This is a genomic window from Streptomyces sp. NPDC000345, from assembly GCF_042898825.1.
Lineage (GTDB): Bacteria > Actinomycetota > Actinomycetes > Streptomycetales > Streptomycetaceae > Streptomyces.
In genome coordinates this window covers 170146-225074 of record NZ_JBIAZE010000001.1, presented here as the reverse complement: position 1 = coordinate 225074, position 54929 = coordinate 170146, and the positions used below count along the sequence as shown (strand labels likewise).

The following is a 54929-nucleotide window of genomic DNA, read 5'->3' as shown; positions in this document are numbered from 1 at the left end:
TCCGGCCACAGCTCGCCGGCCGCGGCCCGGTCCCAGCCGTCGGCGAGGACGGTGGAGGGGGCGGGGTAGACGCGGTCGTCGATCCAGGAGAGGGTCGCCGCCAGCTGCCACCACAGCACCAGGAGGGCCGGGACGGCGACGGCCAGGGCCAGCTCCAGGGTTCTGCGGCGGCGGTGTGTGCGCACGGGATGGAGTTCCTCGGGGCCCGGGCGGCGGACCAGGACCGCTTCCTTCTCCGGGGCGGTCGTGGTCATGCAGGCACCGCCTCCTTCCGCAGCAGGTCCCACAGCTCGCCCTGCAGGGCCGTGAACCGCGGTGTCGTGCGGATGTCGCCGGTGCGCGGGCGGGGGAACGGCGGGCGGCGCTCGGCGATGATCCGGCCCGGGCGCGCGGACATCACCAGGACGCGGTCACCGAGGAGGATCGCCTCCTCCAGACTGTGGGTGATGAAGAGGGTGGTGGTGCGGGTGGCCTGGGTGAGGTCGAGGAGCTCGTCCTGGAGGATCGTGCGCAGCTGTGCGTCGAGGGCGGCGAAGGGCTCGTCCATGAGCAGGATCTCCGGCTCCACGGACAGGGCGCGGGCGATCGCCACCCTCTGGCGCATCCCGCCCGACAGTGCCGCCGGGTAGGCGTCCGCGACATCGGTGAGGCCCGTGCGGGCCAGCCAGTCGTCGGCGCGGGCGTTCGCCTCGCGGCGCGGGACGCGCTGGACGTCCAGGCCGAAGCGGACGTTCGCCCGGACGGTCTTCCAGTCGTAGATGCCGTAGTCCTGGAAGATCATGGCGGCCGGGCGGGGACTGCGCGTGCGGATCTCCAGGGTGCCCGTGCTCGGGCGCAGCAGGCCCGCCGCGATGCGCAGCAGCGTGGACTTGCCGCAGCCGGAGGGGCCGACCACGCAGACGAACTCGCCGGGGGCGACGGTCAGGCCGAGCGGCCCGAGGGCGGCGACCGCCCCCGGGCCCCGGCCGAAGGTTCGGGTCAGATCGTGTGCGCTGAGTTTCGGATACGGCTCTCCCACGGGGGCTCCTCGCGCGGTGCGGTACGGAAGCGGGGGCGCCGTCGACTTTATGACGGACCGTCAGATTCGGGAAGGTCGCGTGCGCGGCTCGGGGAGGCCGCGCACAGCACGAAGCCCCGGCGCCCAGAGGGGGGCCGGGGCTTCGGTGCGGACCGTCAAGCGGCCGCGCAGTTCGGGCAGATGCCGCGGTACGTCACCTCGACGTCCGAGACCGCGAAGCCGAAGCGCTCCGAGTCGGGGAGGTCGGCCAGCGGGTTGCCGGTCGGGTGGACGTCGCGGATCGCGCCGCAGCGGGCGCAGACCAGGTGGTGGTGCGGGCGGTGCGCGTTGGGGTCGTACCGCTTGGCGCGCCGGTCGGTGGCGACCTCGAGCACCTCGCCGAGGGAGACCAGCTCACCGAGCGTGTTGTAGACGGTCGCCCGGGAGATCTCGGGCAGCTTGGCGACAGCCCTGGCGTGCACCTCGTCGGCCGTCAGGTGGACGTGTTCGCCGTCGAGGACCTCGGCCACGACGCGTCGCTGCGCGGTCATCCGCCATCCGCGTCCGCGCAGCCGTTCCAGAAGGTCACTCATGCGCACCAGCCTAACAGCAGGAGGAACAGTTCCCGATCGGGTGTGATTTTGGAGCAATCCCTGACTTAGACATTGTCCATTATCGGATCGGGGCTGTCCATGCTGGTGAGGGCGGGGGCGGGGGCGGGGGCGGGGGCGGGGGCGGGGACGGGGACGGGGACGGGGCGGGCTCAGGCGGGGACGTGCTGACGGGCCGGTGCCCAGCAGCGGATGATGTCGCGGACCGACACGATGCCGGCCGGTTCGCCGTCGTCGAGGACGACCAGGTGGCGGAAGCCGCCGTGGGCCATGGTGCGGGCCGCCTCCTCCAGCGTCCAGGTGGGGGCGGCGAAGACCACGTTGTTGGTGGTGTGGGCATGGGTGCGTTCGGTGTCCGGGTCCTGGCCGAGACCCACGGAGTTGAGGATGTCCCGCTCGGTGAGGATGCCCATGCCGCCGGCGTCCGGGTCGAGGACGAGGGCCGCGCCGACCCGGCGGGCGGACATCAGGGCGGCGGCCTGGCGGAGGGTGTGGGCGGGGCCGATGGTGAGGACCAGCGTGCTCATGGCGTCGCGGACGAGCATGGGATGGAGCCACCTCCTAGAGAACCCCTGCGCGGAGTGCACCCCGGCGCCGAAGGCTCCTGAGGGGTGCTGCACAAGTTCACAAGTGGGGGGAACCTCAGAGTCTCAGGTAAAGCGGGGGTCAACAAGAGGGCGCGCGCGGTCAATTGAGGGCGCACGCGCTCATCTGTGCCCGGGAGTGGCGCCGTTCGGGGGCCGGGGCGCCGCTTCGCCGTTCAGTAGCGCCGGTTGAGATACCCCAGCAGCTCGTCGTGGAGGAGCCCGTTGGACGCCGCGCCGTTGCCGCTGTGCGGGCCCGGCCGGCCGTCGAGACCGGTGAAGGTGCCGCCGGCCTCCGTCACGACGATCGCGGTGGCCGCCATGTCCCAGAGGGACAGCTCCGGTTCGGCGCACAGGTCCACCGCACCCTCGGCGACCATCATGTACGGCCAGAAGTCCCCGTACGCGCGCGTGCGCCACACCTCCCGGGTCAGGTCCAGGAAGCCGTTGAGGTTGCCGCGCTCCTCCCAGCCGGAGAGCGAGGAGTACGCGAACGAGGCGTCGGAGAGCTTCGAGACGCTGGACACGTGCAGCCGGGTGGCGGAGGAGAGGCTGCGGCCGGTGTAGGCGCCGTGCCCCTTCGCGGCCCACCAGCGGCGGCCCAGGGCGGGGGCGGAGACGACGCCGACCACCGGCTGGTAGCCGCCCTCACCCGCTTCCATCAGGGCGATGAGCGTCGCCCAGACGGGGACCCCGCGAACGTAGTTCTTGGTGCCGTCGATCGGGTCGATCACCCAGCGGCGCGGGCCGGTGCCCTCGATGCCGTACTCCTCGCCGAGGACCGCGTCCCGGGGACGGGCGCGCTGGAGCTGGCCGCGGATGAGTTCCTCGGCGGCCTTGTCGGCCTCGCTCACCGGGGTCATGTCCGGTTTGGTCTCGACCTTGAGGTCGAGGGCCTTGAAACGGTCCATGGTCGCGGCGTCGGCGGCGTCCGCGAGGACGTGCGCGAGTCGGAGGTCGTCGAGGTAGTCCGGCATGGGACGAACGGTATCCGGCGGGGGAGGACGGGGCTACATCAGGCCGGAGTGCGGACAGGCCCCCGCTGTGCCCCACCCGGACCCTTGACAGTGCACCCCGGCGCGTCAAATCTGGGCACATCCGCTCGCCCCCGGGAGGCGATGATGCCTGCAGCGCGGGAATCCCTGTTGGACGCCGCCTTCGAGGCGCTCTCCCTGCGGCCGTGGTCCGCGGTGCGGATGGTGGACGTCGCGGCGAGCGCCGGGGTGTCCCGGCAGACGCTGTACAACGAGTTCGGCAGCAAGGAAGGGCTGGCCAGGGCGCTGGTGCGGCGGGAGGCCGACGGCTACCTCGCCGGCGCCGAGCGGGCGCTGGCCACCCACGGCGACGCCCGCGACCGGCTCACCGCCACCGCCGAGTGGACCGCCTCCGCGGCCCGGGACAACCCGCTCGTACGGGCCCTGCTCACCGGCTGCTGGAGCGAGCGGCTGCCCTCGCCGACGCTCTCCGCCGTGCCGTCCTCCTCCGCCGTGCCCGCGCAGCGGCGGGCGGACGGGCCGCTGCCCTCCCCCGGTGATCTCGTGACGGCCGTCCGGGACCGGGCCGTCGCCGTGCTCGGCGGCCCCGGCGCCGCCCGGGCGGACTCCGCCGACCTGACCCGCGCCTGCGAACTCGCCGTCCGGCTCGCCCTCTCCTGCGTGGCGGCCCCGCCGCCGGGGGAGGCCGGGGTCGCGGACCTGGTACGGAGCGCACTGCCCCGCGCCGGCAACACCTAGCCGGCCGTCCGCCGGTCACCGGCCCCTGGGCTTTGGTCCTTTGCCCTTGCCCTTGCCCTTGCCCTTGCCCTGGTCCTGGTCCTGGTCCGAGACCGCGCCCAGTCCTGTTCCTAGTGCGCCGATCCCGACAGCTGCAGGCCGATCACGCCGATGATCACCAGGCTGATCGAGACGATCTTCAGGGTGGACACCAGGTCGCCGAGGAAGATCATGCCGTAGATCGCGGTGCCCGCCGCGCCGATGCCCGTCCACACCGCGTACGCCGGGCCGACGTCGAGCTTCTTCAGGGACAGGGTCAGCAGGCCGAAGCTGCCGAGGGCGAAACAGCAGAAGGCGATGGTGGGCCAGAGCCTGGTGAAGCCGTGGGACAGCTTGAGGCAGACGGCGAAACCGGTCTCGAGCAACCCGGCCACGATGACCAGCAGCCACGCCATGTGCTGTCCCTCCGTAGGTCCGGCTCGGTGCGATTATGCACTTACCGGACTCACCACCCCACAAACAACGCGGAGGTCAGTCGCTCTCCTGGCGGCCCGTCAGTCCCCCTCCGTACGCTCCCTCGTGGCCAGAAGCCGACGCAGCGAGTACAGCCGGGCCGGGTCCGCGTGGCCCTCGGCGACCCACTCGTCCAGCGCGCAGTCCGGCTCGTCGTGACTGCACGCGCGCGGGCAGCCCGCGGTGCCCGGTTCCAGGTCGGGGAAGGCGTGGATCACCCGGGACGGGTCGACGTGGTGCAGACCGAAGGACCGTACGCCCGGAGTGTCGATCACCCAGTCGTCGGTGCCCGCCAGGGGCAGCGCGAGCGCCGAGGTCGTGGTGTGCCGGCCCCGGCCGGTCACCGCGTTGACATGACCGGTCAGACGCCGCCGCTCCGTGGGGACCAGCGCGTTGACGAGGGTCGTCTTGCCGACGCCCGAGTGCCCGACGAACGCCGTGGTCCGCCCGGTCAGATGCTCGCGCACCCGGTCCGCCGCGTCGCCGTTCTCCAGCTCCTCGCGGCTGGTGACGACGTACGGGATGTCGAGGTGGCCGTACAGCTCCAGCAGCTTGTCCGGCGACGCCAGGTCCGACTTCGTCATGACCAGCAGCGGGGTCAGACCGCCGTCGAACGCCGCCACCAGGCAGCGGTCGATCAGCCGCGGGCGCGGCTCGGGGTCGGCCAGGGCCGTGACCACGGCGAGCTGGTCGGCGTTGGCGACCACCACCCGCTCGTACGGGTCGTCGTCGTCCGCGGTGCGGCGCAGCACCGAGGTGCGCTCCGCGATGCGGACGATCCGGGCGAGGGTGTCCTTCTGGCCGGACAGATCGCCGACCAGGGCGACCCGGTCACCCACGACCGCCGCCTTGCGGCCCAGTTCCCGGGCCTTCATCGCGACCACGATCCGGTCCTCGACCAGACAGGTCAGCCGGCCCCGGTCGACGGTGAGGACCATGCCCTCGGCGGCGTCCTCGTGCTTGGGCCTGATGTGCGTACGAGGCCGGTTGCCCTTGCGGTTGGGGCGGGAGCGGATGTCGTCCTCGTCGGTGTGCTTGCCGTAGCGGCGCATGGCGAAGTCCCTATACCCCGAGCATCCCGGTCCACAGCTCGGGAAAGTCCGGCAAGGTCTTCGCCGTCGTCGCCACGTTCTCGATCCGCACACCCTCCACGGCCAGGCCGATGATCGCACCGGCCGTCGCCATACGGTGGTCGTCGTAGGTGTGGAAGACCCCGCCGTGCAGCGGGCGCGGGCGGATGTGCAGGCCGTCGGCCGTCTCCGTCACATCACCGCCGAGCTCGTTGATCTCCTTGGTGAGCGCGGCCAGCCGGTCCGTCTCGTGCAGCCGCAGATGGGCCACCCCGCGCAGGGTGGACGGGGAGTCCGCGAGGGCGGCGACCGCCGCGATCCCCGGCGTCAGCTCTCCCACGTCGCCCAGGTCGACATCGATGCCGTGGAGCGAGCCCGAGCCGGTGAGGACCAGGCCGTAGTCGGTCAGCTCGCAGGAGCCGCCCATCTCGGTGAAGATCTCCCGCAGCCGGTCACCCGGCTGGGTGGTGCGCGCCGGCCAGTCCGGGATCAGCACCCGCCCGCCCGTCACCAGCGCCGCCGCCAGGAACGGCTGGGCGTTCGACAGGTCCGGCTCGATCGTCAGGTCCCGGCCCAGCAGGGCGCCCGGCGTGACCCTCCAGACGTTGGGCTCGCCGCCCGACTCCGGGGTGTCCACCTGGGCGCCGACCGCGCGCAGCATGTCCACCGTCATCCGGATGTGCGGCAGGGAGGGCAGGGAGGCGCCGATGTGACGGACCTCCACGCCCTGGTTGAAACGGGGGCCCGAGAGCAGCAGCGCCGACACGAACTGGGAGGACGAGGAGGCGTCGATCTCCACCGGGCCGCCGTCCAGCGCGCCCGAGCCGTGCACGGTCAGCGGCAGCGCGCCCCGCCCGTCGTCGTCGATCCGGGCGCCGAGCACGCGCAGCGCGTCGATGACGCCGTTCAGGGGGCGCTCGTACGACCGCGGGTCGCCGTCGAAGCGGACGGAGCCGTCGGCGAGGGCGGCCACCGGCGGAAGGAAGCGCATCACGGTGCCCGCGTTGCCGACGTCCACCGTGGCCGGGCCGCGCAGGCCCGCCGGGAGGACCCGCCAGGCCTCGCCGGTGCCGTCGGGGCCCACGCCCTCCTCGATCTCGATGCCCATCGCCCGCAGGGCCTCGGCCATCAGCAGCGTGTCGCGGGAGCGGAGGGGGCGGCGCAGCCAGCCGGGCTCGGAGGCGAGGGCGGCGAGGACGAGGGCACGGTTGGTGACCGACTTCGACCCCGGCACGTGGACCGTCGCGTCGACGGCGTCGCTCGCGGTGGGGGCGGGCCAGAGGGCCAGGTTTTCGGGCATGCAGTCACTTTAGTGCCGGTGGTCGGGTGCGGCGCCGCCGTGGCCGGTCGCGCCCGCCGGCGCGGGCGCGGGGCGGGCACCGCCCCGCGCCTCGGGCGCCCCGCGCCTCGGGCGCCCCGCGCCTCGGGCGCCCCGCGCCTCGGGCGCCCCGCGCCTCGGGCGCCCCGCGCCTCGGGCGCCCCGCGCCCGCGGGGCGCTCACATCTCCAGCAACCACCGGCCCCCGCCCATCAGCGCGCACAGGCTCACCACGTGGAACAGGAACAGCCACAGCGCCGCCGGCACATGCGTCAGCCGTGACAGCTGGTCGGCGTCCGAGTCGCCCGCCCCGCCCCGCGACCTCTTCATCTGCAGCTCGAACGCCGGGCGCACGCCCCCCAGCAGCAGGAACCACACCACCGCGTACGCGAACGCGGCCTGCACCTGGGGGCCGGCCAGCCAGGAGACCAGCAGGAACGTGCCCCCGGTCACCACGACGGTCAGCGCGCCGTACGCGTTGCGGATCATCACCAGCATCGCCACCAGCAGGGCGGTGGCCAGCCACAGCAGCAGCGTGATGCGGCCGGCGCCGAGCAGCGCGGCGCCGCCCAGGCCGAGCAGCGGGGGAGCGGTGTAACCGGCCGCCGCCGTGAGGATCATGCCGAGGCCGTGCGGCTTGCCGCGGCTCACCGTCAGGCCGCTGGTGTCGGAGTGCAGCCGTATCCCGGTGAGCCGGCGGCCCGTCAGCAGCGCGACCAGGCCGTGGCCGCCCTCGTGGGCGATGGTGATCGCGTTGCGCGACACCCGCCACAGCGGATGCGGCACGACGACCGCGAGGGCCGCGACCGCCGTGGCGATCACCACCCACAGATCGGGGTCGGACTGGGTGCCGACGAGCCGGTCCCAGAGGTCGGGCAGCGCGGTGGCGGCGGTGCTGGCCATGTTTTCCGGTGGCTCCCTCTCGTGTAGGTGCACAGACGGCCGGCGCGTGATGCCGGTGCCGGGGGGTGGTGGTCGGGGGACGGGCGGGCCTGGCAGTGTGGCACGTATGTGCGGACGGTATGCAGCGAGTCGCAGGCCCGAGGATCTCGCAGGAATCTTTGAAATCGAGAGGGGGGTTCCTCAGGTGCCCGAGGAGACCCTGGCCCCCGATTACAACGTGGCGCCGACCAAGGAGGTCTACGCCGTCCTCGACCGTCCGGTGAAAGACGCCGACGACCGGCGTCCGGTTCGGCAGCTGCGCAAGCTGAAGTGGGGGCTCGTGCCCTCCTGGGCCAAGTCGCCCGAGGGCGCGGCCCGGATGATCAACGCGCGCGCGGAGACCGTCCACGAGAAGCCGTCGTACCGCCGCGCCTTCACCGCCCGGCGCTGCATCCTGCCCGCCGACGGCTACTACGAGTGGGTCACGGCCAAGGAGGAGCGGGAACTGGAGGTCGAGGGGAGGAAGAAGCGGGCGCGCAAGCAGCCCTACTTCGTGCTCCCGGCCGACGGCTCGGTGTTCGCGATGGCCGGACTCTACGAGTTCTGGCGCGACCGCACCCTGCCCGACGACCACCCGCAGGCCTGGTGGGTGACCTGCTCGGTGATCACGACCGAGGCCGAGAGGACCCCGCTCGCGGTGGCCCCCGCCGACGGCCCGCACGCCCTTGCCGACATCCACCCCCGGATGCCCCTGATGCTCACCCAGGACCGCTGGGACGCCTGGCTGGACCCGGCCCGCACGGACCCCGACGACCTGCGGTCCCTGCTTCAGCCCCCGCCGGCCGGCCTGATGCGCGCCTACCCGGTCTCCACGGCCGTCAGCAACGTCCGCAACAACAGCCCGGAGCTGCTGAAGGAGCTGGAGGGCCCGGAGGAGGGCACACTCTTCTGATGACCAGCGAGATCATTCCGACGGACGCCGGTGACGCCCGGGTCACCTGGCACAGGGCCGCGAAGGCGCGGCTCGTCCTCGCCGTCAGCCACGGTGCCGGGGGCGGGATCGAGGCCCGCGACCTCCAGGCGCTGGCGCGGGTGCTGCCGGGGCACGGCGTGACCGTCGCCCTCGTCGAGCAGCCCTGGCGGGTGGCCGGCAAGAAGGTGGCGCCGGCGCCGAAGACGCTCGACGTGGGCTGGCGGGGGATCTGGCCGGCGGTCGCGCGGCCCGGCCTGCCGGTGATCTCCGGCGGGCGCTCGGCCGGCGCGCGGGTGGCCTGCCGTACCGCGGCCGAGCTCGGTGCCCACGCCGTCCTCGCGCTCGGCTTCCCGCTCCACCCGCCGGGCCGGCCGGAGAAGTCCCGCGCCGCCGAGCTGCTCGGCGCGGGGGTGCCCACCCTCGTCGTCCAGGGCGGCAACGACACCTTCGGCAGGCCCGGGGAGTTCCCCGAGGGGGCGTACGAGATCGTCGAGGTGCCGTACGGCGACCATGGCTTCGCCGTGCCCAGGCGGGCGGAGATCGGCCAGGAGGAGGCCGTGGCGATCGTCACCGACGCGGTGGTGAAGTGGGCCGGCTCACTCGGGTAAAGACTCGGGAATGTCGGGGGACGGCCCGCTGTTGAGCCGGACAGAAGTGCTGAACACGCAGCACCGACGTCTGAGAGGAAGTCCGCCGCATGGGTTCGACCATCTGCCCGAGCCGCACTGACCTGGACTGGACGGTGCTGCACGCGGCCAGGACCGCCCCTATTCGAGGGGCGGCGGCCACGGGTAGTCGTCTATCCTCCGATTCGAGTGGGACCGGTTTCGGTTCCGCGCAGATCTTCGAGGAGGTGGGTCCGGTCACCGGTACCGACGCAGGGACCGACAACGGCCAGGCGGAGCTGCCCGAGGGCCAGGGCGTGGGCGTGGAGACGAGCGACGAGTCGTCCGCGGAGCGCAGCGCGCGCTTCGAGCGGGACGCCCTCGAGTTCCTCGACCAGATGTACTCGGCCGCGCTGCGCATGACGCGCAACCCGGCGGACGCCGAGGACCTGGTGCAGGAGACGTACGCCAAGGCGTACGCGTCCTTCCACCAGTTCCGCGAGGGCACCAACCTCAAGGCCTGGCTGTACCGGATCCTCACCAACACCTTCATCAACTCGTACCGCAAGAAGCAGCGCGAGCCCCAGCGCAGCGCGGCCGAGGAGATCGAGGACTGGCAGCTCGCCCGTGCCGAGTCGCACATGTCGACCGGTCTGCGCTCCGCCGAGTCGCAGGCGCTGGACCACCTGCCCGACTCGGACGTGAAGGAAGCACTTCAGGCCATTCCCGAGGAGTTCCGCATCGCTGTGTACCTCGCGGATGTCGAGGGCTTTGCGTACAAGGAGATCGCGGACATCATGGGGACACCCATCGGTACGGTGATGTCCCGGCTGCACCGGGGCCGCCGTCAACTGCGCGGCATGCTCGAGGACTACGCCCGTGAGCGCGGGCTGGTCCCGGCCGGCGCCGGAGACTCGAACGAAGCGAAAGGCTCGGGCTCATGAGCTGCGGAGAGCCGCACGAGACGGACTGCAGTGAGGTCCTCGACCATCTGTACGAGTTCCTCGACAGCGAGATGCCGGACGTCGATCGCGACAAGTTCAAGCAGCACTTCAACGAGTGCTCGCCGTGCCTGGAGAAGTACGGGCTCGAAGAGGCCGTGAAGAAGCTGGTCAAGCGGTGCTGCGGCCATGACGACGTGCCGACCGACCTGCGTTCGAAGGTGATGGGCCGGATCGAGCTGATCCGCTCCGGACAGACCGTGCCCGAACACGACGTGACGGTCACCCCTCAGGAATCCTGAGTCCGGCGCCCAAAAGCACCGCCTTCACTCGAATGTGCTAATCCGCGGGTGATGCGCCCGCGGAGTCCCTTGCGCCCCCCTAGTCTCCGAAAGCCCGGTCCGGTGACGGAGCCCGGACGGGTACGGCTGGGGAGGCGTCATGGAGGGAGTGCCGGCGCGGGCACGCGGTTACGTCGCTGCAGCCGCCCTCGCCGCCCTGCTCTGCCTCTCCCCGCTCCCCACCGCCGCGCGCACACCCTGGTGGGCCGTCGGCCTGCTGGCCGCGCTGTACGCCGGGGGTGAGCAGATCGCCCGGCGCCGCTTCGCCGGGACGTTCTCCCCCGTGCTGCTGGCCGGGGCGTTCCTGCTGCCACCGCCCGCGGCCGCGCTCGTACCGCTCCCCGGGGCCCTGTGCTCGCACGTCGAGCAGGGCCCCTTTCTGCTGCGCCGCGTCTGGCGGGCGGCGCAGTCGTCCCTCGCGGTCTGGGCCGCGGCCCGGGTCCACGGCGCGCTGGACGGGCAGGACGCCGTGGCCGGCTCCGACGTGCCGTACGCGCTGGTGCCGGCGGGCGGGGCGGTGCTCGTCTTCTGCGCGGTGCTCGCCCTCCTGGACGGCGGGATGCTCGCGCTCGCCGAGGGGCTGCCGCCGCTCGCGGCCTCCCGCGGGCTGTTCCTGCGCTCGCTCGCGCCCCTCGCCGTGCACGGGCTCGCCGGGCTGATGATGGCCGTGCTCTGGCGCAGCCCCTACGGGCCGGTCGCCGCAATGCTCGTGCTGTTCCCGATGGCCGTGTCGTGGTGGGTGTTCGCGCAGTACCACCGGGAGCGGGCCGCCCACCGCGCGACGATCCGCGCGCTGGTCCAGGCCGTCGACATCAAGGACGGCTACACGCGCGGCCACAGCGAGCGCGTCGGCCAGGCCTCGATGATGATCGCGCGCGAGCTGGGCATGGACGAGAACCGGGTCGAGGTCATCCGGTTCGCCGGGATCCTGCACGACGTCGGCAAACTCGGCGTGCCCACCCGGCTGCTGCGCAAGGACGGCCCCCTGACCCCCGAGGAACGGCGGGTGATCGAACTGCATCCGGAGTACGGGCACGAGATCACCCGGGGCATCTCCTTCCTCGGCGAGGCCCGCTCCGCGATCCTCCACCACCACGAGCGGATCGACGGCCGCGGCTATCCGTACGGGCTGGTGGGCCATCAGATCCCGGAGCCCGCCCGGGTGGTGGCCGTCGCCGACGCCTTCGACGCGATGACGTCCAACCGCTGCTACAGCAGGGCCCGGCCGGTGCCGGCCGCCCTGGAGGAGCTGGAGCGGTGCGCGGGCACGCACTTCGACCCGCGGATGGTCACGGCCCTCACGAGGGTGATCGGACGAGAGGGCTGGCACCCCCTGGTCACCGCCGAGGAACCCCATCCCCCCACCCTCCCCAAGCCCACCCCGACCTCCGACCGCCCGGGAGCCCGACGATGACGCCGCACCGCCCCGGCCGCCCGGAGACGCCGAGACGCCCCCGGTCCGGACGGATCGTCGGGAGGGCGTGGTGATCCCCCCGGCCCGGGCGGACCGCGGGGAAGGCGCTGCGATGCCCCCGCGCGGTCGGGCCCGCCCGGTGACGGTCCGGCGGCCGCGTCCGCGTGCCGCCCTGGCCGGCAGGGGGTGTCGCGAGGTCGTGGCGCCGTCGCCTCGCCTCTCCGCGGGTGCCGCGGTGCCACCGGACCCTCAGAACTGCCCGAACCCTGCGGACCGCCCGAACCCTGCGGACTGCCCGAACCCTGCGGACGGCTCGGGGCCTGCGGACGGCTCGGGGCCTGCGGACCGCCCGGGCCCTCCGGACGGCTCGGGCCCTGCGGACGGCTCGGGGCCTGCGGACTGCCCGGGCCCTGCGGACTGCCCGGGCCCTCCGGACGGCTCGGGGCCTGCGACGGCCCCGTGTCGTCCCGACCGCCCGGGAGTCGCCCGATGACCCCGTCTCACCCCGTGCTCGCCGTCCGCCGCCCGCTCGCCGCCCGCCCCCTGCACACGGCGGCCGCTGTGCTCGCGGGTGTCTCCCTGCTCGTCACCCTTCGTGCCGGTGTCGAGGAGGGGGCCGTCGCGCTGGCCTTCGGGGGGCTGGTGGCCGTGGGTGAACTGATGAGCCGGCCGGGGTTGCGGGAGGCCGCGCCGCTCGGTGCCGCCGCCGGTCTGTCGTACGCCCTGCTCGGGGAGCACGCCGGGCACCCCGGCCACCACGGGGTCGCCCAGGTCGTCTCGGTGGTGGCCGCCGCCTCGCTGCTCGGCAGCGTGCCGCACGTCGCGCGCGGGCAGGGACCCGTCCTCGACCACCTGGTCCGCCGCGTCCTGGCCGTCGGCTTCGCCGCCGTCTGCTTCCAGCCCCTCTACAACAGAGGGGCGTTCGACCACTGGCGGGGGCCCGTCCACGCCCTCGTCCTGCTCGCCCTGCTCGTCCTGACGGTGCTGTGCGACGCCGTGATCGCCGCCGCGCTGGCCCACTCGCGCACCGGCTGGCCGTTCCCCCCGCTGCTCCGCGACGAGCTGCGCGCGGTGCCCGGCATCGGGTCGGCCGTGTGCGCGACCGGCGCGGTGATGGCGCTCGCGGTCGCCGTCGTGGGGCTCTGGGCGCTGCCCGTGTTCTCGGTGCCGCTGCTGCTCACCCAGCTGTCCCTGCACCGGTACGCCGCCGTCCGCGCCACCAACCGGCAGACCATCGCCTCCCTCGCCCGCGCCACCGAGATCGCCGGGTACACCCCCGCCGGGCACGCCCGCCGGGTCGCCGCCCTCAGCCAGGCCGTGGGACGGGACCTGGGGCTGCCGGAGGCCGAGCTGACCGTCCTGGAGTACGCGGCCCTCATGCACGACATCGGCCAGCTCAGCCTCGTCGACCCGGTCCCGGCCGGGGCCACCGCCGGCCTTCCGGCCGCCGAGCAGCGGCGGATCGCGCTGCTCGGCGGGGCCGTCGTGCGTCAGACCGGGGCGGGCGCCCAGGTCGCCGCGGTCGTCGAGCGGCAGGCCGACCCCTACCCCGAGCAGCCGGTGGCCGCCCGCATAGTCCGGGTGGTGAACGCGTACGACGAGATGGTGCGGGGCGCCGGCCCCGGCGGCCCCCTCACCGCGCTGGAGGAACTGCGCCTCGGCACCGGTGGCGCGTACGCGCCGGAGGTCGTCGAGGCGCTGGCCAGGGTGCTGTCCCGGGACTGTCTGACCCTGCCCAAGGGTGGGTAACCCATGGGTAATGAGCGCCCTTCCAGCCACACGTGGTTGGATGCGAGGGAGAGAGAGTCCGGGGGCACTGGCCAGCCCACTCCACGGAACTGGCAGGCGGGAATCGTGAGGATCTTCGGCAAGGGACGGCACCGGCCCTCCGCCTCCTGGCGGCAGGCCACCGACCGCGCGTTCACGCTGATCGGCGACGGGCGGTACGAGGACGCGGGTGCGCTGCTGACACGTGCCGCCGACCTGGAGCCCTGGCTGTCGGAGTCCTGGTTCAACCTCGCCCTGCTGCACAAGTTCCGGCACGACTGGGAGCAGGCCCGCACGGCCGGTCTGCGGGCCGTCGCCCTGCTCGACCGCGAGACCGGCGCCCCCGACTGGTGGAACGTCGGCATCGCCGCCACCGCCCTGCAGGACTGGCCGCTGGCCCGCCGCGCCTGGCAGGCGTACGGGCTGCACGTGCCGGGCAGCGGTATCGGCTCCGGCGAGCCCGTCGGCATGGAGCTGGGCAGCGCGGCCGTACGGCTGTCGCCCGAGGGGGAGGCCGAGGTCGTCTGGGGGCGCCGGCTGGATCCCGCCCGTATGGAGGTGCTGTCGATCCCGCTGCCGTCGTCCGGGCGGCGCTGGGGCGAGGTCGTACTGCACGACGGGGTTCCGCACGGCGAGCGGACCACGGCCGCCGGGCACTCCTACCCCGTCTTCGACGAGATCGAGCTGTGGGCCCCGTCGCCCGTGCCCACCTGGGTGGTCCTGCTGGAGGCGGCGACCGAGGCCGACCGGGACGCGCTGGAGCAGCTGGCCGGGGACGCGGGCTTCGCGGCGGAGGACTGGTCCTCGTCGGTGCGGCTGCTGTGCCGGATGTGCTCGGAGTCGCGGATGCCGTCCGACGAGGGCGACGGCGAGCATCTGGATCCGCACGACCACAGCGAGCCGGGGCATCCGGGGCCGCTCGGCCACCGGACCGACGGACAGCTGTGGGTGCCGGAGCGGGAGTGCGGGGTGGCCGCGCCGGCTTCTCTGGTGCGCGGGCTGCTGGACGGATGGGTGGCCGACAGCCCGGACTCCAGGGACTGGCGGGATCTGGAAGAGGTGTGCTGAGGCCGCTGCCCGGCCGCGGGCCTGGCGTGGCCGGCCGCGTCCCCGCGACGGAGCCGCACGCCGCGACCGTCCGCGCCCCCGACGGGGCGCCCCCACGTACCCTGTATCGAGCATTCACCCCCCTGTTTTTCTGAGGAAGGCATACGTCGGTCATGGCGCAGCAGGACACCGATCAGCAGCACGCGGGCGTGCTCCCCGTGGACGACGAGGGCTTCGTCATCGACACCGAGGAGACGGAGGAGCGGGAGCAGGCGTACCGCGAGCGCGGCACCTCGCGGCCGATCACGGTCGTCGGGAACCCGGTGCTCCACAAGGAGTGCAAGGACGTCACCGAGTTCGACGACGAGCTGCTGAAGCTGGTGGACGACATGTTCGCCAGCCAGCGCACCGCCGAGGGCGTGGGCCTGGCCGCCAACCAGATCGGCGTCGACCTGAAGGTCTTCGTCTACGACTGCCCCGACGACGAGGGCGCCCGGCATGTCGGCGTCGTCTGCAACCCCAAGCTCGTCGAACTGCCCGCCGACAAGCGCCGGCTGGACGACAGCAACGAGGGCTGCCTCTCGGTGCCCACCGCCTACGCCCCGCTCGCCCGCCCCGACTACGCCGAGGTGACCGGGCAGGACGAGAAGGGCAACCCGATCAAGGTGCGCGGCACCGGGTACTTCGCTCGGTGTTTGCAGCACGAGACCGACCACCTGTACGGGTACCTCTACATCGACCGGCTCTCCAAGCGCGAACGCAAGGACGCCCTGCGGCAAATGGCCGAGAACGAACCCCGCTACCCCGTGGTCGCCAACGACTGAACCACGCCACCGTACGGACGACGCCTGGCCGGGAGCCCTCCCGGCCAGGCGTCGTTCGTATGTCCGACGGACGTTCGATCGCTTTTGCGCATCCGCTGATCCATAACCAGTCACGCCAGAGTGGATTCTCGGCGTGTTGAGGCAGCGGATGAAGCAAATGCGTTCCCAGAACGGTCAGTTGTAGTGCTGAATGGGAGTGCGGGGATACGCAACGGCGCACGCCCGGCACGACGGGAGGGGTGTGCGCCCACTGGCGGCTGAGAGGGGTAGTTCGTGCCAGCTTTCCCATACAGCACCACATGCAGCACCACGGCGACGGTGGCCGCGCCCGCGGTACCGCCCTCGCTCTCTCTTCCGGTCATCGAGGCGTCCTTTCCCCGGCAACTGCATCCGTATTGGCCCCGGTTGCAGGAGAACACACGCTCCTGGCTGCGGGAAAAACGTCTGATGCCGGCGGACAAGGTCACCGAATATGCCGACGGCCTGTGCTACACCGATCTGATGGCCGGCTACTACCTCGGCGCCTCCGACGAGGTCCTGCAGGCCATCGCCGACTACAGCGCGTGGTTCTTCGTCTGGGACGACCGGCACGACCGTGACGTCGTGCACGGACGCGCGTCGGCCTGGCGTCGGCTCAGGTTCCGGTTGCACGCCGCCCTGGACGACCCGGCGGCCCACCTGCTCCACCCGGATCCGCTGGTGGCCGGGCTCGCGGACAGCGCGGGCCGGCTGCTCGCCTTCCTGCCCGGCACCTGGAACACGCGGTTCGCCCGCCACTTCCACACCGTGATCGAGGCGTACGACCGGGAGTTCCGCAATCGCGCCGAAGGCCGGATTCCCGGGGTCGAGGACTATCTCGCACTGCGCCGGCTCACCTTTGCGCACTGGATCTGGACCGACCTCCTGGAACTCAGTGCGGGCCGTGAACTCCCGGACAGTGTGCGGAAACACCCTTCTTTTCGGCGGGCGGCCCTGCTCAGTCAGGAATTCGCCGCCTGGTACAACGACCTCTGCTCGCTCCCGAAGGAAATAGCGGGCGACGAGGTGCACAATCTCGGAATCAGTCTCATCACCCATGAGGGGCTGACCCTGGAAGAGGCAGTGGAAGAAGTCCGGCGGCGCGTCGAGGAATGCATCTCCGGATTCCTCGCCGTCGAACAGGACGTCTTACGGCTCGCCGACCGGCTCGACGACGGGACGGTTCACGGAAAAGAACTCGGCGCCGCCGTACGGTCCTGCCTCGCGAACATGCGGAACTGGTTCAGTTCCGTCTACTGGTTCCACCACGAGTCGGGCCGGTACATGGTCGACAGCTGGGACGACCGGTCCACGCCCCCGTACGTCAACAACGAAGCGGCAGGTGAGAAATGACCGTCGAGTCGGTGAAGCCCGCGACCCCCGGGACATCCGGACTGCGTGAGCCACCCCTGGCCGGTGGCGGGGTACCGCTCCTCGGCCACGGCTGGAAGCTGGCCCGAGATCCGCTGGCCTTCCTGGCCCAGCTGCGCGGACACGGCGACGTGGTCCGCCTCCAGCTCGGCCCCAAGACGGTGTACGCCGTCACCGCGCCCGAGCTCACCGGGGCGCTCGCCCTCAGCCCCGACTACATCATCGCCGGACCCCTCTGGGAATCCCTGGAGAGCCTGCTCGGCAAGGAGGGCGTGGCCACCGCCAACGGCTCGCTCCACCGCCGTCAGCGCCGCACCATCCAGCCCGCGTTCCGGCTCGACGCCATCCCGGCGTACGGGCCGATCATGGAGGAGGAGGCGCACGCGCTCGTCGAGCGCTGGGGACGCGGCGAGGTCCTCGACGTCACGGCCGAGTCCTTCCGGGTGTCCGTGCGCGTCTCCGCCCGCTGTCTGATGCGCGGCAGCTACATGGACGCCCGTGCCGAACGCATCACCTCCGCGCTCGCCACCCTGTTCGCCGGTATGTACCAACGTATGGTGGTCCCGCTCGGACCGCTTTATCGGGTACCGGTTCCGGCCAACCGCGAATTCAACCGGGCACTGGCCGATCTGCACCGGCTCGTCGACGAGATCGTGGCCGACCGCCGGGCATCCGGTCAAAAGCCGGACGATTTGCTGACGGCTTTGCTGGAGGCGAAGGACGAGAATGGCGACCCGATCGGGGAACAGGAGATCCACGATCAGGTCATCGCGATACTCACCCCGGGCAGTGAAACCGTCGGCTCGTTGGTCATGTCGCTGCTCCTCGTCCTCACGGAGCACCCGGAGCAGGTGGACAAGATCCGCGAAGAGGTGAAAAACGTTGTCGGTGACCGGCCGGTCGCTTTCGACGACGTCCGAAAGCTGCGGCACACCGCCAATGTCGTCATCGAGACCATGCGGCTGCACCCGGCCGTATGGATATTGACCCGGCGCGCGGTGGCCGAGACCGAGCTCGGCGGATACCGCATTCCCGCCGGAGCGGACATCGTCTACAGCCCGTACGCGGTCCAGCGCGATCCGCGGTCCTACGAGCGGAACGAGGAGTTCGATCCCGACCGCTGGCTGCCCGGCCGTTCCGAGGCGGTGCCCAGGTTCGCGATGGCGCCGTTCGGCGTCGGCAACCGGAAGTGCCCGAGCGACCACTTCTCGATGGCCGAGCTCACCCTGATCGCCGCGGTGGTGGCGAACGCGTTCCGCTTCGAGCAGGTACCCGGCTCCGACGCCCGGACGCGCATCGGCATCACGCTCCGCCCGCGACGGCTGATGCTGCGGGCGCTGCCCGGGTGAGCGGGACCCGGGGCCCGAGGAGGGGCGCCCGCCGTCAGGCGGCCTCCTGCGGGCCCCGGAAGGTCCGCCGGTAGGCGTTCGGAGTGGTCCCCAGGGACCGCACGAACTGGTGGCGCAGGGCGCCGGCCGTGCCGAAGCCGGTGCGCCAGGCGATCGCGTCCATCGTCTCGTCCGTGGCTTCCAGCAGGTGCTGGGCCAGCAGCACCCGCTGGCGCAGCAGCCACCGGTAGGGGGTGGTGCCCGTCTCCTGCTGGAAGCGGCGGGCGAAGGTGCGCGGCGCCATGTGGGCGCGGGCCGCCAGCTGCTCGACCGTGACCTCCTGGTCGAGGTGCCCCTCCATCCAGGCCAGGACCGCACCGACCGTGTCGCACGACGACCGGGGCAGCGGCCGCTCGATGAACTGCGCCTGGCCGCCGTCCCGGTGCGGCGGTACGACCATCCGGCGGGCGATCCGGTTCGCGACCTCGGGCCCCTGTTCCTTGCGGACGAGGTGGAGGCAGGCGTCGATCCCGGCGGCCGTGCCGGCGGAGGTGATCACCGGATCCTCGTCGACGTAGAGGACGTCCGGTTCGACCCGTGTACGGGGGTGGCGGCGGGCCAGTACGTCCGCGTGCCGCCAGTGCGCGGCGCAGCGCCGCCCGTCGAGCAGCCCGGCGGCGCCCAGCACGAAGACGCCCGAGCAGACGCTGAGCACTCGGGCGCCCCGGTCCACGGCCCGGCGCAGCGCGGCGAGCAGCTCGGGCGGGAACGTGCGGTCGATGGTGGAGTCCGAGGCCGGTACGGCGATCAGGTCCGCCTCCTCCAGCCGGTCGAGGCCGTACGGCGTGGAGACGGTGAGCCCGCCGACATGGGTGCCCAGCACCGGACCCTCCGCCGAGACCACGGCGAAGTCGTACACCGGGAGCCCCTCGTCGCTGCGGTCGAGGCCGAACACCTCGCACACGACGCCCAGTTCGAAGGGATGCACGCCGTCCAGCAGGACGACGGCCACGTTCTTCAGCATGCTGCCAGTGTGCACCAGTGGTGGCAGGAATTTGAAGGTGTGCGGCAGTCCTGCCACTCCCGGTAAGGAGTGTCGGGCGGGACAGTGGTGTCCATGAACACGAACCAGATCGAAGGCCTCATCGGAATGCTCATGGTCCTCGGGATCCTCGTCCTCCTGGTCCTCCCGTCCGCGTTCGGCGTCGTGCGCGACCGGCGCGCCGACCGGCGGATCAGGGAGGCCCAGGAGGCCCGGGGAGAGCGGGAGGGTCAGAAGTCCTCGTCGAGGTCGACCGTGCCCTCCACCGCGACCTGGTACGCCGACGGACGCCGCTCGAAGAAGTTGGTCAGCTCCTGAACGCCCTGCAGCTCCATGAAGGAGAAGGGGTTCTCCGAGCCGTACACCGGGGCGAAGCCGAGGCGGGTGAGCCGCTGGTCCGCGACGCACTCCAGGTACTGCCGCATCGACTCGGTGTTCATGCCCGGCAGGCCGTCGCCGCACAGATCGCGCGCGAACTGCAGCTCGGCCTCGACGGCCTCCCGGAGCATGTCCGTGACCTGCTGCCGCAGCTGCTCGTCGAACAGGTCCGGCTCCTCCTTGCGGACGGTGTCGACCACGTCGAACGCGAAGCTCATGTGCATGGTCTCGTCACGGAACACCCAGTTGGTGCCGGTGGCGAGACCGTGCAGCAGGCCCCGGCTGCGGAACCAGTAGACGTACGCGAAGGCGCCGTAGAAGAACAGGCCCTCGATGCACGCGGCGAAGCAGATCAGGTTGAGCAGGAAGCGGCGGCGGTCGGCCTGCGACTCGAGCCGCTCCAGCTTCTCCACCTCGTTGATCCACTTGAAGCAGAACCCGGCCTTCTCGCGGATGGAGGGGATGTTCTCCACCGCGTCGAAGGCGGCCGCGCGGTCGTCCGGGTCGGGCAGGTACGTGTCCAGCAGCGTCAGATAGAACTGGACGTGCACGGCCTCCTCGAACAGCTGGCGCGACAGGTACAGGCGCGCCTCCGGGGAGTTGATGTGCTTGTACAGCGTCAGCACCAGGTTGTTCGCCACGATCGAGTCGCCGGTCGCGAAGAACGCGACGAGCCGGCCGATCAGATGCTGCTCCTCCGGCGTCAGCCTGGCGAGGTCGGCGACGTCCGAGTGGAGGTCGACCTCCTCCACGGTCCAGGTGTTCTTGATGGCGTCCCGGTAGCGCTCGTAGAAGTCCGGGTAGCGCATCGGACGGAGAGTCAGCTCGAAGCCGGGGTCGAGGAGGTTCTGGTTACGGGCGGACATCACTGGCAGGCCTCGCAGGACTCGGGGTTCTCAAGGGAGCAGGCGACGGCGTCTTCGGGGGCCGGCTGCTGCACGGGGACGGCGGCCTGGGCCGCGCGGGCGATACGGGTCGCCGGGCGCGAGCGCAGGTAGTACGTCGTCTTCAGGCCCGACTTCCAGGCGTACGCGTACATCGAGGAGAGCTTGCCGATGGTCGGCGTCTCCAGGAACAGGTTCAGGGACTGCGCCTGGTCCAGGTACGGGGTGCGGGCGGCGGCCATGTCGATCAGGCCGCGCTGCGGGATCTCCCACGCCGTCCGGTACAGGGCCCGTACGTCGGCCGGGATCCACGCGAAGTCCTGCACGGAGCCGCCCGACTCGCGCAGCGCCTCCCGGGTGCGGGCGTCCCAGACGCCGAGCTCCTTGAGGTCCCGCACCAGGTACGAGTTGACCTGGAGGAACTCACCCGACAGCGTCTCGCGCTTGAACAGGTTGGACACCTGCGGCTCGATGCACTCGTACACACCGGCGATCGAGGCGATGGTGGCCGTCGGCGCGATGGCGAGGAGCAGCGAGTTGCGCAGACCGGTCGTCGCGATCCGCTCGCGCAGCGCCGCCCAGCGCTCCGGCCAGGTGAACTCGACGCCGTAGTGGTCCGGGTGCAGCACACCCCGGGCGGTACGGGTCTGCTCCCAGGCCGGCAGCGGGCCGTTGCGCTCGGCCAGGTCGGCGGAGGCCTCGTACGCGGCGAGCATGACGCGCTCGGCGATCCGCGTGGACAGCAGGCGGGCCTCGGGGGAGTCGAAGGGCAGCCGCAGCTTGAAGAAGACGTCCTGCAGACCCATCGCGCCCAGGCCCACCGGACGCCACTTGGCGTTCGACCGGCCCGCCTGCTCGGTCGGGTAGAAGTTGATGTCGACGACCCGGTCGAGGAAGGTGACGGCGGTGCGGACGGTGGCGTCCAGGCGCTCCCAGTCGATGTCCCCGTCGGCCACGAAGGCCCCGAGGTTCACCGAACCCAGGTTGCACACCGCGGTCTCGCCGTCGTTCGTGACCTCCAGGATCTCCGTGCAGAGGTTGGAGGAGTGGATCACCTGGCCCGGCTCGGCCGTCTGGTTGGCGGTGCGGTTGGCCGCGTCCTTGAAGGTCATCCAGCCGTTGCCGGTCTGCGCGAGGGTCCGCATCATCCGGCCGTACAGATCACGGGCCGCGATGGTCCTCTTGGCGAGCCCCGCCGCCTCCGCCCCGCGGTACGCGGCGTCGAACTCCTCGCCCCACAGGTCGACCAGCTCGGGCACGTCGGAGGGGGAGAACAGCGACCACTGCTCGTCGGCGTTGACCCGGCGCATGAACTCGTCCGGGATCCAGTGCGCGAGGTTCAGGTTGTGGGTACGGCGGGCGTCCTCACCGGTGTTGTCGCGCAGCTCCAGGAACTCCTCGATGTCGGAGTGCCAGGTCTCCAGGTAGACCGCGGCCGCGCCCTTGCGCCGGCCGCCCTGGTTCACGGCGGCGACGGAGGCGTCCAGGGTCTTCAGGAACGGGACGATGCCGTTGGAGTGCCCGTTGGTGCCGCGGATCAGCGAACCGCGGCTGCGGATCCGGGAGTACGACAGCCCGATGCCGCCGGCGTGCTTGGAGAGCCGGGCCACCTGGTGGTAGCGGTCGTAGATCGAGTCCAGCTCGTCCAGCGGGGAGTCGAGGAGGTAGCAGGACGACATCTGGGGGTGCCGGGTGCCGGAGTTGAAGAGGGTGGGGGAGGACGGCAGGTAGTCGAGGCGGCTCATGAGCCCGTAGAGCGCCGCGACCTCGTCCAGGGCGCGGGTGGTGTCGTCCTCGGCGAGACCGCAGGCCACCCGCAGCAGGAAGTGCTGGGGCGTCTCGACGACCTTGCGGGTGTGCGGGTGCCGCAGCAGGTAGCGGCTGTGCAGGGTGCGGAGCCCGAAGTAGCCGAAGCGGTCGTCGGCGGCCGGGTCGGTCAGCGCGTCCAGCCGGGCCGCGTGCAGCCGGACGAAGTCGGCGGTGCGGTCGGCGATGAGGCCCTCGCGGTGACCGACGGCGACGGACCCGGTGAACGAGGTGACGCCCTGGGAGGCGGCCTCCGTGGCGATGCTGATCGTCAGCAGCCGGGCGGCCAGCCGGGAGTAGGCGGGGTCCTCGGAGATCAGGCCGGCGGCCGCCTCCGTGGCCAGCTCGCGCAGCTCCGTCTCGTCCGCCCCGGCGGACCGGCCGCGCAGCGCGGCGGCGGCGACCCGGCCGGGGTCGGCGTCGGGGAGGTCGGCGGTCAGCTCGGTCAGGGTCCGCAGCAGCGCGGCACCGGGACCGTCGGTTTCCGGCAGGACGGCTGAGACCGGATCGGCTGGCGCGATGGTCACGTGGGGCTCTCCCTCGCTCGGCAGGGGGCCTGGCGCGGAGCAGGGGGCAGCACACGAGCGCACGCAGCGTCGCGCCCACCGGCCCACTCCACGAGGCCCGGACGTCAAGGCACCCGAGCCGGACGGCCGGGTGCGCTGCCGACAGGTCCTCGGACTGGACAGGCGTGCGGACACGGGTGGGTACACACGCAAGTACACCGTTGCGGGACAGTTCCGGATTCGCACCGGATTCCCCTGCGGCGACAGCGAGCATGAGCATACATCTTGTGCTCACCCGTCACGCCACCCCCAGATGTTGTGTCGGGGTGGTTTCAGAGTGTCAACTTGTAGGTGAGGAGAGTGATGTCGTCCAGGTGCGGCACGGGATTCCAGTCCCGCTCCGGTGTGCGGACGAAGCCGAGGCGCTCGTAGAGGCGGTGGGCGGCGTGCATGGCGCGCTGGGTCGACAGGACGACGGCGGTGCGGCCCTCCATGGCCCGGGCGCGGTCGACACAGCTCCGCACGAGGGCCTCACCGGCGCCCCGGCCCCGTGCCTCGCGCGCGACGGCGAGCGCCCTGATCTCCGTCTCGCCGGGACGGGCGATGTCGGCGACGGGACCGGGGCCGGGGACGAAGGTGACTCCGCCGAGGAGCCGGTCGCCCTCCACGGCCACGAGGACCTCGGCGGCGGCCGCGCGCCCGGCCACGTCCTTCAGCACGGGCAGGTACTCGTCGCCCTCTCCGTAGTCGAGCAGGCCGTCTTCGAGGTAGGCACGGGCCGTCATCTCGCCGAGGGCGGCGTACTCGGCGGGTTCCGCTTGCCTGATCCGGATGTCCATGGCGCGCAGTGTGCCCCATGCACACGACGGCGGGCCGCCGGATTTCCCGGCGGTCCGCCACGGTCCTGCCCAGGCCCTGGTGTGACGACAGGGCCTAGTGGGACGCTCCGGCGGTCGCCGGCGGCAGCTCCACCTGTACCCCCGGGTCCCCGGCGTCCGCCGTGTAGTCCTGCGGCCTGGTCTCGTCGATGCCCTCGGGAGCCTTCACGGCCTTGAGGGCGAAGGTCAGGACCACGGTCACGACGACATTGAGGACGAACGCGGTGAGACCGATGTAGCCGATCTCGCCGATGCCCGGGATCTCCTTCGCCGAGCCGCCGAAGTGCTTCTGGGTGGGGGAGGCGACGCCGTACGCGGCGACCGTGCCGTAGACCATGCCGACCGCCCAGCCCGCGAGCAGCGCCCAGCGGTGGAACCAGCGGGTGAACAGGCCACCGACCAGGGCCGGGAAGGTCTGCAGGATCCAGATGCCGCCCAGCAGTTGGAAGTTGATGGCGACCGTCTTGTCCATGGTCAGGACGAAGACCAGGGCACCCACCTTCACCAGCAGGGACACCAGCTTGGAGACCCTGGTCTCCTGCGCGGGCGTGGCGTCCGGCTTGATGAAGTCCTTGTAGATGTTGCGGGTGAACAGGTTCGCGGCCGCGATCGACATGATGGCCGCCGGCACGAGGGCGCCGATGCCGATCGCCGCGAACGCCACACCCGCGAACCACGCCGGGAACATGTTCTCGAACAGCTGGGGGATGGCCAGCTGTCCGTTGGTGACCTTGACCCCGGCGGCGATCGCCATGAAGCCCAGCAGTGCCAGCAGGCCCAGCATCAGCGAGTACAGCGGCAGGATCGTGGTGTTGCGGCGGATCACCTCACGGCTCTTGGAGGAGAGGGTCGCGGTGATGGAGTGCGGGTACATGAACAGCGCGAGCGCGGAGCCGAGGGCCAGGGTGGCGTAGGTCCACTGGCCGGGTTCGGCCGGGGCCAGCGCGCCGCGCGGCTTGCCCGTGGCCGGGTTGGTCTGGCCGAACGCCTCGCCCGCCTTGGCGAAGATGTCGTCGAAGCCGCCCAGCTTGATCGGGATGTAGATGATCGCCACCGCGATGACGATGTAGATCAGCGTGTCCTTCACGAACGCGATCAGCGCGGGGGCCCGCAGACCGGACGAGTAGGTGTACGCGGCCAGCACGCCGAACGCGATCAGCAGCGGCAGGTCCTTGACGAACCAGTTCGTGTTCTCGCCGCCGCCGACGCCCATCACGTCGAGCACCGCCTGGATGCCCACGAGTTGCAGCGCGATGTAGGGCATCGTCGCCAGGATGCCGGTCAGCGCCACCGCCAGCGACAGGCCCTTGGAGCCCCAGCGGCCGCGCACGAAGTCCGAGGTCGTCACGTACCCGTGCTTGTGCGAGACCGACCACAGGCGGGGCAGGAACGTGAAGATCAGCGGGTACACGAGGATCGTGTAGGGCACCGCGAAGAAGCCCGCCGCGCCCGCCGCGTAGATCGCCGCCGGCACGGCGACGAAGGTGTACGCCGTGTAGAGGTCGCCGCCCAGCAGGAACCAGGTGACCCAGGTGCCGAACGACCGGCCGCCCAGTCCCCATTCGTCGAGACTGTGCTCGTTCTCGGCCTTGCGCCAGCGCGCGGCCAGGAAGCCCATGGCCGTCACGGCCAGGAAGAAGAAGATGAAGACGGCGAGTGCCACGCCGTTCACGCCGTCCTTCACTTCTGCGCACCCCCGGCCGGGGCCTTGCGGGCGCGCTGGTCACGCTGCCACAGCTTGTACGCGACCATCGTGAGCGCGGTGGAGATCAGCACCCACAGCATCTGGTACCAGTAGAAGAAGGGGATCCCGATGAACGCCGGATCCACCTTCGCGTAGGAACCCACCCACAGCATCGCCACGAACGGCGCGAGCAGGCAGAGGCCGATGACGACGCGCACAGGCGTCACCACCGGCCCTCTCGTCACTTCCGGGGTGTCTGACATCGGCGGCTCCGTCCCCTAACTGATCACCGATCACCGTTGTAATGCGCAGGCAATGTAGGTGACGGATAAAGGGCAGTGGAAGACCGCGTCCGCATGTCGATCGAGAAAAGCTACTCCGTGGGCCTCTTCAGCCGCGCCACGAACTTGTACCGGTCGCCCCGGTACACCGAGCGCACCCACTCCACGGGATGGCCCTCCTTGTCCAGCGAGTGGCGGGAGAGCATCAGCATGGGCAGGCCGACATCGGTGCCGAGCAGGCCCGCCTCGCGCGGGGTGGCCAGGGAGGTCTCGATGGTCTCCTCGGCCTCGGCGAGATGGACGTCGTAGACCTCGGCCAGCGCGGTGTACAGCGACGTGTACTTGGCCAGGGACCTGCGCAGCGCGGGGAAGCGCTTGGCCGAGAGGTGGGTGGTCTCGATGGCCATCGGCTCGCCGTTGGCCATGCGCAGCCGCTCGACGCGCAGCACCCGGCCGCCGGCGGTGATGTCGAGCAGGCCGGCGAGGGTGTCGTCGGCGGTGATGTAGCCGACGTCCAGCAGCTGGGAGGTGGGCTCCAGTCCCTGGGCGCGCATGTCCTCGGTGTACGAGGTGAGCTGCAGGGCCTGGGAGACCTTCGGCTTGGCGACGAACGTGCCCTTGCCCTGGATGCGTTCCAGGCGGCCTTCGACGACCAGTTCCTGGAGGGCCTGGCGGACGGTCGTGCGCGAGGTGTCGAACTCGGCCGCGAGGGTCCGCTCCGGCGGGACCGGGGTGCCCGGCGCCTGGGTCTCCGTCATGTCGAGCAGGTGCTTCTTCAGGCGGTAGTACTTGGGCACGCGCGCGGTACGGACGGTCGTCCCACCCTCGTTCTCCGCACTGCTGACGTCGGTGCTCATGGCCTGCCTTCCCGGCTCCGGATGCGGGTCACATCGTGGCACGGACACGGTGCTGAGTGCTCCGCTGTTCCGTGATCCCCTCTGTATACCGTCGCAACCTTTGCTGGTCTAGTCCATCCGGCAACTGGTCTACCGGAGCCACGCCCACCGCGGTCGATGTTTTCGACGGTTTCTTACTTAAAGGTTCCTGCATATGTAGCTCCCATAACGGCTGGTCAAAGGGGATTCGGCCACTCTTGACAGCCGTATTGGTCTGAGCCAAGCTCGGCGCACTGGTCTACACCATTGGTCCAGGTCCCGGTCTATGGGCGGGAGGTGTGGGCATCCCTGAGGAGGGTGGCGTGAAGCGCAAGCTGATAGCCGCGATCGGTATCGCGGGCATGATGGTCTCCATCGCGGCGTGCGGGGACGACAAGGGCAGCGGGGACTCGAAGGGCTCCGACGCCAAGGAACTGACGGTCTGGCTGACCGTCGACGCCCAGAACAACTGGCCCGAGCTGGTGAAGGCCGCCGACGCGGCGGTGCTGAAGAAGCACCCCGGCGTCAAGATCGACCACGAGTACTACGGCTGGCCCGACAAGAACGCCAAGCTCGACGCGGTCCTCGCCACCGACAAGGCCCCCGACGTCGTCGAGATGGGCAACACCGAGATGCTCGGTTACATGGTCAAGGGCGCCTTCGCCCCCCTCGACGCCGCGAAGTTCGACAACTCCTCCGCCTGGCTCGACGGCCTCAAGGCCTCGGTGACCTACGACGGCAAGACCTACGGCGTCCCGTACTACGCCGGCGGCCGCGTCGCCAACTGGCGCAAGGACGTCTTCGCCAAGGCCGGAGTGAAGTCCACGCCCAAGACGTACGCCGAACTGACCGCCGCCCTCGACAAGGTCCAGAAGAAGGAGGGCGACAAGTTCTCCGCCTGGTACCAGCCCACCCGTGACTGGTACGCGGCCATGTCCTTCGTCTACGACGCCGGCGGCTCCATCGCCGTCGAGTCGGGCGGCAAGTGGAAGGCCAACCTGTCCTCGGCCGAGTCCCTCAAGGGGCTCGAGGAGTTCAAGACGGTCGTCGACACGTACATGCACGGCGACAAGACCAAGGACGAGTCCGACCGGTACATCGTCTACGGCCAGGGCAAGTCCGGCATGATCTTCGCCCCCGCCTGGGAGGGCGCGACCGCCGCGGCCAAGGAGAACGACAAGACCGGCAAGCTCGCGGGCAACGTCGAGAACTTCGTGATGCCCGGCCCGTCCGGCAAGAACCTCCCGGTGTTCCTGGGCGGCTCCGACCTCGCCGTCCCGGTGAAGTCGGACGCGCAGGACCTCGCCGCCGAGTGGATCAACGCCTTCACCGGCCCCTCCGGGCAGAAGGGCCTGATGGCCAAGGGCAACCTGCCCAACAACAAGACCGACCTCGCGACCCTCAAGAACGACCCGGCGACGGCCGTCCCGGCCACCGCGGCCGAGTCCAACTGGTTCGTCCCGATGGCCCCCGGCTGGGGCCAGGTGGAGAAGGCCCAGGTCCTGCAGAACATGCTGCAGTCCATCGGCACCGGCAAGAAGTCGGTCGAGGAGGCCGCGAAGGAAGCGGACGCCGCGATCGACAAGGTCATCAACAACTCGTGACCTGACGGCGGCGCCCGGCCCGGTGCCGGGCGCCGCCTCCCGTACGACCCGTTCGGGGCTTCGCCTCCGTACGACCCGAGGGACCGCTGAGGAGCGCGCGGATGAGTGCCGCAGACACGACCACCCCTGCCAAGGTGCCGCCGAAGCGGCCGGCACCCCCACCTCCCGCTCCGGCGGGACCGTCACGGGCGAAGCGCGCGTCCGCCGGCACGCCGTGGCTGCTGCTCGCTCCCTGCCTGCTGGTCCTCGCCCTCGTCATGGGCTATCCGCTGGTCCGTCTGGTCACGCTCTCCTTCCAGAAGTTCGGGCAGTCCCAGCTGTGGGGCTTCCAGCCGGCCGAGTCGGTCGGGTTCGACAACTTCTCGGGCGTGCTGGCCGACGGCGAGTTCTGGCAGGTCGTGGTCCGCACGATCGTCTTCGCCGCGGGCTGCGTGATCCTCACGATGGTCCTCGGCATGCTCGTCGCCCTGCTGCTCCAGCGGGTCTCCGGCTGGGTGAAGACCCTCGTCAACATCGCCCTCGTCGCCAGCTGGGGCATGCCGGTCATCGTCGCCACCACGGTCTTCAAATGGCTGTTCGACTCCGACTACGGCATCCTCAACGCGGTCCTGAGCCGGCTGCCCGGCGTCGAGCTGATCGGCCACAACTGGTTCGCCAGCGGACCGCAGGGCCTGGCCGTCATCATGCTGCTGGTGATCTGGGGCGCGGTCCCCTTCGTGGTCATCACGCTCAGCGCCGGTCTCACCCAGGTCCCGGCCGAACTGGAGGAGGCCGCCCGCCTCGACGGCGCCGGCTCCTGGGGCGTCTTCCGGTACGTCACCCTGCCCGTCCTCAAGCCGGTCGTCGTGATGCTCACGACCCTGTCGGTCATCTGGGACATGGGCGTCTTCCCGCAGGTCTTCGTGATGCGCGGCGGGCACCCGGAGCCCGAGTTCCAGCTCCTGACGACGTACTCCTACGACCGCGCCTTCGTCGTCAACGACTACGGGCAGGGCTCGGCGATCGCCCTGATCACCGTGCTGCTCCTGCTGGGAGTGGTCGCCGTCTACATGCGCCAGATGCTGAAGATCGGAGACGTCGAATGAGCAGCATGAGCGGCGTGAGCGGCAAGGGCGCGCCCGCCGAGCCGCGCCGGAAGCCGAAGCTCGGCTGGAACCTCCTCGGCCTGCTCGTCTTCGCCGTCGCCGGTTTCCCCGTCTACTGGATGCTCAACACCGCGTTCAAACCGGCGAAGGACGCGATCGACCCGGACCCGAGCCTGCTGCCGACGGGCATCACGTTCTCCAACTTCAGCCGGGCGACGGACATCGCCGACTTCTGGGGCCCGGTCGGCCGGAGCCTGATCGTCTCCCTGGCGGTCGTCGCGATCGGCATCGTGGTCGGCACGCTGGCCGCCCTCGCCATCTCCCGGTTCGCCTTCCGCGGCCGCAAGATCGTGATCGTGGGCATCCTCGCGGTCCAGATGGTCCCGCTGGTCGCCATGATCATCCCGGTCTTCCTGCTCCTGAACGACCTGGACCAGTACGACCGGCTCTCGGGCCTGATCATCACGTACCTGACCTTCATCCTGCCCTTCACGGTGTGGACCCTGCGCGGCTTCATCGTCAACATCCCGAAGGAGCTGGAGGAGGCGGCGATGGTCGACGGCTGCAGCCGCACCGGCGCCTTCGTCCGGGTCGTCTTCCCGCTGCTGGCCCCCGGCATGGTCGCCACCTCGGTCTACGGCTTCATCCAGGCCTGGAACGAGTACCTGTACGCCCTGATGCTGCTCAGCCAGAAGAACCAGACCGCGACCGTGTGGCTCGGCAACTTCACCACCAAGCACGGCACCGAGTACGCCCCGATGATGGCCGGCGCCACGATGATGGCCGTCCCCGTCGTCGCCCTCTTCCTCCTCGTCCAGCGCAGGATGGCCGCGGGTCTGACCGCGGGCGCCGTGAAGGGATGACGCCCCCGATGACGACAATCGCCCATGGCACCGACACGCTGACCCGTGACGCGCTGACGGTCCTGCAGCCCGGCTTCACCGGCGTCACGGCCCCCGACTGGCTGCTGCGCCGCCTCGGTGAGGGCCTGGCCTCGGTCGGCCTGTTCGGCCGCAACATCACCTCCCCGGAGCAGCTCTCGGCCCTGACCGCGCAGTTGCGCGCGGAACGGGACGACGTCCTGGTCGCCATCGACGAGGAGGGCGGGGACGTCACCCGCCTGGAGGTGCGCACCGGCTCCAGCTTCCCCGGCAACCACGCGCTGGGCGCGGTGGACGACGTGGAGCTGACCCGGGACGTGGCGTACGCACTGGGCCGCCGGCTCGCGGAGTGCGGGGTCAACCTGAACTGGGCCCCGTCGGCGGACGTCAACTCCAATCCGGCGAACCCGGTCATCGGTGTCCGCTCCTTCGGAGCCGGCCCCCACCTGGTCGCCCGGCACACCGCCGCCTATGTCACCGGCCTCCAGGCGGCCGGCGTGGCGGCCTGCACCAAGCACTTCCCGGGCCACGGCGACACGGCCGTCGACTCCCACCACGCGCTCCCGCGCATCGACGTACCGGCCGAGGCCCTGGCGGAACGCGAACTGGTCCCCTTCCTCGCGGCCATCGGCGCCGGCACCCGGGCGATCATGAGCGCGCACATCCTGGTGCCCGCCCTGGACCCGATCCGCCCGGCAACGTTGTCCCGCCCCGTCCTGACGGACCTCCTGCGCCGCGACCTCGGCTACGAGGGCCTGATCGTCACCGACGGCATGGAGATGCAGGCCGTCGCCGCGACATACGGCATCGAGCGGGGCAGCGTCCTCGCGATCGCCGCCGGCGCGGACGCCATCTGCGTGGGCGGCGGCCTGTCCGACGACGCGACGGTACGACGCCTGCGCGACGCCCTGATCACGGCCGTCCGCACGGGCGAACTCCCGGAGGAACGCCTCGCGGACGCGGCGCGGCGGGTGCGCGCCCTGGCCCGCTGGACCGGCTCGGCTCCCGGGAGCACCGCCGAGCCCCGGCCGGACGTGGGCCTGCTGGCCGCCCGCCGCGCCCTGCGGGTCACCGGCGCGGACCCCTTCACCCCCCTCACCGACCCCCCTTACGTCGCCGCCCTCACCCCGGTGGCCAACATCGCCGTCGGCGACGAGACGCCGTGGGGTGTGGCGGCGGAGCTGGCGCGGCTGCTGCCCGGCACGCGCACGGGGAGCTTCAGCGGCGCGGACGCGGGGCGGGCGGCGCTGCTCGCGGCGGGGGAGCGGCGGATCGTCGCCGTGGTCCGCGACGAGCACCGGCACCCCTGGATGGCGGCGGCCCTGGACACGCTCCTGGCGGCCCGCCCCGACACACTCGTGGTCGAGATGGGCGTCCCCCAGGCGGTGCGACGCGGAGCCCTGCACATCGCGACGCACGGCGCGGCCCGCGTGTGCGGCCGGGCGGCGGCGGAGGTCATCGCGGGGGCGTGATCCCTCCCGCGGCGAAAGGCGCCGGCCCCTGGTGGGGGCCGGCGCCCTGGTGTTCGCACAGAAAGAAAAACCCGGCAGACGGGGCCCGTCTAAATCCCCTGCCACTCGGGCTTGTTGGCGAACGTGTGCCGGAAGTAGTCCGCGAGCTTCAGCTTGGACGCCGCCCCCTCGTCGACGACGACCGTCGCATGCGGATGCAACTGCAGCGCCGAGGCGGGGCACACCGCCGCGACGGGCCCCTCCACGGTCGCCGCCACCGCGTCCGCCTTGCCCTCCCCGGTGGCGAGCAGCACCAGATGGCGCGCCTCCAGGATGGTCCCGATCCCCTGGGTGATGACGTGATGCGGCACCTGCTCGATGTCCCCGTCGAAGAACCGCGCGTTGTCCACCCGGGTCTGCTCGGTCAACGTCTTGATCCGGGTCCGCGAGCGCAGCGACGAGCACGGCTCGTTGAAGCCGATGTGCCCGTCGGTGCCGATCCCGAGCAGCTGGAGGTCCACCCCGCCGGCCGCGGCCAGCGCCGCGTCGTACGCCGCGCACGCCGCCTGGATGTCCTCGGCCGTGCCGTCGGGCCCGAGGAAGGCGCCCATGCCGATGCCCAACGGTTCGAGGACCTCGCGCCGCAGCACCGAGCGGTAGGACTCGGGGTGCTCGGCGGGCAGTCCCACGTACTCGTCGAGCTGGGCGATCCGTGCCCGCGAGGTGTCCGCGTCACCGGCGCGCACCTTGGCCGCGAGCGCCTGGTAGACGGGCAGCGGGGTGGAGCCGGTGGCCACACCGAGCAGGGCGTCGGGCTTGCGTCGCAGGAGTGCCGCCATGGCCTCGGCGATCAGTTCGCCGCCCGAGCTGGCGTCCGGAACGATGACAACTTCCACGCTGGCCTGCCGTTCTGAGCTGAGTGGTTTAGACCAATCTAGCAGAGCTCCCCGAAATTGCCCCCCGCATCTCGGTCCGTGGAGGAACGCGCACAGGCTAGGCTGCGTCATGGACGGTGGGGCATGGACACACCTAGTGGTCTAGTCCACAATGGACCGTGAGAGAACAGCACGCGAAATCTTCCGTCTTCCCCGCACAGGAAGGCGGACCGAGGGTCCGGAGCTCTCTGCCCTGACTGCCCCGGCTCCTCACCTTCGGTCGACGGGACCGCACACCCCGCGGCCGATACAGCTCCGGGCTGCGGTGCCGGGAGGGTTGAGGGTCCCTCCCAGGCGCCGCGGCCCGCGGGTGTTTTTCGGACACTTCCCGCACCCCGGGTACGCTCGCAGACGTGCCCTCCATGAACGAACTCGTACGCCAGCACACCGCCCTCGACGACTCCGACCTCGAGTGGCTCCACCTGCTGGTCTCGGAGTGGCAGCTGCTCTCCGACCTCTCCTTCGCCGACCTGGTCCTGTGGGTGCCCACCAGCGACGGCACCCGCTATGTCTCGGTGGCCCAGATGCGGCCCAACACCGGCCCGACCTCCTACCAGGACGACATGGTCGGCCACCTGGTGCCGCGGGGCCGCCGTCCCCTGCTCGACGCCGCGCTCGACGAGGGCCGGATCGTGCGCGAGGGCGACCCGGAATGGCGTGAAGAGGTCCCCGTACGCGTCGAGTCCATCCCCGTACGGCGGGACGGCCGCGTCCTCGGAGTCATCGCCCGCAACACCAACCTGCTGACCGTGCGCACCCCGAGCCGCCTGGAGCTGACCTACCTCCAGAGCGCCTCCGACCTCGCGCAGATGATCGCGGCCGGCTCCTTCCCCTTCCCCAACCAGCAGATGGACATGGACGCCGCCCCGCGCGTGGGCGACGGCCTGATCCGGGTCGACGGCGACGGCATCGTCCAGTACGCCTCCCCGAACGCGCTCTCCGCCTACCACCGCCTCGGCCTCGCCTCCGACCTGGTCGGCCATCACCTCGGCGACACCACCGCCGAACTCGCCCCCACCCGGGGGCCGGTGGACGAGGCGCTGGCCAAGGTCGCCAGCGGCTGGGCGCCCCGTGAGTTCGAGATCGAGGCCAAGGACGGGGTCATCCAGTTCCGTACGATCCCGCTCAAGCCCAAGGGCACCCGCATCGGTTCGCTCGTCCTGCTCCGGGACGTCACCGAACTGCGCCGCCGCGAACGAGAATTGATCACCAAGGACGCCACCATCCGGGAGATCCACCACCGGGTGAAGAACAACCTCCAGACGGTCGCCGCCCTGCTGCGCCTGCAGGCCCGCCGCATCGAGTCCGAGCGCGGCCGGGAGGCCCTGGAGGAGGCGGTCCGCCGAGTGGGGTCGATCGCGATCGTGCACGAGACGCTGTCCCAGAACCTCGACGAGCGCGTGGAGTTCGACGAGATCGCCGACCGGGTGCTCGCGATGGTCGCGGAGATCTCGCCGGGCAAGGTGACCGGCCGGCGCAGCGGGCGCTTCGGCATCCTGGACGCGGAGGTCGCCACCCCGCTGTCCATGGTGCTCACCGAGATCCTCCAGAACGCCCTGGAGCACGGCTTCCGTGAGGGCGACACCGGCACGGTCGAGGTCTCGGCCGTCCGCGGCGGTACGACGAAGGAGGCCCGCCTCCTGGTCACCGTCCAGGACGACGGCGTCGGCCTGCCCGAGGGCTTCGACCCGCACACCTCGGGCAACCTCGGCCTGCAGATCGTACGGACGCTGGTGGAGGGCGAGTTGGGCGGCACCTTCGACATGGTCCCGGCACCGGAGCGCGGCACGCGGGTGATCCTGGACATCCCGGTGCGGGCCCAGAAGTAGGGCGGCCCCTCCCTCGGGGCCCGCACAGCAAGAAGCCCCGGACCGTTCAGGGGTCCGGGGCTCTGATGCTCGTTGCCAGCGATTAGCTGCGCATCGGGGGTACTGCGCGCTGCGGCTCGGGGGCGGGAGATGCGTACTCGCTGTACGCGCCGCCAAGCTCAGGCTGTGTGCGGGGCGGGTGTTGTCAGGCGGAGGCCTGACGGGCCCGGTTGCGGGCGGCGCGACGCTTCATGGCACGGCGCTCGTCCTCGCTGAGACCACCCCAGACGCCGGAGTCCTGGCCGGACTCGAGCGCCCACTGCAGACACTGCTCCATAACCGGGCAGCGACGGCAGACGGCCTTGGCTTCCTCGATCTGCAGCAGCGCAGGACCGGTGTTGCCGATGGGGAAGAACAGCTCGGGGTCTTCCTCGCGGCAAACGGCGTTGTGACGCCAGTCCATGGCTGCTACCTCTCCTTGGTATTACGTGCAGGTTGCTTGTGAATGTGAACGCTTTCACGAATCCCTCAACAAGTGAAGGGCCAACCCGCCAGGTTCGCTGGCGTGGTCCTGTGGATTGAAGAGGGGTTCTGGTGATCAGTGGAGGCCGGTGTTGCGGGCCGTCCCGATCGCCACGTAGAGACTCGCAAACCTCAGCGGCGGATACAACCCCTTCCGGAAAGTTTTTTTTGATTCCTCGGTGTCGACTAGGTCACAGCCGTACTTCCATGGGGTGGATCCTGGCCTAAACGTTCGAGTGAAAGGACTTCAGCCCTTTCTGCTCACACAATCACACGCAGTGCACGGCGTACGCCTGTGAACGTCACGCTCGTTCGCAGCCCCAGGTGGTCGCCGTCCATCTGGAGGGGCAGAGGGACCTTCGAATGCAAGGTGAAGCGGTCCAGGTCGTGGAACGAGTGGGCATGCCTGCCATGCGGTCCCCGCTCGGGGGACGAAGTGAGCAACTGGGTGCCATACCGGGCAACCGAGGCGGTGGACAGACGGCTGAGACCGAGTACGTCGAGCCCGGTATCGAACGAGGCCTTAGGTGACGCGTACACCGGGCGATTGCCCAGATAGGTCCACGGAGCCGTGTTGCAGACTATGGACAGCACCAAATCGGTCACCGGCTCGGCGTCCGGCTGTTCCAGTGTGATCGAACCGCGCCGGCGGTCCGGCTCGCCCAGCAGCTGACGCACGGCCTGCATGAGATAGAGGGCGTGGGTGGATTTCCTGCCCCGCTCCCGCTGCTGTTCGACCCGCCCGACGACCCCCGCGTCGAAGCCGAGTCCGGCGTTGAAGGTGAACCAGCGCGAGGGCACCGCCTCGTCCTCCGTGCCCGGGGTGCCGGAGGCCATACCCAGGCCGACCGTGCGCTCGCGCTCCTCGCGCAGCGCGTCCAGCAGGGCGCCGGTGGCCTCCACCGGGTCGTTGGGCAGCCCCAGGGCCCGGGCGAAGACATTGGTGGAGCCGCCGGGGACAACCGCGAGGCCGGGCAGCCGCTCCGGGTCGGGGCCCGCGTGCAGCAGGCCGTTGACCACCTCGTTGACCGTGCCGTCGCCGCCGAGGGCCACCACCAGGTCGGTGTTCCCGCTCTCCGCGGCCTGCCGGCCGAGGTCGCGTGCGTGCCCCCGGTACTCGGTGGTGACCGCCTCCAGCTTCATCTCGCTGGCGAGCGCGTGGATGAGGACGTCGCGCGTCCGTGCACTCGTAGTGGTTGCTGCCGGGTTGACCACGAGAAGTGCACGCATGGGTTGCAGCGTACCTACTGGGTGGTACCCGGGCACAGGCCGAGTTAGGGATCCGGTAAGAGAGCGGGGGTGAGCCTCGACACGAGCCCCCACGGGGGCGGGGCTACCCTTCAGGGGTGAGCAGTGAGCAGAGCCCCCTCGCCCCGGAAACCACCCCGGACAGCGCTGGTCCGCGCCCGCGCCGGGTGACGTACGCCGCCGCGCTGGCCGGTCTGGAGGGGCTGGCGCTCGTGGCCGGCGGGGTGTGGATCCTCGTGCTGGGCCTCGCCGGAGACCCGGACGACCGTCAGCAGGCCGTCACCGGGGGCGTGACCCTGATCGTGCTCGCCCTGCTGCCGCTGCTCGCCGCGCGCGGTCTGCTCGCCCTGCGCGGCTGGAGCCGGGGTCCCGCCGTGATCACGCAGATCATGGCCCTTCCGGTGGCCTACAACCTGCTGCAGGCCGACAGCATGGCCATCCCGGCCGGCATCGCCCTCGCGGTCGTCGCCGTCGCCGCGCTCGTACTGCTCGTCAACGGGGAGACGACCCGGGCCCTCGGGATCCGCGGGCCCGGCAACGCGGCCAAGTAGCCCAGGGGCTCACTCCTCGACCAGCAGCTTCTCCCGCAGCTGAGCCAGCGTCCGCGCCAGCAGCCGGGACACGTGCATCTGCGAGATCCCGACCTCCTGTGCGATCTGCGACTGGGTCATGTTGCCGAAGAACCGCAGCAGCAGGATCCGCTTCTCGCGCGGCGGGAGATCCTCCAGGAGCGGCTTGAGCGACTCCCGGTACTCGACGCCCTCCAGCGCCTCGTCCTCCGCGCCGAGGGTGTCGGCGACCGCCGGGGACTCGTCGTCGGTGTCGGGGACGTCCAGCGACAGGGTGGAGTACGCGTTCGCGGACTCCAGGCCCTCCAGGACCTCCTCCTCCGAGATGGCCAGCTTCTCGGCCAGCTCGTGGACGGTGGGGGAGCGGCCGTGCTGCTGCGAAAGCTCCGCCGTCGCCGTGGTCAGCGCGAGACGCAGCTCCTGGAGCCTGCGCGGGACGCGCACCGCCCAGCCCTTGTCACGGAAGTGCCGCTTGATCTCGCCGACCACCGTCGGGGTCGCGTACGTCGAGAACTCGACGCCGCGGTCCGGGTCGAAGCGGTCGACCGACTTGATCAGGCCGATGGTGGCGACCTGGGTGAGGTCGTCCAGCGGCTCGCCGCGGTTGCGGAAGCGCCGCGCCAGGTGCTCGACGAGCGGCAGGTGCATACGGACCAGCTGGTTGCGCAGCTCCGCGTACTCGGGGCTGCCGTCCTTCAGGCGGCGCAGCTCGACGAACATCGCCCGCGCCCCGCTGCGGTCCCCTTCGTCACGGGGTCCGTGCTGGGTACGGGGTTCTTGCCGCGTGCCCGGCACGCCCTGTTCTTCGTCTCGCTCGTGCTCGCTCATCGTCCCGCCCGTCGCCCTCTGTCGAGCCCTGTCCTCAGCCCGGCCGGGGGAGCCCCCGATCCGCCCCTCGCGGGGCGGGTCCTGCACGGCATCCGGATCCCGGCGCCCGGTGTCGTCCTCCGGATGAGGCCGGGCCTGCTCGGGAATGCCGTCGATGCCGTCCGCCGTCATGCGTCGGGAACCGCCCGGAGAGACTGGATCGTTCTCGGCCGGCAGCTCCCGTGTGCCGCGCTCTTCGTCCCGCACCGGCCCGTCCCCGTTCCTCACGCCGGCCCGGGTCCCGCGCCGCGCTGTTTGTAGAGGCTGATCGAAACGGTCTTGTCCTCGTCGACGGCGGAGGAGACCTTGCCCGCCAGGGCGGACAGCACGGTCCAGGCGAAGGTGTCCCGCGAGGGGGCGTGGCCGTCGGTGGTCGGCGCCGAGACGGTGACCTCGAGCGAGTCGTCGACGAGCCGGAACACACAACTGAGCACCGAGCCGGGCACGGCCTGCTGAAGCAGGATCGCGCAGGCCTCGTCCACCGCGATGCGCAGGTCCTCGATCTCGTCCAGGGTGAAGTCCAAACGGGCCGCGAGGCCGGCCGTGGCCGTCCGCAGCACCGACAGGTAGGCACCCGCAGCCGGCAGCCGGACTTCCACGAAGTCCTGGGTCGCGGGCTCGCCTGCGATCTGGGACACCCTCACCTCCAAGGTGGTACAAGCTTTTCGGGGCCGAGGGTCGCCCCCCGGGGTAACGCGTGGGTGGTGCAGCGGTGACGCTATCGCGCTCCCAAGTTTCCTGTCCCCGGGACCCCAACCCCCTGGCGTCACTCACAGTAAACCTGTGAACACGCTCCGTGTCTAGGGGTCTGCGGACCCAAAAGGGAAGAGGGCGCGCCGGGTTGACGTACCCAGGCGTCAGATGGTCGAACCGTACCCGCCGGACGGCAGGACCGTCTCGGAAGTACAACGGCCGGACCTCTTCAGAAGTTCACGTCCTGACCGCCTCCGATGCTCAAACGAGGACATGATCGACGAAGCACCAGCGCCAGTTCTCCCCGGGCTCGAAGGTCCGCATCACGGGATGGCCGGTCTCCTTGTGGTGCTCCGACGCGTGCCGGCTGGGCGAGGAGTCGCAGCAGCCGACGTGGCCGCACGTCAGGCACAGCCGCAACTGCACCGGGTGGGTGCCGTCCCGCAGGCACTCCGGACACGTCTCGCCGAGCGGGACGGGTTCGGGGTGGGGCAGCGCGTCGGCGTGCGTGCACTGTTTCATGATTGCCAGATTACGACGCTCGCGCGGACGACCGCGCGGAAAAACGAGGCGGGCAGGACATGGACGTGATGCCACTGCTGTTGCTGGTGGCGGGCAGCGCGGCGGTCGCGGCGGCGGCCCGGCGCACCCCGGTACCGGCGCCCCTGCTGCTGGTCGCGGTCGGACTGGCGGTGTCGTACGTGCCCGGCGTCCCGGACTACACCCTGGATCCGGACGTCGTCCTCCCGCTGCTGCTGCCCCCGCTGCTGTACACCTCGGCCACCGACAGCTCCTACCTCGACCTGCGCGCCCAGCTGCGGCCGGTGGCGCTGCTGTCGGTCGGATACGTGCTGTTCGCGACGGTCGCCGTCGGCTGGGCCGCCTACCTGCTCGTCCCCGGGCTGCCGCTGACCGCGGCGCTGGTGCTGGGCGCGGTCGTGGCGCCGCCGGACGCGGTCGCGGCGACGGCGGTGGCGCGCCGGGTCGGCCTGCCGTCGAGGATCACCACGATCCTCCAGGGTGAGTCCCTGCTCAACGACGCCACCGCCATCACCGCCTACAAGGTGGCCCTCGCGGTCGTGGTCGGCGAGGGCGCGTCCTGGGCGGGCGGCATCGAGGAGTTCCTGGTGGCGGCGGTCGGCGGGGTCGCCGCGGGGCTGATCCTCATGGCTCCGCTGCACTGGCTGCGCACCCACCTGAAGGAACCCCTTCTGCAGAACACGCTCTCCCTGCTCATCCCGTTCGTCGCGTACGCGTCCGCCGAGCAGTTCCACGCCTCCGGCGTCCTCGCCGTGGTCGTCGTCGCGCTCTACCTCGGCCACCGCGCGTGGGAGGTCGACTTCGCCACCCGCCTCCAGGAGGACGCGGTGTGGAAGATGGTCGCCTTCGTCCTGGAGTCGGCGGTCTTCGCGCTGATCGGCCTGCAGCTGCCGGTGGTCCTCAGGGGCCTCGGTTCGTACGAGGGCCTGGACGCCGCCTGGTACGCGTTCGCCCTGTTCCTCGTCGTCGTCGCGGCCCGCTTCCTGTGGGTCTACCCGGCCACCTTCCTGCCCCGGGCGCTCTCGGCACGCATCCGCGAGCGGGAGCAGAACCCGACCTGGCGGGGCCCCTTCGTCATCGCCTGGGCCGGCATGCGGGGCGTGGTCTCGCTGGCCATCGCCTTCTCCATCCCCCTCACCGTGGAGCACGGCGAGTCCTTCCCGCACCGCAACCTGATCCTGTTCCTGACGTTCACCACGGTCATCGGCACCCTGGTGGTGCAGGGCCTGACCCTGCCCCCGCTGATCCGCATGCTGAAATTCCCCGCGCCCGACGCGCAGGCCGCCACGCTCGCCGAGGCCAACGCCCAGGCCCAGGCCTCCCGGGTCGCCGAGGAGCGCCTGGACGCCCTGCTCGCCGACGAGCGCAACGCCCTGCCCCCGCCGCTCGCCGACCGCCTGCGCGACGTCCTCGAGCGCCGCCGCAACGCCGTCTGGGAGCGCCTCGGCCAGGTCAACCCGGTCACCGGGGAGACCGTCGACGACACCTACCGGCGGCTGTCCCGCGAGATGATCAGCGCCGAGCGCGCGATGTTCGTACGGCTGCGCGACGGCCGCTACATCGACGACGAGATGCTGCGGACGCTGCTGCGCCGGCTGGACCTGGAGGAGGCGGCGGCCTACCGGGAGACGGCCTGACGGCGGTCACGGAAAGCGGCGGTCACGGAAAGGGGCGTCCCGTGACGACCGCCGCCACCGTCGTCCCGCGCGGGAAGGCACCCTCCTCGGCGAGGGTGACGAGTCCGTAGAGCAATTTGGCGACATAGAGACGTTCGACCGGAACGCCGTGCCGTCGCTCGAAATCCTCCGCGAAGGCGTCGAGTTCCGGGGTGATCCGTCCGTAGCCGCCGAAGTGGAAGCGCTCGTCGAGCCGCCACGCGACCGTGGGAGCGCCGAAAGCCTCGGTCTGCAGCGCCCGTACGACGTCCCCCAGGAAGCCGCCCCTGAGGACCGGTATGCCCAGGGCCCGCTGTCCCGGGCCCAGCCCCGCGGCCAGGCCGGCAAGGGTGCCGCCGGTGCCGCAGGCGAGGGCGGCCACGTCGACTCCGCCGTGGTCGCGCAGTTCCTCGCCGAGGGCCCGGCAGCCGCGGACCGCGAGCGCGTTGCTGCCGCCCTCCGGGACGACGTACGCGTCGCCGGCGCCGGCCGCCGCCGAGAGCCGGCGCAGCGTGTCCGGCTCGGCCTTGCGGCGGTAGGCGGAGCGGTCCACGAAGTGCAGGCGCATGCCGTCGGCGACGCACCGGGCGAGGGAGGGGTTCAGGGGACGGCCGGCCAGCTCGTCCCCGCGCACCACGCCCACCGTGGCCAGCCCCAGGAGCCGGCCGGCCGCGGCCGTGGCGCGCAGGTGGTTGGAGTAGGCGCCGCCGAAGGTGAGGACCGTCCGCCCGGCCGCCGCCTCCAGGTTGGGCACCAGCTTGCGCCACTTGTTGCCGGTCAGCTCCGGGTGGATCAGGTCGTCCCGTTTCAGCAGCAGCCGTACGCCGTGCCGCTCGAACCGGTCGTCGGCCGCCTCCTGGAGAGGGGAGGGCAGGCGGGGGCGCAGGTCGTTCACCCGCCCATTGTCGAACACCGTTACGGATGCGGCCCGCTTCCCAGGGCCACGATGATCCATTCCCGCTCTTTCGTGTAATAGCACGAGCACACACCGTGATGGAAGGCTGGTCCGCGTACCGGTGCACCGGCGGTTCGGCGCCCGTGCATGATTTGGGAGGGCATCACTCATGTCGGTAGGCGAAGAGGTCCGCACCGAGTCGGGCAAGCCGCAGCAGAGTCTCGGCACCGCGGCCGCGCGGAACCTGGCCACCACGACCAAGTCCGCACCGCAGATGCAGGAGATCAGCTCCCGCTGGCTGCTGCGGAACCTGCCCTGGGTGGACGTGCAGGGCGGTACGTACCGGGTCAACAGGCGGCTGACGTACGCGGTGGGCGACGGCCGCATCACGTTCGTCAAGACCGGCGACCGCGTCGAGGTGATCCCGGCCGAGCTGGGCGAACTGCCGGCGCTGCGCGGCTACGAGGACGAGGAGGTGCTGTCGGAGCTCGCCCAGCGCTGCCGGCAGCGGGAGTTCGGCCCCGGCCAGGTCATCGCCTCCTTCGGCAACCAGACCGACGAGGTCTACCTGCTGGCGCACGGCCGCGTCGAGAAGGTCGGCACCGGACCCTACGGCGACGACCAGGTGCTCGGCGTCCTCGCGGACGGCGCCTACTTCGGCGACCAGGCACTGCTCGACGCCGACGCCATCTGGGAGTACACCGCCCGCGCCGACACCACCTGCACCGTGCTGATCCTGGCCCGCCAGGACCTCGAACAGGTCGCGGAGCGGGCCGGCTCCCTGCGCGCCCACCTGCAGCGGCTGCGCGCGATCCCCGAGCAGCGCACCAACAAGTACGGCGAGAAGGCCGTCGATCTGTCCGCGGGCCACGCCGGTGAGCCGGACATCCCGCACACGTTCGTGGACTACGACGCCTCCCCGCGCGAGTACGAACTGAGCATCGCCCAGACCGTCCTGCGCATCCACACCCGCGTGGCCGACCTCTACAACCAGCCCATGAACCAGACCGAGCAGCAGCTGCGGCTCACGGTCGAGGCGATCAAGGAGCGCCAGGAGCACGAGCTGGTCAACAACCGGGAGTTCGGCCTGCTCCACAACTGCGAGTACGACCAGCGGCTCCAGCCGCACGACGGCGTGCCCGGCCCCGACGACCTGGACGAGCTGCTCAGCAGGCGGCGCGGCACGAAGATGCTGCTCGCCCATCCGCGCGCGATCTCCGCGATCGGCCGCGAGCTGAACAGGCGCGGGCTGGTGCCCGAGACGATCGACGTCGGCGGCAACCGGATCCCCACCTGGCGTGGGGTGCCGATCTACCCCTGCAACAAGATCCCGGTCACGGAGGCCCGTACCAGCTCGATCATCGCGATGCGTCTCGGCGAGCAGGACCAGGGTGTCATCGGCCTGCGCCAGTCCGGCATCCCGGACGAGATCGAGCCGAGCCTGTCGGTGCGGTTCATGGGCATCAACGAACAGGCGATCATCAAGTACCTGGTGACGGCCTACTACTCGGCGGCGGTTCTGGTGCCGGACGCGCTGGGCGTGCTGGAGAACGTCGAGATCGGCCGCTGGCGGTGACCTCCGCCACCAGGCCGAACGGGACGCGCGACGGGCGAAGCCCGATCGGGAGGCAGGCGTACAGCCCGCAGGAGAGCCTCGGGGAGAGCCCGGGGGAGAGCGGGGGGCGGACCGGGCCGGCGGCCTCCGACGAGCAGGAGGCGACGGCGATCCTGGAGCGGGCCAGGGCGGCGGTCGATCCGGCACTGCGCGCGGCCGTGGACTCGTTGCCCCGCTCGATGCGCCGGATCACGCGCTACCACTTCGGCTGGGAACACGCCGACGGCACCCCGGCCGCGGGGAACGCCGGCAAGGCGATCCGTCCCGCGCTCGTCCTCGCCGCGGCCGCCGCACTCGGCGGTCCGGCGGCCCGGGCGGCGGCCGTCCGGGCCGCCGCGGCGGTCGAACTGGTCCACAACTTCACGCTGCTGCACGACGACGTGATGGACCGGGACGCCACCCGCAGGCACCGCCCCACCGCCTGGACCGTGTTCGGCGACGCCGACGCCATCCTCGCCGGGGACGCCCTGCAGGCGCGGGCCCTCGGCCTGCTCGCCGAGGACCCGCACCCGGCGGCCGCGGCGGCCGCCGCCCGGCTCGCGGCCTGTGTGGTGGAGCTCTGTGAGGGCCAGCAGGCGGACACGGCCCTGGAGCGGCGCGGCCCCACCGAGGTCACCCTGGAGGAGGTGCTCGCCATGGCCGAGGCCAAGACGGGCGCGCTGATCGGGTGCGCCTGCGCGGTGGGCGCGCTGTACGCGGGGGCGGCGCGGGAGGACGTGGACGCGCTGGACGCGTTCGGCCGTGAGGCCGGGCTCGCCTTCCAGCTCATCGACGACGTCATCGGCATATGGGGCGATCCGCGGCACACCGGCAAGCCGGTCGGTGCGGATCTCGCCGCCCGCAAGAAGTCCCTGCCGGTGGTCGCCGCCCTGGTCTCGGGCACCCCGGCCGCCGGGGAACTGGCCGGGCTGTACGCGCGGCCCGCCCTGCCCGAGGACCTGGACCGCACCGCGCTGGCGGTGGAGCGGGCCGGCGGTCGCGCCTGGGCCCAGGACCAGGCGGCCGACCGGATGTCCCGCGCGATGGACGAACTGGCCCGGGCGATCCCGGACCCGGAGTCCGCGGGCGGCCTGCTGTCCCTGGCGGAGTTCGTGACCCGGCGCAGCGCCTAGCCGGCGCGTCTCCGGCGGATCCGCCGGACGCGCGCGGGGCCCGCCCGCCGCGCACCAGGAGACCCCGGTGGGCCCCGCACCTCCCCACGGCGTGCGGGGCCCACCGGTGTGCGAGGGCCGGCGGGTGGCGCCGTCAGGAATCCTCCGGCACCACCGTCGCCACGATCCGTTCCACCAGACCCTCCGGGACCCCCACCCCCGGCAGCGCGCCGTCCAGGACGCCCGGCAGCGTCAGATGCTCCAGGATCAGGCCGAGCATGGCGAGGTAGAGCACGACGACGGTCTCGTCGCCGCCGGGCAGCCCGGCCGCCCGGTGGAACTCCATGCCCTGGTCGAGGTCGCCGCGCACCGAGGTGGTGAACGACGCGCGCAGTTCGGGCCGCCGGGTCGCCTCGAGGCGCATCTCCAGCAGGGCCAGATAGCCGGCCCGGTCGCCGGTCGCGCGGCTCATCAGGTCGTGCATGAACGCCGTGACCAGGGAGCGGTCGCGGGGCCTGCGCATCAGTGCGGCGAGCACCTCGGGGTCGGGGGCCAGCCGGACGTGCAGCCGGGCGTCGATCTGCCGCAGCAGGTCGTCGCGACCGGTGAAGTAGTTGGAGGCGGTGCCCGTGGGCACGCCCGCCGCGGTGTCCACCGCCCGGAACGTCAGACCGCGCGCCCCCTCCCGGGCGAGCACCTCGACGCCCGCGTCCACCAGGGCCGCACGGCGTTCCGGATTGCCGGCCATGCGGAACCTCCTCTCCCGCTTGTGCCTGTTCCGGGCAGCGCCGGATATCCCTTGCAACCACTACACATGAAGTACTACAACTGGAGTGGTTCGGCGCCCAGCCTACGGAAAGAGGCCCACTTGCGAAAGCTCACCTACTTCGTCGCCTGTTCGCTCGACGGCTTCATCGGGGACGAGACCGGCGACGCCACAGCGCTCATGACGTACGTCGACGAGGAGCTCCTCGGCTTCCTCACGACGGAGTATCCGGAGACCCTGCCCACCCACGGCCGCCGGGCGCTCGGCCTCGGCGACCCGGAGAACCGGCGGTTCGACACGATCATCCAGGGCCGGGCCAGCTACGACCTCGCGCTGAAGGAGGGTGTCACCAGCCCCTACGCCCATCTGCGCCAGTACGTCGCCTCGCGCACCCTCGCCGAGTCGCCGGACCCGGACGTCGAGATCATCGCGGACGGTCTGCTCGACAGGGTCCGCGCCCTGAAGGCGGAGGACGGCGAGCTCGGCATCTACCTGTGCGGCGGTTCGCGGCTCGCGGGCGAGCTGTTCGACGAGATCGACGAGCTCGTGATCAAGACGTACCCGGTCGTCTACGGCAGGGGCATGCCCATGTTCGCCACCGGGTTCCCCGTCGCCGGCTTCGGCCTGGAGTCCGTCCGCACCCTCACCAACGGAGTCCTCGTCCGCACCTACGCACGCAGGCGGTGACGGCCCTACCCTGAGGACATGGACAGAGAACAACGCGTCTGTCCGGTCTGCGGGCAGCCCGTACAGTCCGTCGTCCGGCGGCACAAGACCCTGGGTGCCTGGGTCCCGCGCTGGGGACCCGGCCCGTGCCACAACCCCGAGTGCGAGGCGTACGTCGAGGAGGGCACCCACTTCCGTCATCAGGAGGAGGAGCCCGACGCCCCCGCCGAGCAGACCGGCTAGCTTGACCCGCATGACCGAACCCGTTCCGTACGTCCTCCACCTCACCGAACGCGCGCTCTGGGCGGCGGCCCGCGCGGAGGGCGCCTACACATGGTCCACCCGTGGCCGCACCCTCGCGGAGGAGGGCTTCATCCACTGCTCCACCCGCGCCCAGCTCCCCGCGGTCGCCGCCTTCCTCTACGGCTCCTACGACGGCCCCGACGAGCTGGTGGTGCTGGTCGTGGACCCGGCCCGGCTGGACGTCCCGCTGAGGTACGAGGCCCCGGAACCCGGCGGCGAGGAGTTCCCGCACGTGTACGGGCCGATACCGGTGGCCGCGGTGGTGGACGTGGAGCCGTGGACCTGACCGCGCCCGCCTGAGCGACGGCGTCCGGACACCCGGCCGCTCAGGAGGCCGCCGGCGGCAGACCGCCCGTCTCCGGGTCGCGGCCCGTCAGGCAGTACAGGCCGCCCGTCGGGTCGCGCATCACCGTCCAGTGGGACGCGGGAGCGACGAGCGACGCGCCGAGCCGCTCGTGCCGGGCGCGTAGTGCGTCGACGGCGGAGCCGCAGGCCAGGTCGAGATGGGCGGAGACGGGCCGTTCGGCGCCGAGGCGCTGGAGCAGGATGCGCACGGGCAGGCCCGCCGGGGGCGCGACCACGTGGAACTCGGGGAGGGATCCCGGCCGGGACGACCAGTCGGGCAGCAGGGCGCTCCAGAACGCGACTTCGGCGTCGTAGGCGGACGGCGGGACGTCCACGCACACCTGGTCCAGACGGCTGCCGCCGGACGCCGGCGGCCGGACCGACTCACCCTGCCAGGGCACCGCGCAGAACAACTGCCCGGCCGGGGAGCGCAGTACGGTCCACCCGTCGTGCGCGGCGACCGTCCGCGCCCCGGACTCCAGCGCCGCCGCCACGAAGGCGGGCACGTCCTCGACGGCGAAGTCGAGATGCGCGCCGCCGTCCCCGTCCGTGACCCCCTGGACCTTCACCCAGGGGTCGCCGTCGCCGTTCGGCAGCAGGGTGGTGAACTCGTCCTGCTCACCGCGGAGTTCGGACAGCGACGTGTCCGTGACGGCGGTCCAGAAGGCGCAGGCTTCCGGGAACTGCTCGGCGGCCCGGTCGACGAAGACGTACGTCCAGCGAACCGGGGTGTGGGTGCGGGAACTCATGCGGCGATCGTAGATCGGCCCCGCACGGCCCTGCCCGGATGTCCACAGCCACAGGGACGCACAGCAGACCGCACCCGGAACCGTCGGCGGCGCCGTGCTCGGCGGCCGACGGCCCGGGTGCGGCCATGGAGACGCTGCGACAGGAAGACGCAGGTCGGAAAGGCGTGATCGAGGATCAGGCCTTCTTGGTCTCCCAGAAGATCTTGTCGATCTCGGCGATCAGCTCGAGGGCCTTCTCACCGGTCTTCGGGTCCGTCGACGCCTTGGCGGCCGACAGGGCCTTCAGGGTGTCGTTGACCAGCGTGTGCAGCTGCGGGTACTTCTCGAAGTGCGGGGGCTTGAAGTAGTCGCTCCACAGCACGGAGACGTGGTGCTTCGCGAGCTCGGCACGCTGCTCCTTGATGACGGTGGCGCGCGCCTGGAAGTGCGGGTCGTCGTTGGCGGCCATCTTCTCCTGCACGGCCTTCACGGACTCCGCCTCGATGCGGGCCTGGGCCGGGTCGTACACGCCGCAGGGCAGGTCGCAGTGCGCGCTGACCTTGACCTTGGGGGCAAACAGGCGGGAAAGCATGGAGCGTTCCTTCCTCGTGATCGTCTTCTCAGGTGGGACATTACTCCCTGCAAGACGGGTTTTCGCGAGTGCCCCCATGGGCTTAGGACAAAAGTCCGGGGTCAGACTGAGACTGGTGGAGGAACGGACCGGGGAGGTGCCGGGGATGCCGGAACTGTCGCAGGAGACCGAGCGGGGGAGGGCGGCCGCGCCCTTCGGACTGGCCGAGGTGACCGGGCCCTCCATGGTGCCCACCCTGTACCACGGCGACCAGCTGGTGGTGCAGTACGGGGCGCGGGTGCGGGCCGGGGACGTGGTCGTGCTGCGGCATCCCTTCCAGCAGGACCTGCTCGTCGTGAAGCGGGCCGCCGAGCGGCGGGACGGGGGGTGGTGGGTGCGCGGGGACAACGCGTACGCCGGGGGCGACAGCACCGATTACGGGACCGTGCCCGACGAGCTGATCCTGGGCAAGGTGCGGCTGCGCTACCGGCCGCGGAAGCCGGATCAGCGCTCGCCGCTGGCGGTGGTGCGCTGGGCGCTGTCGGCGGCCAGGCCGGTGCCGGCGGTCCGGTCCGCCTCCAGGCGCTTGCGGGCGCGGTAGGCGGCCACGTTGGCGCGGGTCGCGCAGCGGTCGGAGCAGTAGCGCCGGGAGCGGTTGGTCGAGGTGTCGAGGTAGGCGTTGCGGCAGGGGGACGCCTCGCACAGGCCGAGCCGGTCGACGCCGTACTCCGTCAGGTGGAAGGCCAGCCCCATCGCCGCGATGGCCGCGTAGCCCGCCGTCGCGTTCGACGGATGGTCCGCCAGGTGCATGTGCCACAGCGGGCGGCCGTCGTCGTCGCGGAAGTCGTGGCCGGAGATCTGCGGGCTCACCGGGAACTCCAGCAGCAGCGAGTTGAGCAGATCGACGGCGAGGGTCTCGTCGCCGAGGTCGGCCGCCTCGAAGACCGCGCGCAGACGGGCCCGGACCGAGCGGAAGCGGGTGACGTCCGCGTCGGTGGCGCGCCGGGCGGCCGACTGGTTCCCGCCGAAAAGATCGCGGACGGCCTCGACCGAGGTCAGGCTGTCCTTGCCCCGGGCCGGTTCCTCGCTGTTGACGAGACGCACGGCGTAGTCCGAGTAATAGGCCAGTTCCACTTGTAGTCCTTACAGGGGGGCTCTATGGTCGTGAGGTGCGGTCGGTAACGGCTGATCGTGCTTTCAGGGTATTACGCATCGGGTGACGAGGGGGCTTCCATGACCACCACCGGTACCGGAACCGACTGGCAGGCCTGGCAGAAGAGCTGGGACCGTCAGCAGGAGTGGTACATGCCCGACCGGGAGGACCGCTTCCGGATCATGCTCGACATGGTCGAGGCCCTCGTGGGGCGTGAGCCCCGGGTGCTCGACCTCGCCTGCGGCACCGGCACCGTCACCGCGCGGCTGCTGGCCCGCTTCCCCGGCGCCACCAGCACCGGCGTGGACCTCGACCCGGCTCTCCTCACCATCGCCGAGGGCACCTTCGCGGGTGACGACCGGGTGACCCTGGTGACCGCCGACCTGAAGGACCCGGACTGGCGGGCGCGGCTGCCGTACGACTCGTACGACGCCGTCCTGACCGCCACGGCCCTGCACTGGCTGCACAGCGAACCCCTCGCGGCCCTCTACGGTCAGGTCGCGGAACTCGTCCGCGACGGCGGTGTCTTCATGAACGCGGATCACATGATCGACGACACGACGCCCCGGATCAACGCGGCGGAGCGCGTGCTGCGCCACGCGCGCATGGACCGGGCCCGGACCGAGGGTGCCCTCGACTGGGCCGAGTGGTGGCGGCTCGCCGCGCAGGACCCGGTCCTGGCCGAACCCACCGCCCGCCGCTTCGAGATCTACGGCGAGCACGCCGACGGCGACATGCCCTCCAGCCGTCGGCATACCCAGGAGTTGCTGGCGCGCGGCTTCAGCGAGGCACGGGCGGTGTGGTGCTCGCCCTCGGACACGCTGTTGCTGGCGTTGAAGTGACCGTCCGGGGGCTGCCGTCCCCCGGACCGTGCGTACGCGAAGGGGCGGTACGGAGATTCCGTACCGCCCCTTCGACGTCGTACCGGCTACAGCACCTTGGACAGGAAAGCCTTCGTCCGCTCGTGCTGCGGGTCGGTCAGGACGTCGCGCGGGTTGCCGGACTCGACCACCACACCGCCGTCCATGAAGACCAGGCTGTCGCCGACCTCGCGGGCGAAGCCCATCTCGTGGGTGACGACGACCATCGTCATGCCGGACTCGGCCAGGTCGCGCATGACGTCGAGGACGTCACCGACCAGCTCCGGGTCGAGGGCCGAGGTCGGCTCGTCGAACAGCATCAGCTTCGGGTCCATGGCCAGCGCCCGGGCGATGGCCACACGCTGCTGCTGGCCGCCGGAGAGCTGCGAGGGGTAGTTCTTGGCCTTGTCGGCCAGGCCCACCCGCTCCAGGAGCTGCATGGCGCGCTCCCTGGCCTCGGCCTTGTTGGTCCGCTTGACCTGGCACGGCGCCTCGATGACGTTCTCCAGCGCCGTCATGTGCGGGAACAGGTTGAACCGCTGGAACACCATGCCGATGTCCCGGCGCTGCAGCGCGACCTCGCTGTCCTTGAGCTCGTACAGCTTGTCGCCCTTCTGGCGGTAGCCCACCAGATCGCCGTCCACGTACAGCCGGCCGGCGTTGATCTTCTCAAGGTGGTTGATGCACCTGAGGAACGTGCTCTTGCCGGAGCCGGACGGGCCGATCAGGCAGAACACCTCACCGGTGTTGACCTCCAGGTCGATGCCCTTGAGGACCTCGACCAGGCCGAAGGACTTGTGGACGCCCTCCGCCTTCACCATCGCGGTCATGCCGCACCCCTTTCGCGGCCGATCGAGAGCAGGTTCGCCTTGATCTTCTGGAAGACCGTGGGCGGGAGGCTGCGGCTGGAACCGCGGGCGTAGTAACGCTCCAGGTAGTACTGGAAGACGCTGAAGATGCTGGTCATGACCAGGTACCAGATGGAGGCGACGAACAGCAGCTCCATCACGGCGAACGACGAGGAGCCGATCACCGAGGTCGAGCGCAGCAGCTCGTTGTACGTCACCACGTACACCAGCGACGAGGTCTTCAGCATGTTGATGAACTCGTTGCCGGTCGGCGGCACGATCACCCGCATGGCCTGCGGGATCACGATCCGCCGCAGCGTCCTGCCGTGGCTCATGCCCAGGGCGTGGGCCGCCTCGGTCTGCCCCTCGTCGACGGCCAGCAGGCCGGCCCGGCAGATTTCGGCCATGTAGGCGGCCTCGTTCAGACCGAGGCCGAGCAGCGCGCACATGAACGGAGTCATGACGTCCGTCATCTCGTCCTTGTAGATCGGACCGAGGTTCAGGACGGGGAAGATCAGCGCCAGGTTGAACCACATCAGCAGCTGGACGTAGACCGGGGTGCCGCGGAAGAACCAGATGTACAGCCAGGCGACCGAGCTGGTCACCGGGTTCTTCGACAGACGCATCACGGCCAGCACGACGCCCAGGACCACGCCCATCACCATGGCGAGGACGCTGATCAGCAGGGTGCGTCCGGCACCCGCGATGACGGTCGAGTCGAACAGCTTGTCGCCGACCGTCGCCCACTGGATGTCACCGTTCGCGAACGCGTTGACCAGCAGCGCGAGCAGCGCGAGGACCACGACGGCGCTGACCCAGCGGCCGTAGTGGCGCACCGGGATGGCCTTGATGGCCTCCGGCGGACCGGAGAACCCCGAGTCCTTGGCGACGGGCGGGGTGTCCTCCGGTGGTGCACCCGCCGGGGTCTTGTCGAGCTTGTCAGTCATGGGGACTGCCCTTCGAAGGCTTCAAGAGGTGCGGGTGGATCAGCTGCCGCTGTTGATCGCTGCGGCCTTGATCGCGCCGCTCTCGGCGCCCCACTTCTCCAGCACCTTCTGGTACGAACCGTCCTTGATGATCGCGTCGACGGCCTCCTTGAGGGCGTCGCGCAGCTGGGTGTTCTTCTTGTCGACGACGATGCCGAACGGAGCGGCCTCGTACTGCTGGTCGAGGACCTCGAAGGTGTTGCCGCCTCCGGCCTTGCTGGCCATGTCCACGGCGACCGGGTAGTCGTTGACACCGGCCACGGCGCCACCGGACTTCACCCGGGTCTGCGCCTCGGTGTCGTTCTCGAAGGACTCGATCTTGAGGGCCTTCTTGCCGTCCTCGGTGCACTTCTTGGACTGCGTCTGCAGGGCCTCCTCGTACGTGGTGCCCCGCTGCACCGCGACCGTCTGGCCGCAGAGGTCGTCCATGGACTTGATGCCCTTGGGGTTGCCCTTCTGGACGTAGATGGCCGTGCCCGCGGTGAAGTAGTCGACGAAGTCCACGCCCTCGCCGAGCTTCTTGCCGCTGTCGTCCAGGCCCTCCTGGCGCTGCTTGTTGTCCGTGATCGACGACATCGCGATGTCGTAGCGGCCGGTGTTGACCGCGGTGATCAGGGTGTCGAAGCCGCCCGAGGTGAACTGGAACTCGACGCCGAGCTGCTTGCCGAGCGCCGCCGCGATGTCCGGGTCGACGCCGACGATCTTGCCGCCCTCGACGGACTCCATGGGGGCGTACTCGGCGTTGGTGCCGACCTTGATGACGCCCGCCTTCTGGATGTCGGCCGGGAGCTTGGAGAACAGGGGGGCCGAGCCGGCGCTGGTCGAGGACTCGGAGGAGCTGCCGCCCTCGGTCTGGTCGCCGCAGGCGGACAGCAGCAAGGCGCCCGCGACCGCGAGAGAGCCGACCGCTGCCAGGCGGGTGCGCGCGGCGGTCGTGTGTCGGGTGGTGCTTGCGGTCATGGTGGGTTCCTCCGGCGGATGGATGGAGATGCCGATGGTTCGGCAAAGTGCCGATGGGTCGACGAGAACACACACCTTCGGGTGTCGCGACCTCGTGTGATTACGGCATCTTGCCATTCGGACTGCGCCAATCAGGGGGTGAGCTATGTCAAAATCGGATAACGGGCGATCCCCGAAGCGCACAGTCCGGTCCATCACGGCCGGATGACGCCGGACCATCTGCGGGATTCCGCTCCTCCGGCCGGAGGATCTTCGGTTGATCTCAATATGTGATCGCCCACCGTGCGACCCGCACGTCGACTTGAGTCCGTGTCAAGGGTTCACCGGCGCCTGGCCGGTCTTCGCGCATGACTCTCGTCACTCGTGATCGTCTCTGTCGAAGGTCCACAGGCCGAGGGATGTGAGCTTGCACGGATTGGACTCGTCGGGTGCGGTCTCCGTCCGGTAAGAAGGTTCTTTACACCCCTCATCCGGGGCTCAGGGCGCGTGTGCGGCGCGCCCGACGCGCAGGCGCCCGTACGCATCACCTCTGGGGCCGGCGCGATGCCCGCCCGCTCCTCACCCGGAGCGGCCACCCTCAAACCAGAACACCTAAGGGGTACAACACAGTGGCAGCGGAGATCGTCAATCCTCGCAGCGAGAGCGCGGACCAAACGGGCCAGGAGGGCGGTGCGGAACCCCTCGACTCGTTCGATCCGGTGTTCGCGCTGCACCGGGGCGGAAAGATGGCCGTGCAGGCCACCGTCCCGGTCCGCGACAAGGACGACCTGTCCCTCGCTTACACGCCCGGCGTCGCTCGCGTGTGCACCGCGATCGCGGAACAGCCGGACCTGGTGAACGACTACACGTGGAAGTCGTCCGTCGTCGCCGTCGTGACCGACGGCACGGCCGTTCTCGGCCTCGGCGACATCGGGCCTGAGGCCTCCCTCCCGGTCATGGAGGGCAAGGCCATCCTCTTCAAGCAGTTCGGCGGTGTGGACGCGGTTCCGATCGCGCTCGCCTGCACGGACGTCGACGAGATCATCGAGACGGTGGTGCGCCTCGCTCCCTCGTTCGGCGGAGTGAACCTGGAGGACATCTCGGCGCCGCGGTGCTTCGAGATCGAGCGCCGCCTCCAGGACGCGCTCGACATCCCGGTCTTCCACGACGACCAGCACGGCACGGCGATCGTGACGCTGGCGGCGCTGCGCAACGCGGCGCGGCTGAGCGGGCGGGCCGTCGGTGAGCTGCGGGCCGTCATCTCGGGCGCCGGCGCGGCCGGTGTCGCCATCGCGAAGATGCTGGTCGAGGCCGGTATCGGGGACGTCGCGGTCGCCGACCGCAAGGGCATCGTCTCCGCGGACCGGGCGGACCTCACCGACGTCAAGCGCGAGCTGGCCTCCTTCACCAACAAGGCCGGGCTCAGCGGCTCGCTGGAGGACGCGCTGAACGGCGCGGACGTCTTCATCGGCGTCTCCGGCGGCACGGTCGCGGAGGAGGCGGTGGCCTCCATGGCCGAGGGCGCGTTCGTCTTCGCCATGGCCAACCCGAACCCCGAGGTGCACCCCGAGGTCGCCCACAAGTACGCGGCGGTCGTCGCCACCGGGCGGTCGGACTTCCCGAACCAGATCAACAACGTGCTGGCGTTCCCCGGGATCTTCGCGGGGGCGCTGCAGGTGCGGGCGTCCCGGATCACCGAGGGCATGAAGATCGCGGCGGCCGAGGCGCTGGCCGGAGTCGTCGGTGACGATCTCGCCGCCGACTACGTGATCCCGTCGCCGTTCGACGAGCGGGTCGCTCCCGCGGTGACCGCGGCGGTCGCCGCGGCCGCGCGGGCCGAGGGCGTCGCCCGCCGCTGAGGTCCCTCGAATGGCCCCGTCCGTGCGGGCGGGGCCATTTCTTTGCCCGCTCGCCCGCCCGATCGGGTGGTCGTGCGGCGATCGTCCTCCTCAAACGCCGGACGGACCGATTGGCAAGAGGGCGTGTCTCACAGCGAGCCCCGGTTTCGCCGGTCCCTCCCGCCCCCTATCGTCAGGTGCATGTTCGCCGTCTACGCCGCCAGAATCGACCGCGACCAGCCGCTTTCCGGACTGGAGTTGGGGGAGCGACCGGCCCCCGAGGCCCGGCCCGGCTGGAGTACCGTCACCGTGCGGGCCGCCTCCCTCAACCACCACGACCTCTGGTCCCTGCGCGGCGTCGGCCTCGCCGAGGACAAGCTGCCGATGATCCTCGGCTGTGACGCCGCCGGTGTCGACGCGGACGGCAACGAGGTGGTCCTGCACTCCGTCATCGGCCAGTCCGGGCACGGCGTCGGACCGAAGGAGCCCCGCTCCATCCTCACCGAGCGCTACCAGGGCACCTTCGCCGAGCAGGTCGCCGTGCCGACCTGGAACATCCTGCCCAAGCCCAGGGAGCTGTCCTTCGAGGAGGCGGCCTGTCTGCCCACCGCCTGGCTGACGGCCTACCGCATGCTCTTCACCAACGCGGGCGTCCGGCCGGGCGACTCGGTGCTCGTCCAGGGCGCCGGCGGGGGTGTCGCCACCGCCGCGATCGTCCTCGGCAGGGCCGCGGGGCTGCGGGTCTTCGCGACCAGCCGGGACGAGGCCAAGCGGAAGCGGGCGCTGGAACTGGGCGCCGTCGAGGCGGTGGAGCCGGG

58 protein-coding genes and 1 riboswitch (2 of these 59 only partly in view) are annotated in these 54929 nt (G+C 71.1%); of the genes, 28 read left to right on the top strand and 30 right to left on the bottom strand.

The window, feature by feature from the left end; genetic code table 11:
• From ACFY30_RS01070 to hisN, 5 genes are all read right to left on the bottom strand, one after another.
• Positions 1 to 254, bottom strand: the 5' portion of a protein-coding gene (locus ACFY30_RS01070; RefSeq protein WP_390843098.1) for an ABC transporter permease. Its footprint begins 607 nt before the window's first position; only the first 254 of its 861 coding nucleotides appear in the window; the start codon lies at positions 252 to 254; its stop codon lies beyond the left edge, outside the window.
• A complete protein-coding gene (locus tag ACFY30_RS01065; protein WP_390843097.1) occupies positions 251 to 1018 on the bottom strand; it encodes an ABC transporter ATP-binding protein in 768 nt (255 codons plus the stop codon). Before ACFY30_RS01065 ends, ACFY30_RS01070 begins: the two co-directional genes overlap by 4 nt.
• A 155-nt stretch (positions 1019 to 1173) precedes the next feature.
• Positions 1174 to 1590 (bottom strand): Fur family transcriptional regulator, encoded by a 417-nt coding sequence (locus ACFY30_RS01060; protein ID WP_390661141.1) that lies wholly within the window; start codon positions 1588 to 1590, stop codon positions 1174 to 1176.
• Between the two features lie 170 nt (positions 1591 to 1760).
• Entirely contained in the window at positions 1761 to 2153 is a 393-nt protein-coding gene (locus tag ACFY30_RS01055; protein ID WP_390661140.1) for a cyclic nucleotide-binding/CBS domain-containing protein, read from the bottom strand.
• Between the two features lie 215 nt (positions 2154 to 2368).
• Positions 2369 to 3169, bottom strand: coding sequence for a histidinol-phosphatase (hisN, locus tag ACFY30_RS01050; RefSeq protein WP_390843096.1), 801 nt, complete (start codon positions 3167 to 3169; stop codon positions 2369 to 2371).
• Positions 3170 to 3310: 141 nt separating this feature from the next.
• Between hisN and ACFY30_RS01045 the strand changes: the two genes are divergently transcribed.
• Positions 3311 to 3925: a TetR/AcrR family transcriptional regulator gene (locus ACFY30_RS01045; RefSeq protein WP_390843095.1), complete on the top strand. Its 615-nt coding sequence runs from the start codon at positions 3311 to 3313 to the stop codon at positions 3923 to 3925.
• A 110-nt stretch (positions 3926 to 4035) separates the two neighbouring features.
• Here the strand turns inward: ACFY30_RS01045 and ACFY30_RS01040 are convergent, their stop codons facing one another.
• The 4 genes from ACFY30_RS01040 to ACFY30_RS01025 all read right to left on the bottom strand — a co-directional run bounded on the left by ACFY30_RS01040 (position 4036) and on the right by ACFY30_RS01025 (position 7707).
• Complete coding sequence (locus tag ACFY30_RS01040; RefSeq protein WP_390843093.1) at positions 4036 to 4359, bottom strand: DMT family transporter; 324 nt, start codon at positions 4357 to 4359, stop codon at positions 4036 to 4038.
• A 99-nt stretch (positions 4360 to 4458) separates the two neighbouring features.
• The gene (gene rsgA, locus ACFY30_RS01035) at positions 4459 to 5469 is read right to left on the bottom strand and encodes a ribosome small subunit-dependent GTPase A (RefSeq protein ID WP_390843092.1); all 1011 of its coding nucleotides are present in this window, start codon (positions 5467 to 5469) and stop codon (positions 4459 to 4461) included.
• A gap of 10 nt (positions 5470 to 5479) precedes the next feature.
• Entirely contained in the window at positions 5480 to 6787 is a 1308-nt protein-coding gene (gene aroA / locus ACFY30_RS01030) for a 3-phosphoshikimate 1-carboxyvinyltransferase (RefSeq protein ID WP_390843091.1), read from the bottom strand.
• A gap of 197 nt (positions 6788 to 6984) precedes the next feature.
• Positions 6985 to 7707, bottom strand: coding sequence for a M50 family metallopeptidase (locus ACFY30_RS01025; protein WP_390843090.1), 723 nt, complete (start codon positions 7705 to 7707; stop codon positions 6985 to 6987).
• Positions 7708 to 7813: 106 nt separating this feature from the next.
• Here ACFY30_RS01025 and ACFY30_RS01020 point away from each other — a divergent pair, with 106 nt between their 5' ends.
• The 10 genes from ACFY30_RS01020 (at position 7814) to ACFY30_RS00975 (ending at position 18336) form a co-directional block, all read left to right on the top strand.
• Positions 7814 to 8638, top strand: coding sequence for an SOS response-associated peptidase (locus ACFY30_RS01020; RefSeq protein ID WP_390843089.1), 825 nt, complete (start codon positions 7814 to 7816; stop codon positions 8636 to 8638).
• Positions 8638 to 9267: an alpha/beta family hydrolase gene (locus ACFY30_RS01015; RefSeq protein ID WP_390843088.1), complete on the top strand. Its 630-nt coding sequence runs from the start codon at positions 8638 to 8640 to the stop codon at positions 9265 to 9267. The genes ACFY30_RS01020 and ACFY30_RS01015 overlap by 1 nt, the downstream gene beginning before the upstream one ends.
• 245 nt (positions 9268 to 9512) lie before the next feature.
• The gene (locus ACFY30_RS01010) at positions 9513 to 10208 is read left to right on the top strand and encodes a sigma-70 family RNA polymerase sigma factor (RefSeq protein ID WP_390661220.1); all 696 of its coding nucleotides are present in this window, start codon (positions 9513 to 9515) and stop codon (positions 10206 to 10208) included.
• A complete protein-coding gene (gene rsrA, locus ACFY30_RS01005) occupies positions 10205 to 10507 on the top strand; it encodes a mycothiol system anti-sigma-R factor (RefSeq protein ID WP_390661130.1) in 303 nt (100 codons plus the stop codon). The genes ACFY30_RS01010 and rsrA overlap by 4 nt, the downstream gene beginning before the upstream one ends.
• Before the next feature lie 139 nt (positions 10508 to 10646).
• Positions 10647 to 11960 carry an HD-GYP domain-containing protein gene (locus tag ACFY30_RS01000; RefSeq protein WP_390843087.1) on the top strand — a complete coding sequence of 438 codons (1314 nt, stop codon included), beginning with the start codon at positions 10647 to 10649 and terminating at the stop codon, positions 11958 to 11960.
• Between the two features lie 489 nt (positions 11961 to 12449).
• A complete protein-coding gene (locus tag ACFY30_RS00995; protein ID WP_390843086.1) occupies positions 12450 to 13709 on the top strand; it encodes an HD-GYP domain-containing protein in 1260 nt (419 codons plus the stop codon).
• A gap of 105 nt (positions 13710 to 13814) precedes the next feature.
• Positions 13815 to 14795 (top strand): tetratricopeptide repeat protein, encoded by a 981-nt coding sequence (locus tag ACFY30_RS00990; protein WP_390843085.1) that lies wholly within the window; start codon positions 13815 to 13817, stop codon positions 14793 to 14795.
• Positions 14796 to 14947: 152 nt separating this feature from the next.
• On the top strand, positions 14948 to 15598 hold the full coding sequence (gene def, locus ACFY30_RS00985) for a peptide deformylase (protein ID WP_390843084.1): 651 nt from the start codon (positions 14948 to 14950) through the stop codon (positions 15596 to 15598).
• Between the two features lie 273 nt (positions 15599 to 15871).
• The gene (gene cyc1, locus ACFY30_RS00980; protein WP_390843083.1) at positions 15872 to 16969 is read left to right on the top strand and encodes an epi-isozizaene synthase; all 1098 of its coding nucleotides are present in this window, start codon (positions 15872 to 15874) and stop codon (positions 16967 to 16969) included.
• Complete coding sequence (locus tag ACFY30_RS00975; RefSeq protein WP_390843082.1) at positions 16966 to 18336, top strand: cytochrome P450; 1371 nt, start codon at positions 16966 to 16968, stop codon at positions 18334 to 18336. The genes cyc1 and ACFY30_RS00975 overlap by 4 nt, the downstream gene beginning before the upstream one ends.
• Positions 18337 to 18370: 34 nt before the next feature.
• On the opposite strand, the gene ACFY30_RS00970 is transcribed toward ACFY30_RS00975, so the two are convergent.
• Positions 18371 to 19339, bottom strand: coding sequence for a helix-turn-helix domain-containing protein (locus ACFY30_RS00970; RefSeq protein WP_390843081.1), 969 nt, complete (start codon positions 19337 to 19339; stop codon positions 18371 to 18373).
• A gap of 93 nt (positions 19340 to 19432) precedes the next feature.
• Between ACFY30_RS00970 and ACFY30_RS00965 the strand changes: the two genes are divergently transcribed.
• Entirely contained in the window at positions 19433 to 19675 is a 243-nt protein-coding gene (locus ACFY30_RS00965) for a hypothetical protein (RefSeq protein ID WP_390843080.1), read from the top strand.
• Here the strand turns inward: ACFY30_RS00965 and ACFY30_RS00960 are convergent.
• From ACFY30_RS00960 to ACFY30_RS00935, 6 genes are all read right to left on the bottom strand, one after another.
• Positions 19588 to 20601 carry a ribonucleotide-diphosphate reductase subunit beta gene (locus ACFY30_RS00960; RefSeq protein WP_390843079.1) on the bottom strand — a complete coding sequence of 338 codons (1014 nt, stop codon included), beginning with the start codon at positions 20599 to 20601 and terminating at the stop codon, positions 19588 to 19590. The two genes, ACFY30_RS00965 and ACFY30_RS00960, sit on opposite strands and share 88 nt — an antisense overlap.
• Complete coding sequence (locus tag ACFY30_RS00955; RefSeq protein WP_390843078.1) at positions 20601 to 22952, bottom strand: ribonucleoside-diphosphate reductase subunit alpha; 2352 nt, start codon at positions 22950 to 22952, stop codon at positions 20601 to 20603. The genes ACFY30_RS00960 and ACFY30_RS00955 overlap by 1 nt, the downstream gene beginning before the upstream one ends.
• 122 nt (positions 22953 to 23074) lie before the next feature.
• Positions 23075 to 23224: riboswitch (cobalamin riboswitch) on the bottom strand.
• Between the two features lie 39 nt (positions 23225 to 23263).
• Positions 23264 to 23770, bottom strand: coding sequence for a GNAT family N-acetyltransferase (locus ACFY30_RS00950; RefSeq protein ID WP_390843077.1), 507 nt, complete (start codon positions 23768 to 23770; stop codon positions 23264 to 23266).
• Positions 23771 to 23864: 94 nt separating this feature from the next.
• A complete protein-coding gene (gene mctP, locus ACFY30_RS00945; protein ID WP_390843076.1) occupies positions 23865 to 25493 on the bottom strand; it encodes a monocarboxylate uptake permease MctP in 1629 nt (542 codons plus the stop codon).
• Entirely contained in the window at positions 25490 to 25756 is a 267-nt protein-coding gene (locus ACFY30_RS00940; RefSeq protein WP_390843075.1) for a DUF3311 domain-containing protein, read from the bottom strand. Before ACFY30_RS00940 ends, mctP begins: the two co-directional genes overlap by 4 nt.
• A 110-nt stretch (positions 25757 to 25866) precedes the next feature.
• A complete protein-coding gene (locus tag ACFY30_RS00935; RefSeq protein WP_390843073.1) occupies positions 25867 to 26631 on the bottom strand; it encodes a GntR family transcriptional regulator in 765 nt (254 codons plus the stop codon).
• A gap of 341 nt (positions 26632 to 26972) precedes the next feature.
• On the opposite strand from ACFY30_RS00935, the gene ACFY30_RS00930 reads away from it, so the two are divergent.
• The 4 genes from ACFY30_RS00930 (at position 26973) to ACFY30_RS00915 (ending at position 31691) form a co-directional block, all read left to right on the top strand.
• Complete coding sequence (locus ACFY30_RS00930; protein ID WP_390843072.1) at positions 26973 to 28253, top strand: extracellular solute-binding protein; 1281 nt, start codon at positions 26973 to 26975, stop codon at positions 28251 to 28253.
• Positions 28254 to 28354: 101 nt separating this feature from the next.
• Positions 28355 to 29338, top strand: coding sequence for a carbohydrate ABC transporter permease (locus ACFY30_RS00925; RefSeq protein ID WP_390843071.1), 984 nt, complete (start codon positions 28355 to 28357; stop codon positions 29336 to 29338).
• On the top strand, positions 29335 to 30201 hold the full coding sequence (locus tag ACFY30_RS00920) for a carbohydrate ABC transporter permease (protein ID WP_390843070.1): 867 nt from the start codon (positions 29335 to 29337) through the stop codon (positions 30199 to 30201). The genes ACFY30_RS00925 and ACFY30_RS00920 overlap by 4 nt, the downstream gene beginning before the upstream one ends.
• Before the next feature lie 8 nt (positions 30202 to 30209).
• Positions 30210 to 31691, top strand: coding sequence for a glycoside hydrolase family 3 protein (locus ACFY30_RS00915; RefSeq protein ID WP_390843069.1), 1482 nt, complete (start codon positions 30210 to 30212; stop codon positions 31689 to 31691).
• An 89-nt stretch (positions 31692 to 31780) separates the two neighbouring features.
• Here the strand turns inward: ACFY30_RS00915 and nagB are convergent, their stop codons facing one another.
• Positions 31781 to 32566, bottom strand: coding sequence for a glucosamine-6-phosphate deaminase (gene nagB, locus ACFY30_RS00910; RefSeq protein ID WP_390843067.1), 786 nt, complete (start codon positions 32564 to 32566; stop codon positions 31781 to 31783).
• Positions 32567 to 32958: 392 nt separating this feature from the next.
• Between nagB and ACFY30_RS00905 the strand changes: the two genes are divergently transcribed.
• Positions 32959 to 34434, top strand: a complete 1476-nt coding sequence (locus tag ACFY30_RS00905) for a sensor histidine kinase (RefSeq protein WP_390843066.1) — start codon at positions 32959 to 32961, stop codon at positions 34432 to 34434.
• A gap of 184 nt (positions 34435 to 34618) precedes the next feature.
• Here ACFY30_RS00905 and ACFY30_RS00900 read toward each other — a convergent pair whose 3' ends face one another.
• Together ACFY30_RS00900 and ACFY30_RS00895 are read right to left on the bottom strand one after the other, a co-directional pair.
• A complete protein-coding gene (locus ACFY30_RS00900; RefSeq protein ID WP_016639615.1) occupies positions 34619 to 34876 on the bottom strand; it encodes a WhiB family transcriptional regulator in 258 nt (85 codons plus the stop codon).
• A gap of 320 nt (positions 34877 to 35196) precedes the next feature.
• Positions 35197 to 36165, bottom strand: coding sequence for a diacylglycerol/lipid kinase family protein (locus tag ACFY30_RS00895; RefSeq protein ID WP_390843065.1), 969 nt, complete (start codon positions 36163 to 36165; stop codon positions 35197 to 35199).
• Positions 36166 to 36281: 116 nt separating this feature from the next.
• On the opposite strand from ACFY30_RS00895, the gene ACFY30_RS00890 reads away from it, so the two are divergent.
• The gene (locus tag ACFY30_RS00890) at positions 36282 to 36734 is read left to right on the top strand and encodes a hypothetical protein (RefSeq protein WP_390843064.1); all 453 of its coding nucleotides are present in this window, start codon (positions 36282 to 36284) and stop codon (positions 36732 to 36734) included.
• 9 nt (positions 36735 to 36743) lie between these two features.
• Here ACFY30_RS00890 and ACFY30_RS00885 read toward each other — a convergent pair whose 3' ends face one another.
• The 3 genes from ACFY30_RS00885 to ACFY30_RS00875 form a co-directional block, all read right to left on the bottom strand.
• Entirely contained in the window at positions 36744 to 37826 is a 1083-nt protein-coding gene (locus ACFY30_RS00885) for an RNA polymerase sigma factor SigF (RefSeq protein ID WP_390843063.1), read from the bottom strand.
• Positions 37827 to 37843: 17 nt separating this feature from the next.
• Entirely contained in the window at positions 37844 to 38257 is a 414-nt protein-coding gene (locus ACFY30_RS00880) for an anti-sigma regulatory factor (protein WP_004925829.1), read from the bottom strand.
• Between the two features lie 316 nt (positions 38258 to 38573).
• Positions 38574 to 38834: a UBP-type zinc finger domain-containing protein gene (locus ACFY30_RS00875; protein WP_390661106.1), complete on the bottom strand. Its 261-nt coding sequence runs from the start codon at positions 38832 to 38834 to the stop codon at positions 38574 to 38576.
• Between the two features lie 59 nt (positions 38835 to 38893).
• Here ACFY30_RS00875 and ACFY30_RS00870 point away from each other — a divergent pair, with 59 nt between their 5' ends.
• Complete coding sequence (locus tag ACFY30_RS00870; RefSeq protein WP_390843062.1) at positions 38894 to 40489, top strand: Na+/H+ antiporter; 1596 nt, start codon at positions 38894 to 38896, stop codon at positions 40487 to 40489.
• A 22-nt stretch (positions 40490 to 40511) separates the two neighbouring features.
• Here ACFY30_RS00870 and ACFY30_RS00865 read toward each other — a convergent pair whose 3' ends face one another.
• On the bottom strand, positions 40512 to 41462 hold the full coding sequence (locus ACFY30_RS00865; protein ID WP_390843061.1) for a 1-aminocyclopropane-1-carboxylate deaminase/D-cysteine desulfhydrase: 951 nt from the start codon (positions 41460 to 41462) through the stop codon (positions 40512 to 40514).
• 109 nt (positions 41463 to 41571) lie between these two features.
• Between ACFY30_RS00865 and ACFY30_RS00860 the strand changes: the two genes are divergently transcribed.
• Entirely contained in the window at positions 41572 to 42978 is a 1407-nt protein-coding gene (locus ACFY30_RS00860) for a family 2B encapsulin nanocompartment shell protein (protein ID WP_390843060.1), read from the top strand.
• A complete protein-coding gene (locus tag ACFY30_RS00855; RefSeq protein WP_390843059.1) occupies positions 42975 to 44129 on the top strand; it encodes a family 2 encapsulin nanocompartment cargo protein polyprenyl transferase in 1155 nt (384 codons plus the stop codon). The genes ACFY30_RS00860 and ACFY30_RS00855 overlap by 4 nt, the downstream gene beginning before the upstream one ends.
• Before the next feature lie 133 nt (positions 44130 to 44262).
• Here the strand turns inward: ACFY30_RS00855 and ACFY30_RS00850 are convergent, their stop codons facing one another.
• Complete coding sequence (locus tag ACFY30_RS00850) at positions 44263 to 44856, bottom strand: TetR/AcrR family transcriptional regulator (RefSeq protein WP_390843058.1); 594 nt, start codon at positions 44854 to 44856, stop codon at positions 44263 to 44265.
• 120 nt (positions 44857 to 44976) lie between these two features.
• Here ACFY30_RS00850 and ACFY30_RS00845 point away from each other — a divergent pair, with 120 nt between their 5' ends.
• From ACFY30_RS00845 to ACFY30_RS00835, 3 genes are read left to right on the top strand one after another with little or no spacing between them, the layout of a single operon-like run.
• On the top strand, positions 44977 to 45561 hold the full coding sequence (locus tag ACFY30_RS00845; RefSeq protein WP_390843057.1) for a dihydrofolate reductase family protein: 585 nt from the start codon (positions 44977 to 44979) through the stop codon (positions 45559 to 45561).
• 18 nt (positions 45562 to 45579) lie between these two features.
• On the top strand, positions 45580 to 45783 hold the full coding sequence (locus ACFY30_RS00840; protein WP_390843056.1) for a hypothetical protein: 204 nt from the start codon (positions 45580 to 45582) through the stop codon (positions 45781 to 45783).
• 10 nt (positions 45784 to 45793) lie between these two features.
• On the top strand, positions 45794 to 46129 hold the full coding sequence (locus ACFY30_RS00835) for a DUF952 domain-containing protein (RefSeq protein WP_390843055.1): 336 nt from the start codon (positions 45794 to 45796) through the stop codon (positions 46127 to 46129).
• Between the two features lie 40 nt (positions 46130 to 46169).
• On the opposite strand, the gene ACFY30_RS00830 is transcribed toward ACFY30_RS00835, so the two are convergent.
• The gene (locus ACFY30_RS00830) at positions 46170 to 46937 is read right to left on the bottom strand and encodes a VOC family protein (RefSeq protein ID WP_390843054.1); all 768 of its coding nucleotides are present in this window, start codon (positions 46935 to 46937) and stop codon (positions 46170 to 46172) included.
• A 175-nt stretch (positions 46938 to 47112) separates the two neighbouring features.
• The gene (gene sodN, locus ACFY30_RS00825; RefSeq protein WP_390822500.1) at positions 47113 to 47508 is read right to left on the bottom strand and encodes a superoxide dismutase, Ni; all 396 of its coding nucleotides are present in this window, start codon (positions 47506 to 47508) and stop codon (positions 47113 to 47115) included.
• Positions 47509 to 47653: 145 nt separating this feature from the next.
• Here sodN and sodX point away from each other — a divergent pair, with 145 nt between their 5' ends.
• A complete protein-coding gene (gene sodX, locus ACFY30_RS00820; protein ID WP_390843668.1) occupies positions 47654 to 48088 on the top strand; it encodes a nickel-type superoxide dismutase maturation protease in 435 nt (144 codons plus the stop codon).
• Here sodX and ACFY30_RS00815 read toward each other — a convergent pair.
• The gene (locus tag ACFY30_RS00815; RefSeq protein ID WP_390843052.1) at positions 47992 to 48621 is read right to left on the bottom strand and encodes a CGNR zinc finger domain-containing protein; all 630 of its coding nucleotides are present in this window, start codon (positions 48619 to 48621) and stop codon (positions 47992 to 47994) included. The genes sodX and ACFY30_RS00815 overlap by 97 nt on opposite strands.
• A gap of 99 nt (positions 48622 to 48720) precedes the next feature.
• Here ACFY30_RS00815 and ACFY30_RS00810 point away from each other — a divergent pair, with 99 nt between their 5' ends.
• Entirely contained in the window at positions 48721 to 49482 is a 762-nt protein-coding gene (locus ACFY30_RS00810) for a class I SAM-dependent methyltransferase (protein ID WP_390843051.1), read from the top strand.
• 86 nt (positions 49483 to 49568) lie between these two features.
• On the opposite strand, the gene ACFY30_RS00805 is transcribed toward ACFY30_RS00810, so the two are convergent.
• The 3 genes from ACFY30_RS00805 to ACFY30_RS00795 are packed head-to-tail and all read right to left on the bottom strand — an operon-like array spanning position 49569 to position 52294.
• Positions 49569 to 50330 carry an amino acid ABC transporter ATP-binding protein gene (locus ACFY30_RS00805; RefSeq protein WP_390843050.1) on the bottom strand — a complete coding sequence of 254 codons (762 nt, stop codon included), beginning with the start codon at positions 50328 to 50330 and terminating at the stop codon, positions 49569 to 49571.
• Positions 50327 to 51295: an amino acid ABC transporter permease gene (locus ACFY30_RS00800; protein ID WP_390843049.1), complete on the bottom strand. Its 969-nt coding sequence runs from the start codon at positions 51293 to 51295 to the stop codon at positions 50327 to 50329. Before ACFY30_RS00800 ends, ACFY30_RS00805 begins: the two co-directional genes overlap by 4 nt.
• A 39-nt stretch (positions 51296 to 51334) precedes the next feature.
• Entirely contained in the window at positions 51335 to 52294 is a 960-nt protein-coding gene (locus ACFY30_RS00795) for an ABC transporter substrate-binding protein (RefSeq protein ID WP_390843048.1), read from the bottom strand.
• 608 nt (positions 52295 to 52902) lie between these two features.
• On the opposite strand from ACFY30_RS00795, the gene ACFY30_RS00790 reads away from it, so the two are divergent.
• On the top strand, positions 52903 to 54132 hold the full coding sequence (locus ACFY30_RS00790; RefSeq protein ID WP_390843047.1) for an NADP-dependent malic enzyme: 1230 nt from the start codon (positions 52903 to 52905) through the stop codon (positions 54130 to 54132).
• A gap of 180 nt (positions 54133 to 54312) precedes the next feature.
• A protein-coding gene (locus tag ACFY30_RS00785; protein ID WP_390843046.1) for a zinc-binding dehydrogenase crosses the window boundary here: on the top strand, positions 54313 to 54929 show its 5' portion. 349 nt of this gene lie beyond the right edge of the window; only the first 617 of its 966 coding nucleotides appear in the window; it begins with the start codon at positions 54313 to 54315; its stop codon lies off the right edge, out of view.

Coding starts and splice junctions, on each gene's coding strand:
- ACFY30_RS01060 (WP_390661141.1), bottom strand. CDS start 1,590: ATGAGTGACCTTCTGGAACGGCTGCGCGGACGCGGATGGCGGATGACC.
- ACFY30_RS01055 (WP_390661140.1), bottom strand. CDS start 2,153: ATGCTCGTCCGCGACGCCATGAGCACGCTGGTCCTCACCATCGGCCCC.
- hisN (WP_390843096.1), bottom strand. CDS start 3,169: ATGCCGGACTACCTCGACGACCTCCGACTCGCGCACGTCCTCGCGGAC.
- ACFY30_RS01045 (WP_390843095.1), top strand. CDS start 3,311: ATGATGCCTGCAGCGCGGGAATCCCTGTTGGACGCCGCCTTCGAGGCG.
- ACFY30_RS01040 (WP_390843093.1), bottom strand. CDS start 4,359: ATGGCGTGGCTGCTGGTCATCGTGGCCGGGTTGCTCGAGACCGGTTTC.
- rsgA (WP_390843092.1), bottom strand. CDS start 5,469: ATGCGCCGCTACGGCAAGCACACCGACGAGGACGACATCCGCTCCCGC.
- aroA (WP_390843091.1), bottom strand. CDS start 6,787: ATGCCCGAAAACCTGGCCCTCTGGCCCGCCCCCACCGCGAGCGACGCC.
- ACFY30_RS01025 (WP_390843090.1), bottom strand. CDS start 7,707: ATGGCCAGCACCGCCGCCACCGCGCTGCCCGACCTCTGGGACCGGCTC.
- ACFY30_RS01020 (WP_390843089.1), top strand. CDS start 7,814: ATGTGCGGACGGTATGCAGCGAGTCGCAGGCCCGAGGATCTCGCAGGA.
- ACFY30_RS01015 (WP_390843088.1), top strand. CDS start 8,638: ATGACCAGCGAGATCATTCCGACGGACGCCGGTGACGCCCGGGTCACC.
- rsrA (WP_390661130.1), top strand. CDS start 10,205: ATGAGCTGCGGAGAGCCGCACGAGACGGACTGCAGTGAGGTCCTCGAC.
- ACFY30_RS01000 (WP_390843087.1), top strand. CDS start 10,647: ATGGAGGGAGTGCCGGCGCGGGCACGCGGTTACGTCGCTGCAGCCGCC.
- ACFY30_RS00995 (WP_390843086.1), top strand. CDS start 12,450: ATGACCCCGTCTCACCCCGTGCTCGCCGTCCGCCGCCCGCTCGCCGCC.
- def (WP_390843084.1), top strand. CDS start 14,948: ATGGCGCAGCAGGACACCGATCAGCAGCACGCGGGCGTGCTCCCCGTG.
- ACFY30_RS00975 (WP_390843082.1), top strand. CDS start 16,966: ATGACCGTCGAGTCGGTGAAGCCCGCGACCCCCGGGACATCCGGACTG.
- ACFY30_RS00970 (WP_390843081.1), bottom strand. CDS start 19,339: ATGCTGAAGAACGTGGCCGTCGTCCTGCTGGACGGCGTGCATCCCTTC.
- ACFY30_RS00965 (WP_390843080.1), top strand. CDS start 19,433: ATGAACACGAACCAGATCGAAGGCCTCATCGGAATGCTCATGGTCCTC.
- ACFY30_RS00960 (WP_390843079.1), bottom strand. CDS start 20,601: ATGTCCGCCCGTAACCAGAACCTCCTCGACCCCGGCTTCGAGCTGACT.
- ACFY30_RS00950 (WP_390843077.1), bottom strand. CDS start 23,770: ATGGACATCCGGATCAGGCAAGCGGAACCCGCCGAGTACGCCGCCCTC.
- ACFY30_RS00940 (WP_390843075.1), bottom strand. CDS start 25,756: ATGTCAGACACCCCGGAAGTGACGAGAGGGCCGGTGGTGACGCCTGTG.
- ACFY30_RS00935 (WP_390843073.1), bottom strand. CDS start 26,631: ATGAGCACCGACGTCAGCAGTGCGGAGAACGAGGGTGGGACGACCGTC.
- ACFY30_RS00925 (WP_390843071.1), top strand. CDS start 28,355: ATGAGTGCCGCAGACACGACCACCCCTGCCAAGGTGCCGCCGAAGCGG.
- ACFY30_RS00920 (WP_390843070.1), top strand. CDS start 29,335: ATGAGCAGCATGAGCGGCGTGAGCGGCAAGGGCGCGCCCGCCGAGCCG.
- ACFY30_RS00915 (WP_390843069.1), top strand. CDS start 30,210: ATGACGACAATCGCCCATGGCACCGACACGCTGACCCGTGACGCGCTG.
- ACFY30_RS00900 (WP_016639615.1), bottom strand. CDS start 34,876: ATGGACTGGCGTCACAACGCCGTTTGCCGCGAGGAAGACCCCGAGCTG.
- ACFY30_RS00895 (WP_390843065.1), bottom strand. CDS start 36,165: ATGCGTGCACTTCTCGTGGTCAACCCGGCAGCAACCACTACGAGTGCA.
- ACFY30_RS00875 (WP_390661106.1), bottom strand. CDS start 38,834: ATGAAACAGTGCACGCACGCCGACGCGCTGCCCCACCCCGAACCCGTC.
- ACFY30_RS00870 (WP_390843062.1), top strand. CDS start 38,894: ATGGACGTGATGCCACTGCTGTTGCTGGTGGCGGGCAGCGCGGCGGTC.
- ACFY30_RS00865 (WP_390843061.1), bottom strand. CDS start 41,462: ATGGATCATCGTGGCCCTGGGAAGCGGGCCGCATCCGTAACGGTGTTC.
- ACFY30_RS00860 (WP_390843060.1), top strand. CDS start 41,572: ATGTCGGTAGGCGAAGAGGTCCGCACCGAGTCGGGCAAGCCGCAGCAG.
- ACFY30_RS00850 (WP_390843058.1), bottom strand. CDS start 44,856: ATGGCCGGCAATCCGGAACGCCGTGCGGCCCTGGTGGACGCGGGCGTC.
- ACFY30_RS00840 (WP_390843056.1), top strand. CDS start 45,580: ATGGACAGAGAACAACGCGTCTGTCCGGTCTGCGGGCAGCCCGTACAG.
- ACFY30_RS00835 (WP_390843055.1), top strand. CDS start 45,794: ATGACCGAACCCGTTCCGTACGTCCTCCACCTCACCGAACGCGCGCTC.
- ACFY30_RS00830 (WP_390843054.1), bottom strand. CDS start 46,937: ATGAGTTCCCGCACCCACACCCCGGTTCGCTGGACGTACGTCTTCGTC.
- sodN (WP_390822500.1), bottom strand. CDS start 47,508: ATGCTTTCCCGCCTGTTTGCCCCCAAGGTCAAGGTCAGCGCGCACTGC.
- sodX (WP_390843668.1), top strand. CDS start 47,654: ATGCCGGAACTGTCGCAGGAGACCGAGCGGGGGAGGGCGGCCGCGCCC.
- ACFY30_RS00810 (WP_390843051.1), top strand. CDS start 48,721: ATGACCACCACCGGTACCGGAACCGACTGGCAGGCCTGGCAGAAGAGC.
- ACFY30_RS00805 (WP_390843050.1), bottom strand. CDS start 50,330: ATGACCGCGATGGTGAAGGCGGAGGGCGTCCACAAGTCCTTCGGCCTG.
- ACFY30_RS00800 (WP_390843049.1), bottom strand. CDS start 51,295: ATGACTGACAAGCTCGACAAGACCCCGGCGGGTGCACCACCGGAGGAC.
- ACFY30_RS00795 (WP_390843048.1), bottom strand. CDS start 52,294: ATGACCGCAAGCACCACCCGACACACGACCGCCGCGCGCACCCGCCTG.